At 44.2% G+C, this 57,671-nt stretch carries 45 protein-coding genes and 1 tRNA gene (1 of these 46 running past the window's edge); all 46 read left to right on the top strand.

Annotation, left to right across the window (positions count from 1 at the left end; translation table 11 throughout):
* Positions 1–11,244, top strand: partial view of a hypothetical protein gene (locus K8S19_03040; protein ID MCD4812651.1) — the 3' portion only. Its footprint begins 9,075 nt before the window's first position; 11,244 of the gene's 20,319 nt are visible here — the last part of the coding sequence; its start codon lies off the left edge, out of view; its stop codon occupies positions 11,242–11,244.
* A gap of 380 nt (positions 11,245–11,624) precedes the next feature.
* Entirely contained in the window at positions 11,625–12,335 is a 711-nt protein-coding gene (locus K8S19_03035; protein ID MCD4812650.1) for a YggS family pyridoxal phosphate-dependent enzyme, read from the top strand.
* Entirely contained in the window at positions 12,332–13,159 is an 828-nt protein-coding gene (gene proC / locus K8S19_03030; protein MCD4812649.1) for a pyrroline-5-carboxylate reductase, read from the top strand. Before K8S19_03035 ends, proC begins: the two co-directional genes overlap by 4 nt.
* 3 nt (positions 13,160–13,162) lie before the next feature.
* A complete protein-coding gene (locus K8S19_03025; protein MCD4812648.1) occupies positions 13,163–13,471 on the top strand; it encodes a YggT family protein in 309 nt (102 codons plus the stop codon).
* Between the two features lie 3 nt (positions 13,472–13,474).
* Entirely contained in the window at positions 13,475–13,765 is a 291-nt protein-coding gene (locus K8S19_03020) for a DUF167 domain-containing protein (protein ID MCD4812647.1), read from the top strand.
* 23 nt (positions 13,766–13,788) lie between these two features.
* A complete protein-coding gene (locus K8S19_03015) occupies positions 13,789–14,607 on the top strand; it encodes a purine-nucleoside phosphorylase (GenBank protein MCD4812646.1) in 819 nt (272 codons plus the stop codon).
* Between the two features lie 18 nt (positions 14,608–14,625).
* On the top strand, positions 14,626–15,672 hold the full coding sequence (gene mtnA / locus K8S19_03010) for an S-methyl-5-thioribose-1-phosphate isomerase (GenBank protein ID MCD4812645.1): 1,047 nt from the start codon (positions 14,626–14,628) through the stop codon (positions 15,670–15,672).
* Between the two features lie 914 nt (positions 15,673–16,586).
* Positions 16,587–19,172 (top strand): OmpA family protein, encoded by a 2,586-nt coding sequence (locus K8S19_03005; GenBank protein MCD4812644.1) that lies wholly within the window; start codon positions 16,587–16,589, stop codon positions 19,170–19,172.
* Positions 19,162–20,070, top strand: coding sequence for a M23 family metallopeptidase (locus tag K8S19_03000; GenBank protein MCD4812643.1), 909 nt, complete (start codon positions 19,162–19,164; stop codon positions 20,068–20,070). Before K8S19_03005 ends, K8S19_03000 begins: the two co-directional genes overlap by 11 nt.
* 893 nt (positions 20,071–20,963) lie before the next feature.
* The gene (locus K8S19_02995; GenBank protein ID MCD4812642.1) at positions 20,964–21,923 is read left to right on the top strand and encodes a hypothetical protein; all 960 of its coding nucleotides are present in this window, start codon (positions 20,964–20,966) and stop codon (positions 21,921–21,923) included.
* Between the two features lie 188 nt (positions 21,924–22,111).
* Positions 22,112–24,325, top strand: a complete 2,214-nt coding sequence (locus tag K8S19_02990) for a hypothetical protein (protein ID MCD4812641.1) — start codon at positions 22,112–22,114, stop codon at positions 24,323–24,325.
* Positions 24,322–26,559 carry a PorV/PorQ family protein gene (locus tag K8S19_02985; GenBank protein MCD4812640.1) on the top strand — a complete coding sequence of 746 codons (2,238 nt, stop codon included), beginning with the start codon at positions 24,322–24,324 and terminating at the stop codon, positions 26,557–26,559. The genes K8S19_02990 and K8S19_02985 overlap by 4 nt, the downstream gene beginning before the upstream one ends.
* 107 nt (positions 26,560–26,666) lie before the next feature.
* A complete protein-coding gene (locus K8S19_02980) occupies positions 26,667–27,728 on the top strand; it encodes an acetyl-CoA carboxylase carboxyltransferase subunit alpha (protein ID MCD4812639.1) in 1,062 nt (353 codons plus the stop codon).
* Between the two features lie 27 nt (positions 27,729–27,755).
* Positions 27,756–28,550, top strand: coding sequence for an N-acetylmuramoyl-L-alanine amidase (locus K8S19_02975; GenBank protein MCD4812638.1), 795 nt, complete (start codon positions 27,756–27,758; stop codon positions 28,548–28,550).
* A gap of 5 nt (positions 28,551–28,555) precedes the next feature.
* Complete coding sequence (locus tag K8S19_02970) at positions 28,556–29,122, top strand: GerMN domain-containing protein (GenBank protein ID MCD4812637.1); 567 nt, start codon at positions 28,556–28,558, stop codon at positions 29,120–29,122.
* 32 nt (positions 29,123–29,154) lie between these two features.
* Positions 29,155–29,607: a hypothetical protein gene (locus K8S19_02965; GenBank protein ID MCD4812636.1), complete on the top strand. Its 453-nt coding sequence runs from the start codon at positions 29,155–29,157 to the stop codon at positions 29,605–29,607.
* A 12-nt stretch (positions 29,608–29,619) separates the two neighbouring features.
* A tRNA-Gly gene (locus K8S19_02960) sits at positions 29,620–29,694 on the top strand.
* Between the two features lie 53 nt (positions 29,695–29,747).
* Complete coding sequence (locus K8S19_02955; GenBank protein MCD4812635.1) at positions 29,748–30,245, top strand: hypothetical protein; 498 nt, start codon at positions 29,748–29,750, stop codon at positions 30,243–30,245.
* Between the two features lie 184 nt (positions 30,246–30,429).
* Positions 30,430–30,816, top strand: coding sequence for an adenosylmethionine decarboxylase (gene speD / locus K8S19_02950; protein ID MCD4812634.1), 387 nt, complete (start codon positions 30,430–30,432; stop codon positions 30,814–30,816).
* 89 nt (positions 30,817–30,905) lie between these two features.
* Complete coding sequence (gene speE, locus K8S19_02945; protein ID MCD4812633.1) at positions 30,906–31,823, top strand: polyamine aminopropyltransferase; 918 nt, start codon at positions 30,906–30,908, stop codon at positions 31,821–31,823.
* 32 nt (positions 31,824–31,855) lie between these two features.
* Positions 31,856–33,412, top strand: coding sequence for an aminotransferase class I/II-fold pyridoxal phosphate-dependent enzyme (locus K8S19_02940; protein ID MCD4812632.1), 1,557 nt, complete (start codon positions 31,856–31,858; stop codon positions 33,410–33,412).
* A 3-nt stretch (positions 33,413–33,415) separates the two neighbouring features.
* The gene (locus K8S19_02935; GenBank protein ID MCD4812631.1) at positions 33,416–33,763 is read left to right on the top strand and encodes a TraR/DksA family transcriptional regulator; all 348 of its coding nucleotides are present in this window, start codon (positions 33,416–33,418) and stop codon (positions 33,761–33,763) included.
* 48 nt (positions 33,764–33,811) lie between these two features.
* Positions 33,812–34,783: a magnesium/cobalt transporter CorA gene (gene corA / locus K8S19_02930; protein MCD4812630.1), complete on the top strand. Its 972-nt coding sequence runs from the start codon at positions 33,812–33,814 to the stop codon at positions 34,781–34,783.
* A gap of 348 nt (positions 34,784–35,131) precedes the next feature.
* The gene (gap, locus tag K8S19_02925) at positions 35,132–36,130 is read left to right on the top strand and encodes a type I glyceraldehyde-3-phosphate dehydrogenase (protein MCD4812629.1); all 999 of its coding nucleotides are present in this window, start codon (positions 35,132–35,134) and stop codon (positions 36,128–36,130) included.
* A 112-nt stretch (positions 36,131–36,242) separates the two neighbouring features.
* The gene (locus K8S19_02920) at positions 36,243–37,436 is read left to right on the top strand and encodes a phosphoglycerate kinase (GenBank protein ID MCD4812628.1); all 1,194 of its coding nucleotides are present in this window, start codon (positions 36,243–36,245) and stop codon (positions 37,434–37,436) included.
* A gap of 143 nt (positions 37,437–37,579) precedes the next feature.
* Entirely contained in the window at positions 37,580–38,335 is a 756-nt protein-coding gene (gene tpiA / locus K8S19_02915; protein MCD4812627.1) for a triose-phosphate isomerase, read from the top strand.
* A gap of 180 nt (positions 38,336–38,515) precedes the next feature.
* The gene (gene secG / locus K8S19_02910; protein MCD4812626.1) at positions 38,516–38,884 is read left to right on the top strand and encodes a preprotein translocase subunit SecG; all 369 of its coding nucleotides are present in this window, start codon (positions 38,516–38,518) and stop codon (positions 38,882–38,884) included.
* Between the two features lie 106 nt (positions 38,885–38,990).
* On the top strand, positions 38,991–39,524 hold the full coding sequence (locus tag K8S19_02905; GenBank protein ID MCD4812625.1) for a YceD family protein: 534 nt from the start codon (positions 38,991–38,993) through the stop codon (positions 39,522–39,524).
* Positions 39,525–39,556: 32 nt separating this feature from the next.
* Positions 39,557–39,739 carry a 50S ribosomal protein L32 gene (gene rpmF, locus K8S19_02900; GenBank protein ID MCD4812624.1) on the top strand — a complete coding sequence of 61 codons (183 nt, stop codon included), beginning with the start codon at positions 39,557–39,559 and terminating at the stop codon, positions 39,737–39,739.
* Between the two features lie 19 nt (positions 39,740–39,758).
* Positions 39,759–40,784: a phosphate acyltransferase PlsX gene (gene plsX / locus K8S19_02895; protein ID MCD4812623.1), complete on the top strand. Its 1,026-nt coding sequence runs from the start codon at positions 39,759–39,761 to the stop codon at positions 40,782–40,784.
* Positions 40,781–41,770: a ketoacyl-ACP synthase III gene (locus K8S19_02890; protein ID MCD4812622.1), complete on the top strand. Its 990-nt coding sequence runs from the start codon at positions 40,781–40,783 to the stop codon at positions 41,768–41,770. Before plsX ends, K8S19_02890 begins: the two co-directional genes overlap by 4 nt.
* A 29-nt stretch (positions 41,771–41,799) precedes the next feature.
* Positions 41,800–42,744 (top strand): ACP S-malonyltransferase, encoded by a 945-nt coding sequence (gene fabD / locus K8S19_02885; GenBank protein ID MCD4812621.1) that lies wholly within the window; start codon positions 41,800–41,802, stop codon positions 42,742–42,744.
* A 60-nt stretch (positions 42,745–42,804) separates the two neighbouring features.
* Positions 42,805–43,551, top strand: a complete 747-nt coding sequence (gene fabG / locus K8S19_02880) for a 3-oxoacyl-[acyl-carrier-protein] reductase (protein ID MCD4812620.1) — start codon at positions 42,805–42,807, stop codon at positions 43,549–43,551.
* 97 nt (positions 43,552–43,648) lie between these two features.
* A complete protein-coding gene (gene acpP / locus K8S19_02875) occupies positions 43,649–43,891 on the top strand; it encodes an acyl carrier protein (GenBank protein MCD4812619.1) in 243 nt (80 codons plus the stop codon).
* A gap of 135 nt (positions 43,892–44,026) precedes the next feature.
* A complete protein-coding gene (gene fabF, locus K8S19_02870) occupies positions 44,027–45,268 on the top strand; it encodes a beta-ketoacyl-ACP synthase II (protein MCD4812618.1) in 1,242 nt (413 codons plus the stop codon).
* Between the two features lie 48 nt (positions 45,269–45,316).
* Complete coding sequence (rnc, locus tag K8S19_02865) at positions 45,317–46,063, top strand: ribonuclease III (GenBank protein MCD4812617.1); 747 nt, start codon at positions 45,317–45,319, stop codon at positions 46,061–46,063.
* Positions 46,060–47,220 carry an acyl-CoA dehydrogenase family protein gene (locus K8S19_02860; GenBank protein MCD4812616.1) on the top strand — a complete coding sequence of 387 codons (1,161 nt, stop codon included), beginning with the start codon at positions 46,060–46,062 and terminating at the stop codon, positions 47,218–47,220. The genes rnc and K8S19_02860 overlap by 4 nt, the downstream gene beginning before the upstream one ends.
* A 30-nt stretch (positions 47,221–47,250) precedes the next feature.
* A complete protein-coding gene (locus tag K8S19_02855) occupies positions 47,251–48,039 on the top strand; it encodes an electron transfer flavoprotein subunit beta/FixA family protein (protein ID MCD4812615.1) in 789 nt (262 codons plus the stop codon).
* Between the two features lie 74 nt (positions 48,040–48,113).
* Complete coding sequence (locus tag K8S19_02850; protein MCD4812614.1) at positions 48,114–49,115, top strand: electron transfer flavoprotein subunit alpha/FixB family protein; 1,002 nt, start codon at positions 48,114–48,116, stop codon at positions 49,113–49,115.
* 6 nt (positions 49,116–49,121) lie between these two features.
* Complete coding sequence (locus K8S19_02845; protein MCD4812613.1) at positions 49,122–51,425, top strand: hypothetical protein; 2,304 nt, start codon at positions 49,122–49,124, stop codon at positions 51,423–51,425.
* A 229-nt stretch (positions 51,426–51,654) separates the two neighbouring features.
* Complete coding sequence (rpsO, locus tag K8S19_02840) at positions 51,655–51,924, top strand: 30S ribosomal protein S15 (protein ID MCD4812612.1); 270 nt, start codon at positions 51,655–51,657, stop codon at positions 51,922–51,924.
* Between the two features lie 48 nt (positions 51,925–51,972).
* Positions 51,973–54,087, top strand: coding sequence for a polyribonucleotide nucleotidyltransferase (pnp, locus tag K8S19_02835; GenBank protein MCD4812611.1), 2,115 nt, complete (start codon positions 51,973–51,975; stop codon positions 54,085–54,087).
* Positions 54,088–54,311: 224 nt separating this feature from the next.
* Positions 54,312–54,728: a hypothetical protein gene (locus K8S19_02830; GenBank protein ID MCD4812610.1), complete on the top strand. Its 417-nt coding sequence runs from the start codon at positions 54,312–54,314 to the stop codon at positions 54,726–54,728.
* 28 nt (positions 54,729–54,756) lie between these two features.
* Positions 54,757–55,875 carry a hypothetical protein gene (locus K8S19_02825; protein MCD4812609.1) on the top strand — a complete coding sequence of 373 codons (1,119 nt, stop codon included), beginning with the start codon at positions 54,757–54,759 and terminating at the stop codon, positions 55,873–55,875.
* A 10-nt stretch (positions 55,876–55,885) separates the two neighbouring features.
* Positions 55,886–56,614: a hypothetical protein gene (locus K8S19_02820; GenBank protein ID MCD4812608.1), complete on the top strand. Its 729-nt coding sequence runs from the start codon at positions 55,886–55,888 to the stop codon at positions 56,612–56,614.
* 584 nt (positions 56,615–57,198) lie between these two features.
* Positions 57,199–57,654: a tetratricopeptide repeat protein gene (locus tag K8S19_02815; GenBank protein MCD4812607.1), complete on the top strand. Its 456-nt coding sequence runs from the start codon at positions 57,199–57,201 to the stop codon at positions 57,652–57,654.
* Positions 57,655–57,671 lie beyond the last annotated feature (17 nt).

The following is a 57,671-nucleotide window of genomic DNA, read 5'->3' as shown; positions in this document are numbered from 1 at the left end:
GTGGTTCGGAAGGGCAACTTTGCCAATCAGCATACTTTGGAAAAAAGGATGACATTGGGTGAATTGGCCGCCTCTAAGGATAATCCGTTTAATTCGAAACAAGAAATCGAAAAGCTTAAGTCGTTTATGAAAAATAAAGGTGCTGATCTTGAATCAACCCTCATTTCAATATTGAGTGATTCACATCTGTCCGGCGATGCGCCAAAGCAGATTGTTTTTAAAGACAGGCAAGGCCGGATTTGGAGTGCTGGAGTACGAGAAAAAAAATCGGTGAAAGTTAGTTATAGTCGTTCAAAGCGATCATCTTCGGACGGTGAATTATTTATGTATGGTGGTTTTTCGAAAACAACGAGAAAAATCGAAAAGCAGACGGTTTTCGAAATAACTGCCTGGCAGGGCGAAAAAGCCATGACAGGGAAAGAATTGGCAGTAGAACTTTCCGGAACATCTGCTCTGGAAACTCTCGAAAAAGGAATGCCACAAAATGCAAAAAATCAAAAAGTTAGCAGCCTATTTAATAAAACAGAGTTTGTTGCTGCTTATAATGACAAAGGGGAAATGACGGAAATAAAGTATAAAAATACTGATGGCGCAGTTAAAACTTTGGGAATTGAAAGAACATCCAGGATGGAATGGTCAGATAATACGGCTTTTAATGAATTTATGTATATGGATGTGGAAACGGAAAGGGTAACTGATGTTGAAGCGAGTGAAAAATCATTAACAACGACGCAAACAAAAAAACATACAGATACTATTACTATAAATAAAGAACCTGGTTTAATTGGTGCCGCCGGCAATGTAGCGGCGAGTATAACGAGAGCTCTATCTTGGGGCGCGGGGTTTATTAACCCTTTTTCCACTGGGCAAAAGGCGGTGGAGCTACATGATAATTTTATAAATAAAGGAAATGAGATCGTTAATAAAGCATTTGGAATAGAAAAAGAATCAAAAAAAATAACCGGGAAATTAACGACAACCACAACAACAAATCTTGAAAAACCGGGCTTAATAAAGAGTGTTGCGGGTTATCTGACCGGGAATCGTTTAGGGCAATTTGGGAGCGCAGATAAACCCACGCATACAACCGCACAATTCAGTTATCAGGGTGAAATAGATAATGAAACCGGAACCATAATACGTGATGTAGGGAAAGATGGTACTGTTGGCAAGATTGCTGGTTTTACACCTGATAACAATGATTCCTTCATGGCGCGTCAGGGTCATGCCACCGGTACTAGGGAGAATTTTGCGAAATGGATGGAAATACGAGGGGATAGTTTATACCAACGTATTTCGTATGCTATCAATGGCACAATTCATCAAGCGAGTGCTGACTGGCTCCCAGGCGATTTTTCAACCTTGGCACTTGGTACCCTGTCAAAAATGAGTTATATGCTGGGTTTTGATGAAGCCAGTTTGAAGTATAAAACTATGTCCGGATATACCCAGCAAAGACGGCTGGATAATTTTGTTGCAAACACATCAATTGATTTCTTTTCCGGCTGGGATAATCCCGTTCAAAAATTCGGAGAAATTGCCTGGAAATCCATTGCAGGGGCGTATACCTTTTTCGGTGTGCAAGCTGAAATTTCGATTGGATTTATGTTTGGCTTGGCGTTGGATGTTGGGGCTGTTTTTACACGAGGAGATTTCAAACCATTGCAGGCAACTGCGCTCAGTCTGACACATTTTCATGAGCATATCTGGGAGACATTTAAAAGCAATCCGGCAGCAGCGGTGGCATTTGTGTTTGGCGGCGGTGGCGCATTGAAGAGTGTGTTTAAGTGGAAATCGTTTAAACAACAAACCGGTGGTTTTGCCATGATGATCGGATTGAATTATTTGGCAGGTGAACTTGGTGGAGGAAAAACAGTACTCACCACATGGTTGGCACTTGGGGTTATTCCACTGATGGGTTCTATATCAGCGGCTGTCAGCATGCGCGGGGGCAAAATGAAGCGCTCTGAATATGTAGGGAGAGTTGCATTAGCAGGGGTGCATAGCGCGGGTCATACATTGACCGGCGGAGTTAAATATGTCGCGAATATGACGGGTATTACGTTTGTAAGAGCCAAAATGGCAGGAATGCGTATCAACAAAATTTGTGAAGGAAAAATTCCGTTTTCTGATCGGGTGATGAGTAAAATAGTGTCCGGTGTTGCAAAAGTTGGACTTAAGTTTTTGACAGGAAATAAGACAAGTTTGGCATCTGAAAAGGGAACATGGAAACAAAAGGCAATTGATTATTTGGAAACGAAGCGTGAAGTGCATAATTTTGATAGCATTAAAGGCGAAAAACTTAATATGGCAAAACTGGATATGCATGTCCGGGAAACATTGGCGCTGAATCCTTCGCTGAGCAGGTCTGAAAAACGTTTGGCTGTTTACAAAACAGTACTTTCGACATTGAAGTCAAACAAAGCAACCTATTTGAGAACATTATCTGATGTGAAAGCATCATCCAATGCTGGCGAACAAGCAGTTGGAGAAAAATCACTCAAAACAGGTAATGAGCAGGATGCTGTCGCGATTTTGAAGAAAAATCAGCCTCATACAGTGCATGAGGCAAAGGATATATTTAGAAATTATGAAAAGATAGAAGCTGCGAAAGCGGCAGTGCAGGGTCAACTGGCAAAAGGTGGCAGTGAGGCACTTGATGTTATTAAAGAATTCGGAGAGAGTGGTGTAAAAAGTCTGGAAAGAACGATTTCGACCATGGCACCTGAAGCGATACATAGTATGTTTTTTGGAGAAAAATCCTTGTTAGGTCGGTTGTTTGGTGGAAAAACATCTGGTAATGTGAAAGATATTATTAAAGCGCTTGGAAAAGAAAAAGGCGACGCTGCTAAAATAGTCGGTGAACTGATGGAATCCAAAACAGCCGCAAAACTTCTTGGAAATTCTGATCCAAAAATATTGAAAGAATCCGGAATGCTGGAAAATATGGATATTGCATCAGCTATGGAAAAAATGACCACTGCTGAGAAACAAAACATGAGGGACAAGTTTGTCAAAAGCCATGAAATTGAAGGCGCAGCGCGTACAGAAAAATCAGGGGTTCAAGACACAAAGAAGCAAGTAGAAAAAAATGATGAGCTTGTTGATATAGCTGATCGCGAGGTTTTATCAGAAGGGGAAAGTCAGAGTGGACGTACAGCTTTGGAGATCTTGTTGGATAGCGTCCCGGCATCCAGCATAACGCGTGACAGCACAATGATGAAACGATTACCGCCAGATCTACAAACAAAGGTATTGGATAAAGCATATGTAGAAATAGCAGACAATGCCAAAATAAGTGAAACGAAGAAGGCGAAACAACTACGCGATCATGAAGGGAATTATCCAAGAGCTCAAGAGGAAACGAAATCAACGGGTAAACGCGCGTTGGAACGTAGAGATACACTTTTGCCCGATAAGATCACAAAAGATTGGCGTGGGGCTGTTCAATTCCTGGAAGCGCTGAAATTAACGCCTTCAGAATTAAAAAGCGTTTTGGAAAATAAAAGTGTTAAAGAAGCATTTTCAGAATTAGCGAAAGCAGCTGATCTTGCAACCGAGAATGGTCGTAATCTTGAGTTTGGTAAAAAAATCACAAATGAATTAAAGCGCAGACTTGGGAAAAGCAATGAAGTTCAGGAAGGGATTGCAAAGATTAAAGATGCGATCGATAAAAAGATAATAGAGCGCCGTGATGGCGAGCTGAATGAAAAATCAGCAACGGAAGGAAACCAAAATCATCAGAGCGGGAAGAATAAAAATGCGGATGGAACACTGGAGTTGAACAATGTCACAACGCAATTGGCACAGGCAGAGGCGCGCGTTCAATTCGAAAAAATAGGGTCACTTGCAAAGCTACGTGCGCGTTTGAAAGTTCGCGAACTCCTGGTAGAAATGCGCGACACTTTTGGAAGCAAAGATTACTGTTTGGCAGGCAAAGAACTGGATGCCAAGTTAGAACGTCTTGCGAAGGAATCAGAAGAAATTAGCACGGAAATGAGCGAATTTACGGAAAAACCAGGTTTTAAAATTAATGAAAAGAGACACTATAATGATCTGAAACAACAAAAAACCAAGTTGGAAAAATTAATGAATGCTTTGGAACGTCAAAGAAAAAATTTACTGAACGGCATATCAAAACAATTTAAAATTAGCACTTCGGAAAGTGAGCGGCTCATTCATATGGGCGAAGGAATTCAGAAAAGCAGTGAAATGTTTTCTGCGACACTTGGCGTCACAGAAGCTGATAAATCATCTAAGACGGAAACAAAGGATTTGAATGAAGCGATGAATAAATTAGAAACAACACTGAAGGGAAAAAGTGAACTCAAAGATGCTATAGATGCTATTCATAAAGCTTTAGGTAAATTTAAAAATAGTGAAAAAATAGTTGATAAACTCACACTTGACCAATTCACTGATCTTGTCACAGCCAAATCGGAAGCACACAGACAAGTTGCTGAACGGATTCATAATGAAATAAAAAACAGGGACAAAGAAAAATCAGTTGAAAAAGATGCAGTCAAAACAGGTGAAAAAGCTAAAGAAATCATTACATTGGCAGAAGCGCTTGGGAATTCAAAAAGACATAGCCAAAAAGGACTTGCAGAACGGGCAAATCAGTATCTTGAAGCAACACAAAAATCGCGTGCATTGTTTGCCAGGTTTAATGAAGCTGGCACGAGCCGTCAACGGCGTGTACTACTGGACAAGATGATGCAAAATGATGCTGATTTTGTTCAAAAAATACGTGAATCGGCGCAAACCAGACCTGCGGCCAATACCAGTTGGTTTGCAAAGGTAAGAAGTCGTTTGCGTGATTTGGTGACTCGCAGTATTGTTCAACGATGGAGGCGTTCCGGTGAGAGAAGCACGCCAAAGACTGATGAAATGAAAGCGGTTCTTAATATACTTGATCATGTTTTGAAACCAGAGTTGGAAAAATTCATGGCATTTACTTTGGAAACGATTATGCAAGGCAGAACAAAAGTGCTTGAATCGATTTTGCAAAGCGACAAGAATGATCTGAATGCAAACAGCAAAGTGGATCGACAAAGCGCAGAGCTGATGATTGATGCAGTGATTTTGAAACTGGCAGCAGAAACGCAAGCGATAGAAAGTTATAATAAAGGTAAACTGAGTTTTGAAATGGCAAATGAGGCTGTTTTTGAGACGAAGGAAGCAGCAAAAGAAATTCATTTGTCTGAAAACCAACTTGGGAATTTAAGGAGTCACTTTGAAAAATTAGGTGAGGCACAAATCACAGCCAAAGCCAATAAAGCCTGGAATGAAACCTATAGGGCAATTGCCGAAAAGTATGCTGCTGAAAGAAAGGGATTTGAAGATAATTTGAATAAGATTCAAAATAAAATTGATACGGCATTAAATGCGAAAATCAATGAATTGTTTAAGGAGATGAAAGATACCGGCCGTTTAGACAGTGGGAAGTATAAGGAATTGGTCGAGAAAAATACTGGAGAGTTGACGAAAAATGTAGAGAAAAAATTATTGGAAAAAAATGAAATTCGTGAACAGGCTGAACAGCAAGCTCGTGATGAAATTGTTCTGCAAGAAAATGGCGGAAAAAAGATATTCTCGGTCTTTGAGGAATTACAAAACACAGAATTAAAAGGTAACATGGAAAGCGCAAAAGCTGCTCAATTTAGTATTGCGTATCTACAAACCGCGATGAAACGATTGACAGCATATGAAACACCTTTGCGTGTTTCACAAAAGATGATGGTCGCGGAATTAATGTTTGGCAACAATATCGCGCTCAAAGCAGGGGGCGGAAAAACCTTTGGGTTTATCGGGTTTGCGGGTCTGGCAAAGATCATGACCGGCAATAAATTGCGCCATGAATTACTGCTGGAGGACAGCTCAGCCATTGAAAAATATATTACTGATAAAGAGGGTAAGCTCGGAATCGAGCAAAAAGAATTGGCAGAAGCGTTTGGTATTGAATTGGTCAATGGGAATGAACTTTCCGGCGAAGCAAATAAAACCGGTAATTATAATAAGTTAATTGAAGCGCTCAACAATTCGGATAAAGTTGTGCTCTTTGATCATACTCAGCGGGCGCATCTTGGTAATCCGGCAGTGCGCAATGCAGCGCTTCGCAAAGCGATGATGCGTGCGAATTTGGTTGCAGCCGATGAGGTGCATATCATGGCAACCAGCAGAACCTCGGCTATTATCGGTGGCGGGCAGAGTCCACCACAGCGCTGGCTGGTACGGCGGGTGGATAAAGTATTGAAGGAATTTGGATTTGATTATGAGATTTCCGGCAAGAAGGAATTTACGGAATTTAATGATAAAGTGACAAATTTTCTCGAAACAAGCAATGGAAAAATACAGATGGGTAAGTTTACTGTGATCAAGGACGCCTATCTCGAAAAGCCGGGTAAATATAATCTCGGGGAATACATGAATCAAAATATTTTTGTGATCACCAATATAGGCATCAAGGCCAATTTTAAGGCATTGAATACACTGCGACAATTCCGTCCGAGTGAAATATCATCTGTGATGCGGACGCTGTTTAGTCAACGAGGCAAAGGCAGTCAGCTCAATTCGTATGATGTTATAAAAGAGATGGGGGCGGATAAAGGTAAAATTGCACCTGTAAGTGAAGATGGGTCACTCCAGAGGGATCAAATCAGCAATGATATTGTTGGGCAGATTACAGCATCCCGGAAACACGGCGGTACACCGCTTGAAGATGTTCGGGTTAATTATACAGAGATGCAGACCAATCTTACCAAAGCATATGATGGGATTTCAGGATTACGGATTGTGGGTGGTACTGCGACGGTTGGCGGTATCAGAGGATTGATGCAAAGCCAGTTGGGATCAAGAACAACTGAAATTAGTACCTCCAGTTTGAATTTGGACGCGCAGGTGAAATATACCGGCGGCAAGGTTTTAACCAGCTTGGGAGAAACACTCAAACTTGCGATTGATGCAGTGACCGGGAAAACCAGGAACAGTACATTGATTTTTGAGCGTGATCCTGCTGCACAAAAAGAATTGGTAAGAAAAATGGAAGGGGAATTAAGGAAGTCGGAATTTAGTGATGATATTGCAGGTATTGGTGTGCAGCATTCATCAGGTGCGGGATATTACGTGCGTCGAGGCGGTAACCGTGTAGAAGCATTGACTGAAAAACTAAGAGACGCAATGGGGAAAAATAAAGAAACCGGAGAATACGATTTTAAGGAAATGACTGTGGCTGAAATGGAAAAAAGCGGACGTTACGTCAGCAAGGACCTGGTTTATATTGAACTTATGACCCAGGAACCTGTTCAAACAATCGTGGCAAATGTCAAGGCGTTTGCGAAAATGAAGCAAAGAACCGTTACGATTATCAACGAAAAAGCCGCAACCGGTAAAAATTATCAGGATAATTTGACCTTGATTGTTCGCAACGCGCATGAACTGCATTCGGATTTATTGACGCAATTGCTCTATCGAACCGGACGTCCAGGTGGTGAAACCGGGACCTGGGATACAACACGTTACGTTCATGTGGATACAAAAGCGATGGAAGTCACGTTGAGGGAAGCGATGAGGCGAAAAGCTGAGGTCTCGTCATTATGGAAAGACGGTTTTGCCGAGGATGTAAAAGCATATAAAATTTTGGAAAGTATGAATACGAAAAATATTGCAGAAAATCAAAAAATACTCTCTGGAGCATTGAAAGTCAATAGTGAATTCCGGCAGTTGGAAGTGGTGGCGGAATCTAAACGCTTTACAGTCCAAAGTGTGTTTCAGGATGCCATGGTACTCAAACCCTTAAAAATCGCGTTGCAGGATGCAGCCGGGAAATCGACCGAAGGGGTGATGGATAAAGCGGTCAAGCGTATGTTGAATGATCATTCCCAAGGCGCGGATTTGGAACTCAAACTGGAGAGTGGTAAAGATGCAGCGAAACTGAATAATGAATACGCAGTGAGTACTTTCAAAAGCAGCGCGGAACAGGCATCCAAAGCATGGAGGCGTGTGGCGCTGGATTTGATCAATCCGCTGCATTTTACGGGACGTCTTGTGAAATCTCCTTTGTCAATTCTTGAGGTGGGCGGATTATTTTTGAAATCTGTTGGCAATGCGATCAAATACAAGTGGGCCGCTACCAAAGCGAAAAACTGGGGAGAAATAGCGATCAAAGGAAAAGAGACTGTATTCACTGAGGCAAAAGATGAATTGAATCGTCAGGATGTAAAGCAGTTGCTCATGATTGGACGCAATGTGATGAAAGATGTGTTGAGTCAGGACAATGCGGGCGTTCAGACTAGAAGTTTGAGCAGTCGCATTGCTGTCCACAGGAAAGCAGGTGTTGGGAATCCTGATCAAACAATCGCGCGAGAAGAAGTGAAGGCATTGCGAAATGAATGGCAGCTTTCACGCGAAAAGGTAAATAATGACAAGATGATTCAATCAGGCGAAAGGTCTGCTCAGCGAGCAGCCATTGTTTTGGGGGCGGATGAAGAGGCAATGGTATTATTATCTCAAAATAAATTATCAGATGGAGCCAGATTGCAAGCGGAAGAAGATCTGTTGGCAGGTCGTATGGCACTGGCGGATAATTTTGATGATGCCATGAGTATGTTGAAAACAGATATTTATCAGAAAATTCAGACTGCTGATGTGTATGCTTCCCAGATGAGAGAGGTAGCTACGGCGCGGGTTAAAGCGGTGATGGCAGAAGCTGTTAACAATGTGAAAATTGACACAAACATGGTGCAAGCCGCGATTGATGATGAACGTGATGCAATTTATTTTCAAAATGAAATTGTTGGAAAATCGAAAAATACTAAGATTAGCAGTCAATTTGGTGCGAAATGGAATGATTTTAACATTGCATTGCAAAATATTGTCCGCGTAAGTGAAAAAGCAGGTGAACTTAAGGAAAATAGTACTCTTATTTACCAAGGTCAGACCATGAATTTTTCTGAAGTGGAGCAGTATTTAACCCAGCAGTTGAATGTCATTCGGTATTTCAATCAGTTCGACAGGACGAAGGCGAGTCCTGCGATGCTGGCCTTGATTGTAAGCAAAAATGCGATTCAAATTACGTCAAAGAAAATAGAAAATGCAGCACGTGATACATTGGCGATGCAATCTCCTGCAGTTCGATTCAGACAGAAGGTACAAACAGTCTGGGGCAATACGCTGCGCCACATGCAGCAAGCCAAGTTTATTGTGCCACTATTAAAAGTGAACAAAGGGAATTTTGTCCCCACTCAGGCATCAACTTTGTTGATTGGTGCGGCGGCATTTGCTTTGCTCGGATTCACAGGATTACCGACACTGGGCTTGGCCAGTGGGTTGATGTTGACCCCTGTGTTGCAGCCGTTATTCAATCAGGCGACCCGATTTATGCCAGGTATGATGCAGGCGAAGGCGCAGGCAATGAGCGGTCGTTGGACATCATTGGGCAGTCGTTTGGTTTCAACTGTGTTTACGGCTGTATTGCTTGGCGCCCTGTTAGGAGGACCGGTGGGGATGGTCAGTGCAATCTCCGCAACAGTAGGTACTATTGCAGAGCAAGGTTTGATCGCTAAAAGCGAGAATGAAAATCGTGTGACCATTCAGCATCAGAAACAGGAAGTGAAGGGGACCGTACGCCAAACCGGGCAACAGTCTGTTACACAAGTACACGCTGAGAAGTCTTTGGTAGAAGTATGGAAGCAGAAGATGGACGGCAAGATTGCTGATGGTTCTGCTGCGGTGAATACTCTGGTTGAGTTACTCAAAGAATCCAGATTTGGTCATATCCAGTTGAATGTACATCAGCAGGCGCACCATTATGGGTATATGCATCTTTTGGCATCGGTTTTTAGTTTGATTCCACAAGCGCTGGATAGCGTCCATGCAATTGATCTGGGTGCAGATAGCATTACGCAACCGGAGAATATTGTGGAGCATTCGGGTTCGAGAATTCGAATTGACCGAGAGTCCATCCGGTTTTTGGATCAACGCTTCTCGAACCAACTTTTTACACAAACCATTATGGCAATTTCATCAATGTTCAGTGATACTGAATACAATGCGCTTGAAATTAAGCTGCAGCAGAATCCCTATTTCAAAGAATATGGACAATATGCAGTTGTGGAATTTATCAAGCAGTATATTTTAGATGGGGAGTCTTTGAAGGAAACAATTGTACAGGCCGAAGCCGCAGAGGTCGGATGGGCCATGCTTACGAAAACCAAAAACGAAAAATCTTCTAAAGTCAATATCTATCAATATCTCAAAGGGATGTTTGGTGGGCGTGAGTTTGTTGAAGCTGACTTGGTCGAGATCAACCAGGCAATGGGTGAGTTGGAAAATACAGCTTTGCCGCTCATGGAAAAAATGGCAGCACAGATTGAGAGTAAAGAAACCATCCGGACAGATAGGGAAATTTTGGAGACCTCTTTTGAAGCACAGTTTGGCATGACCTATGCCAGCTATAATAAAATGATGAATCCAAGTTGGTTGCAGCGTGTTTTGAGCAAGCAAATTGGACAAAAAATACTGGATGGTCCAAATCCGCGTTTAGCCATATCACGTTATGGAAAAATTCTGTTTGGTTTTGGCACCGCCCTGATATTGGCTGGTGGTATTGTTGCGGGGGTATTGATGTCGGTTACCATTCCGGCAGTCGTGGGTGCGTTGGTTGCCATTTTTGGCCTGGCCATTGCACTCCAGGGATTGCTGAGTTGGGCCATGGCTGATCAGATCGCATTTAATATTAATCCAACCAATGCAGTGATTGGCAGGATCCGCAATGCTGGGTTTGGATTTTTTGATTCGGTCAAACAGGAACAGACTCAGGCAGCAGGTGTATCGACCATGCAATTATTGGACAACAACCAGTTTATGCTGGCAGTTGAAGGACTCAAAGTTCAGGGCACTAAACAGATGATTTCTGAGAACAACCGAACCCGAGCTATTCGTGCAGTTTTTTCGCATTTGGTGCGGATTATGGAATCTGAGATTGATCAGGGTATGAAAATTCAGCTCATACGTGAAATTACCCAGGTACTTGGATTTTTGAAATTCGACATCGACATGCACGTAAAAAAATTCAATAATCAGTTCTCGGTCACCATGACGCCGGAAGTACAACCTCAGGCGCTGAAGCATGATTATAAGATTGGGCGTTTGATTCGGAGGTTAAAGAGTCTGGGTGTAGGTATTAATATTAATGTGGCTCCCGGCAAGCAACCCAAACTCAAGATTACAGGGAGTGCTGCATAAGCGGCAGGCCGCGGCGTCGGCACAAGACAAATATTTCGAGGAAAATAAAAGCCCGGTTGCAAGTATTAGTGCAACCGGGCTTTTATGATATCAGTAAAGGAGAAATACTGTAATGCTCCCTCATTAGTCAAGGGTAAATTAAGTTAGTATTTGGTTCTGAAGCAGGTCTGTTTGTAGGTAAATATTTGACGAAGTTAGAATGTCTATTTTATCAATACTATTTAGAATAATTATACTCAATGACATAATTAAAGACTTGGTTAGAAAATGTTTTTAAAATAAGCACATTATATATTGTAATTATTTTGTAAAAAGTATAATTTTATAATATTTTTCAATTTTTATTGTAAATATATCATTTAGAAGTATAATGCATAAAAATGGAAACCAGAAAAAAGTTAATTCAGAATAATATTCAAAAAATAACCAATAGAATTGCGGTTGCAGCTGAAAAATCTTCACGCTCACCGCAGGAAGTTAAATTGGTTGCAGTCACAAAAAATGTTGCATTACAAGACATTCGATTTGCAATTGATTCCGGAATACAAAATATTGGTGAGAATAAGATCCAAGAAGCAAAAAAGAAGTTTGCACAACTTGGTCCTGCCATTACCTGGCACATGATTGGCCACCTACAGACCAATAAAGCCAGATCGGCTGCTGCGATTTTTGATATGGTTCAATCACTGGATTCCAAACGTATTGCTGATGCACTTGATCGGTCTGCGCGGCAGTTGGATAGGGAAATCAGCGTTTTAGTTGAAGTTAATATTGGCGCAGAGGAGCAGAAATTCGGGATAGAAATTCAAGAGGTTCGTGAGCTGATACACTATGTCGCTCAAAAAAAAAATTTGCTGCTTAAAGGGCTGATGGCCATGGCACCTTATGTTTATGATGCGGAGTTGATCCGTCCGTTTTTCAGGCAAATGTCGCATTTGTTCGGAAATTATAAACTGGAAATCGGTGAGCACTGGAAGTGGCTTTCCATGGGAATGACGCATGATTTTGAGGTCGCGATAGAAGAAGGATCCAATATGGTTCGGGTGGGGACAGGTATTTTCCATACGCCGGAGTTAAGAGGCCAGGGGTGATTCAACAGACGATTGGATTTATCGGTGCGGGCAATATGGCGGAAGCGATTATACGCGGTCTGTTGGAAACGAAAAGCTGCATGCCGGATCAGATTATTGTGACCGATATCAATGAAATCCGTTTGGCGCATATGGTGAAGACCCACAGGATCCGGTCAGCGCCTGATCCTAAAACCATGCTGGCCGATTGCACTGGCCTGGTTTTGGCTGTAAAACCGCAGCAAATAGAAAATTTGTTATCTGAAATCAAAGATGAAGTGACACCTGCGGCACACACGGTGATTAGTATTGCGGCAGGAATTCCAACCACCTATATCGAGAAATTGATCGGTGGCATGATTAAGGTGGTGCGGGTCATGCCGAATACACCGGCACGTTTTCTGGCAGGCGCTGCGGCATTTTGTCTGGGACAGCATGCGACAGAGACGGATGAAATACTTGCACTGGAAATTTTTGAATCGATTGGAATTGCCGTCAAAATAGAGGAACCGTTGATGGATGCCGTCACCGCACTTTCCGGTTCGGGACCTGCATATGTGTTTAAAATGTGTGAAATGATGATCGCTGCCGGAAAAACAATGGGACTCCCTGCTGCGGAAGCTGAACTCCTTTCTGTTCAGACACTATTTGGTGCTGCCAGGATGTTGAAAGAAAGCGGGCAGTCTGCCGCTGAATTACGTGAAGCAGTTACCTCAAAAGGCGGGACCACTCAGGCGGCCTTGACACGTTTGGCTGAAGATGGGTTTTCTGAAATTTTTACCCAGGCATTGTTGGCGGCGAAAATGCGGAGTCGTGAATTACAACCCAAAACGAGCGGGGACTAGGACGTGGCACAGTTACTAATAACCATGGGTTCAATATTTAATTTTATGGGTTCCGTTTGGATTGGTCTGATTCTTTTGGATATTATACTTTGTTGGATCGTTGCGAAGAATAAGCAGCGTGGTTTGATATTGATTTGGATTTCCAAACTGGCGCTTCCGCCGGTGAATCTTGTGCGGCGCACTGTACCGACAGTATACCGGGAAATGGATTTTGCTCCCTGGTTAACCGTGTTTTTTCTTGTCCTGATTAAGACGTTTATTTTTAGGGCGCTGATTTACTGGGGTATGCTGCACCGACCACCGGTTGGTTAAGCAATGGCCTGGGAAGTCAAGCAGCAGGGTCAGGCAGTTACATTTGAAGTCAAGGTGCAGCCGGGGGCGAAAAAAACGGAAATAACCGGACTTTGGGAGTCGGCGCTTAAATTGAAGATTGCCGCAAAACCGGAAGACGGTGCCGCCAACCGGGAATGTATTCATTATTTATCGCGGTGTCTGGGCGTATCGAAACAAGCGGTTTCGATTATTCGGGGTGAATTTGCGCGACTGAAGGTTGTTCGTGTTTTGGGTATTACGAAAGAAACGGTGATGCAATTGATGCGTAAATAGCAGAACAAAATAGAGGAGGGGTTATGCAGCTGTATTCTCAAATTCAGGAAGCGGTGAAAACGGTTCGCGCCGTCACGAAGACCAAACCTGAAATTGCGATTATCCTTGGAACCGGTTTGGGCGCGCTTGCCAAAGACATCAAGCAAGCGAAGAAAATTCCTTATTCTAAAATACCGCATTTTCCATTATCGACTGTTGAGAGTCACGAAGGTATGTTGATCATGGGTAAATTAATGGGGAAAAATGTTGTGGTCATGCAAGGGCGGTTTCATCGCTACGAAGGGTATGATTTTAAACAAATAACGTTTCCGGTTCGTGTGATGAAGGCTTTGGGGGCAAAAACGCTTTTTGTATTTTCCGCCTGTGGCGGCATCAACCGTGATTATTATCCTGGAGATTTGGCATTGTTGACAGATCACATTAATTTAATGGGTGAAACACCGTTGGTAGGACCCAACGATGATCGGTTGGGCCCGCGGTTTCCGGATTTATTTAATGCGTATGATGCTGAATTGCGGAAAGTGGCTGTTCGGGTGGCAACCGGGCTCAAAATGCCGATTCATTGCGCGGTCTATGCTGCAATGACCGGTCCCAACTTGGAAACAGTTGCTGAATATCGCTTTCTTCAAGTGATCGGTGCGGATTGTATCGGTATGTCAACGGTCCCGGAAGTCATTGTGGCACGTCATGCCGGTATGAAAGTCATGGGGATAGCAGTGGTCACGGATCGCTGTGTTCCTGATCAGGTAGGACCCGCGAATATTCGAGAAATTATACGGGCGGCCATGACAGCTGAACCTAAATTAACCAGATTGGTCAAGAAAATTATTCACCAACTTTAATCGTCGAGGAGGAACTGAATGCTTAAAGCAATTGAATGGAAACAGCATAAGCTTCTAGCAGTTGACCAGAGCAAATTACCCGGAAAGATTGTGAAAATACAGTGCAAAAATCCGGCACAAATTGTCGAGATGATCCGGGAACGCAAGATTCAGGGCAGCAACGCCATCGGCGTTTTGGCTGCGTTTGCCGTTTATTTAGGGGTGAAACTGCCACCCCTGGTTAAAACCTATGAAAAGTTGATCCAACAGATTGAGAAAATTTGTTCTCAGATCACCAAAGCGCAGCCGACCTCGATGAGTATTCAGTGGGCATTGGATCGGATGAAACGCTGTGCGAAAAGTAATCGTGATCATAAACTGGTGACGCTGCGGGAGATTCTTCTGCGGGAAGCGATTGCGATTTTGCGTGAAGATGAAAAAGCAACGGAGGCGATTGTCGAACTGGGTGTGGATATGATTCGTGATGGTGATACCATTTTGGTGTTCGGCAATACGGGGTCCCTTTCTTCGGCCGGCAGAGGAACAGCTTTGGGCATGGTGATTGCAGCCGCATCGAAGCGGGAGGATATTCATGTGCTGGTCTGTGAAACACGCCCGCTTCTGCTGGGAGCACGGCAAGCGGCGTTGGAATTGAAACAAGCCAGAGTATCGTTTCAGCTCATTACGGACAATATGGCCGCACATCTCATGAAGACGGGTATGATTGATATTGTTGTGGCAGGTGCTGAGCGAATCTCTATGAATGGCGATGTTGCAGCAGAAATTGGCACCTATGGATTGGCCATGCTGGCATATCATCATAGTATTTCATTTTATGTGGCAGCGACGGTCTCGAATTTTGATCGCAATTTATTCTCGGGTGAAATGATCCCGAGTGAAGAACGTAAACCCGGAGAAATTCTTATGGTGAACGGGAAGCCGATTACACTACCCGGTGTTAAAGCGATTTACCCGGCAACGGATGTTACCTCTCAGAAATATGTGAGTGCTATTATTACGGAATTGGGAATAATTCGGGCTCCCTATGATCAAAATTTGAGGAATTTATTTTCTAATTTGGGATAAAAATTTTCAGGGTTTTCGGAATGTTGTCCATGGCGGCTTTAGCGTGCCGGCGCGACACAATGGGCAGCCTGCCCGGCGTATTTGTCCGGCGCACCGTGTTCGGCGAATGACGGATAAGCCTATGGATTTTTATCGCGTTTTTACTTGATGAGGTGATTGTCAATTATTTCTGGAAATTGCATCAGGAGTATGTGGTGACTGCTGGATTTACGATGCGGCTTCACCATCCCGCATAAGTGAACAAAATCCTTGTTATTTCAGCATTTTCAGCCGGGACGCGGCGACGACTTGCCCCTATGCAAGATGGAACGCTGATTGCAGCAGCGACTGAAAAATGCATAAAAATACGTTAAAACATAATTTTTGCATATTTAAGTTAAACTCCGGCGGGGATGCGTTTTTTTTCGCTCTGCGCAGGCCTTTTCTATTATTGCTCGATTTATCCAAATTTACTGAAAATACCGTAAATTATTACGAAATCGAGCAAAATATTTTGTGAGCGGCGGGCCTTTCGCGAGCTGCAAAAACACATCCCCCGGAGTTCGAATATCGCGTTAGGGAAAGCTGCAAAAATCGAATCATAAAAAAACAATTTTTCCTTGTGTTTATTTGTTTTTTTGATACAATGCCCGGACGTGCTTCTAAAAGCATGATTCCTTGATTTTTTATAATTTGCATACGTTTTTACTATTTAGAATAGTCGGAGAGGAGGGAGTCTAGTGGGTTGTGGCAAAAAACGTCATTTGAAGAAAATTAAAACACATAAACGTAAAAAACATCGTCGGAAATACCGTCATTTGAAAAAGAAATAATCAGCGATGAAATGCGTTTTTTGGATAACTCCAAAGGCTCATGGCCGAATTGTTCTATGTGGCCGGCATTTTCATTACAAAACACAAGCCTGGAGGGATTTTGTGCGCCTGTTAAAGGCGTTAATGATTACTTTAATTTTATTAATCATGGCGATGCCAGTTGCAGCGACGCGCGATCCGAATACTATTTCGGGACGGTTGAGTGCGCGTTCGACAGGAATTGCCGGTTCCAGTGTTGCTATTCCCGGTACAAGTGAGTCGGTATTTTCAAATCCGGCAGCACTTGTTCAGGTTGGGTGGCCTGAATTGGCAATCGGATTTGGCAACCAAGATTTGGGTGATCAACGCCAATATTATCTTAGCGGATCAATCCCGGTTATTACCGGTTTGGTAACCGGGATTGGTTTTACTGCCATTCATTTCCCATTACGTTCAGTTGTTGATGACCGTTCGTTACTGGTTTCGCTTGCTTTTCCATTGTCGCGGAACGGACAGTTACTGCTGGGTGTGACCGGGAAATATTTACGTCACACGATTTTCGCGTTTGGTATGCCGGCTGAGGGCGGCGGCTTGGATTTAGGACTGCTCTATAATGTTTTCGATGATCCTGATGGAAAATCACTACAAATCGGTCTGGCACTTCTCGATGCGCAAACCACGCTTAAATTCGACCAGGAAGACATTATGCTTCCCAGTTTGTTTCGCGCGGGGGGGTATTACGCTCCATCTTCAGAACTTGCCTTTACACTTACCTTTGAAAACCAGAACAGTTCCAATCGTTATTTTGAGTCATTTCAGGTGTTGCGCGTTGGCATAGAAAATCGTTTTTCCCTTGTCGGCGGTGTAGGTCTTACCGGACGATTGGGTTATATACAACGATTTGATGAAAAAGGTTTGATAACAGCGGGCGTGGGCACGGATTTTTTTGATTGGCGAATTGACTACGCTTTTCAGCTCCCGGTGGTGCTGCACGATGCCTATCATGTAATTAGTTTATCCTGGGGTTTTGATAAAGAACAGAAAAAATCAATGCGGACGAAAAAGCGGACGAAATTTTTAGCGGATGAAAAAGGGAAACCGGAGAAAAAAAAAGATGACTTGTTTAGTGCTTTGGAAAGTGCGGCCGAACTGGAAGACGCATTTGCGGTGGCCAAAGAGGAAAAACCGGTAGCAACAAAAAAAACGGAATTGGTCTACGCGGCGACTGTGGTGGAAGAAGATGACGAAGAGGATGATTATACCTATCAGCTTCCTGTGCCGGTGGGCCCGGCAGGGCAGATGAATGCTTCCCTTGGTGTTGCGCCTGAAATGCCGGCCTCTTTTTCCGGGCGGTTTTCCGGTCGGCGGAGTGCGGGCGGGTTTAATATCCAGCAGCAAGATTTACGTTTGCATGTGGTGGTGAACCCGTTTTCTCCGAACAACGATGGGCGGCAGGACAGGACGATTTTTGTTGGACGCTTGGTGACCGATCAGCTGCGCGTCGCGCGATGGATTTTGACGCTTAGTCGTTCGGGTGAGGTTGTTCGCTATTTTAAAGGGGGAACGCGGCTGCCAAGAAATTTAGAATGGGATGGTAGGGATAGAAACGGTAAACGTTTGTCTGATGGAAAATATAGAGCTGTTTTGCGCGTGATGGACCAACATAATATGGAATTGGCGGCAGCATCGCAAGACGTTGAAATTCGCACGAAAGCAAAATCTTTTTCGCTTGAAAGCCCTGGTGATCGGATGTTGGCCGGTAAGAAAAATGAAAAGCCCCTGGTTTTTAGGTTTCCTAAAATTCCGGGGAGTAGTGATTGGAAATTCAGCATTCTCAATCCGTCAGGAAAACGCGTATTCCGAAAAAGCGGAAACGGTGCGCTTCCCGAGTCGGTGAAATGGGTTCCCACTCGAAAAAGCGTGGCTGCAGCCGGGACATACACCGGCAAAATAGTGTTTAGCGATGATGTGGGCATGCGATCCAAGGCGAGTACTACTTTTCAGATTCGCTATGCTAAATTCGGGGTATCGCTGTCGGCTGAACCGAAATTATTTAAACCACAAGCAAAACAGGGTGAAGGCGTTCGATTTGCAATCGCCGTGAATGGGAAAATGAAAATTCGGAGTTGGCGGTTGGCGGTTTTTGAAAAATCCGAAAATGGAAAAATAAAGGAATTTCAAGGCAAGGGGATACCGCCGGCGGAAATTCTATGGGATGGATTGCAGGCGGATGGCAAATCGGTTCAAGGCGGTGGTGTTTATTTTGGTCGCGTGACTGTTGTGTCTGCTTTGGGAACGCGGACGGTTTCAGAAAGTTCGGAATTGCAGTGCGATGTTGGCGCCTATTCCGGACAGAAAGCACTTTCGATTAATTTGGTGCGTGTGCGTTTTAAAAAAGGTGATGCGGTTTTGGATGAGAAAGCCAAAAGTGTTTTGGCAAATGCTGCGAGTACTTTGAATAAGTATCCAACTGATTACTTATTACGTGTGCATGGTTATTGTAGTCGTAAAGAGGCGGCCGGCAGTGAAATGGTTCTGTCACGTAACCGGGCAGAGACGGTCGCTGCGTTTCTTGCGCAGTTGGCGGCGATACCTGCCGGGAAAATTCAGGTTATTGGCCGGGGGAGCGTGGATCCGATTGCGAAAGGTAACACAGCTGCAGATGCCAGGAAAAATCAGCGGGTTGAAGTTGTTTTATATGCGAAATAATTTTTTGGAAGGCAGTCGCCGGATGATGAGAGAGAAGTGGTTAACCCTTGCTGTGGCAATGGTTGTTTGTGTGGGTTGTGCGCAAATTTCTAAAAAGAGTCTTCCGCCTTTACTTCAACTGACATTCACCAAGTCAACCATTGAACCGGGGCACGCGATGAAGGTGATTATAAAATCAGATCAAATTGTCCAAGCGGAACTGCAAACACAGGGACAGACAATAAGGATGGAACCTCTTCTCGGAGGTGATGGGTTGATCCAGGAGACTTTTATCAGTATGCCACTCGATACCATTCCGGATGCTTATTCAGTGACACTGACCGCGATTGATCAAAGGGGGATTGTTTTTAAGAAGTATTATTCATATCGTGTGGTTGCGCGGTCACCTTTTAAGGTTTCAAGATTATGGATAAAAAATTTTGGAAAGTATAATTTTTCTTCAGAATCGGCAATCATGCGGCATGCCAGGGAAGCGATTCCGCTGGAGAAGAGGTTTGGGACGGTGTCTGGGTTTTTATGGCCCGTACGCGGGAGAATATCTGAAGTTTTTGGCGTAAAACGAATTTACAATGGCGGAAAAAATACTTGGTACCATGGGGGCATCGATATTGCGGCACCCGGCGGGACAGTTATTGTTGCACCTGCTGACGGCATTGTTTTATTGACCCGGCAGTTTGAAGCGCATGGTAATACAACCCTTATTTATCATGGTTTTGGCCTCGTGACAACTTATTTGCATCAAAAAGAAATATTGGTCCATGAGGGACAGACCGTGATACAAGGGGAAAAAATAGGGAAAGTCGGGACAACCGGCTCTTCGACCGGGAATCATCTTCACTTTCAAATTAATATACATCATGTGAAAGCAGATCCGTTTGATTTTCTTCCTGGGAAATAATTAGTCGATCCTGAAAAAGTCAAAATAGAACTCATTTCCTGATGAAGTTTGGTCAAACGATTGAGCAAGTACGCTGCCGGGATTCGGATGATACGATGATACCTCGCCCTCGTTGACCACCTTTTTAGTATCTATCCTCATCCCCATTCCGTATTTTGTCCTTTGGCAGTTCACGCGATCAATCGTTTGACCAGACGATGGCGTTTTCATACGGTTGCGGCCTGTGCGCATTGTAGGGGACTTCTGATAATTTACGGGGACATGGAAATAACAGCCTACAGTGACCTGCTAGGAGTTAAATAAGTCTATCAGGCCAATACCCCTGCAGCATATTCGTTCAACAATACACACAGGTTTGCTTTACAGGAAATTTTTGCTTTTTTACTTATTTGTTTGCAAATTATAACATTCCCTTCTTGCTGTTTCTTCAATAGTCGCAGTGTTTTTTATGTTTTTCAGGATCGACTATTAAACCGTTTAAGAAAAATCCTATTGTGTGCATAGTAATCACTTAATAATCCAACACTGTTTTTTAGAATAAAGGGAACCGGGTGCCTCTCTGTTTGGTCTAATTGTAGAATAGACAGCGTGGTTATTGGTTTTATTACTCTTCATACTTATATATAGTGATGTGGAGATAAAATTTAATCAAAAGCGATATATAAGTATCTAATAAATTATAATATAATTACAATAATATTTGATGCTTTGATTTGCAATTTTGTTAATATGTGCTATAATTATACAGGTGAGAGAAAATAGACTAAATTAAAAACAATTAAAAGAAAGAAGGGAGTTGCTTGAGTATGAAACTATGGCGGTTTAATTTTTCTGTAGGTGCAGTGATAATAGTTTTAGCCTCTCTTGTGCTTTCTAGTTGCGGGAAAAACGTTGTGGGCCCATCGGCCCCGGAAGCCCTTACCCAACAAACCCTACAAAATCAAGCGCTCACAGAAACTGATGCGGTTGAAGTTGTTCCCGAATTAGGTGAGGATGTTTCTGAGGACCAGTGTCGTGGGAAGAAATGGTCCAAATATAAATACCGTCACTATCTTCGTAAATTTCATTATGGATTTGTCAGGTGGATGAGTGTCAAGATTGTAAAAAACTGGTTTGCGGATCCTAATTTAACCCGGGCATATAAAAAAATGACCAGGACGCGTCTTTTTTATATTGTCACTTTCCGGTGTGGTGTAGGACCGATGCTTTTTCTTGAAAGTTTGAAAATTGTGGCGGAAACCTGGTATCCGGGGGTGGGAACAAATCCTAAAAACTGTAATCCTGAAATCACTTTGATGCCATATCAATGGAATTTATGGCGGGGATTTTATGGTGATCGCCAACTTGGCTGGGGTAATGGTAATGGTTATCATATTGAATCCCTGACAGAGGATTTAGACAACGTTATTTTGCAGACATCGGGTGTTGGTGAAGGGGGCCAAAACCTTTTCATGAATGAAGCACCCATTATTGACTTCACATGGCATTATTTTTATTATCCCCAAGTACCCACAGGGACAAATGTTCCAAAACAGATTCGGGTACGGATGATGAATGAACATTGGAATCATAAGTTCCGGATTCATGATAATTCCTATATTGAAATCAATAATGAAAGAATCAAAGTTGATGATGTGTGGTTTTCAACACTGGATAAAAGTGCTGTTTGTAAAGTGATTTCGGAGGGTCTGGATTTACTGGATATGGATCTTTCCTTTGATGCGACGGGCGCCGGCGGCGGGACAGTGGATGTCAAAAATTGGCGTGGCCGTATTAATCATTATGTGTTTGTTGTGTACAGCAATGGCCACGGTTATTATACGAAAAATGGTGGACGCAGACGGCGTTTTTGATTTTAAGTTTGCATCCGCAAGATTGCACGGCCCGGAATTATTTTAATTCCGGGCCGTGTTTTTTATTCACTGTAAATAAAGCCAATCATTTGATAAAATTGTATGGCTTGAATAATCATACTACTGTAGCGGAGTAAATACGAGATAGGCAGATGGATATGAATTGCCAACAATTATCGAGGTCTTTCATGCATAAGCACCTTGTCACGCTGATATTATTGGTGTTGGTTGTTTTTTTGCCGGAATGGGTATTGGCGGATCCTGCCAGTGATAAAAATTTTCTTTCTACACTTAGCGGGAAAGCTTTGGCTTTGGATACCCATCGCAGCCTTTTATATGTTGGGATCAACACGGGTGCCAACAACCTCAGGACATTGCAATTGGATGCGCAAGGGGACACAACAACAACCTGGGCGGCATCAAGTATCGGATCGAATACGGTGGTACTCGGATTGGATGCACAGCGGAACCGGCTTTATTCAGCGAATAATATCATCGGTGCATCTAATGAAATAAATATCATAACCCTCAATAATACGGATGGGACCATTTCCTCGGGGGTAGGTTACAACACATCCAATTCACCTGCTTTATGTCTGGCGCTGGATGCGCAACGCAATCGTTTGTATGTCGGGTTGGCAGATACGACCAACGGTTTGGTCGTCGTGACGTTGGACCCTAGCGGGAATTTTTCCAGTTCTGCATTGGTAACCACCAACCGGGCGGTGCATGCACTGGCAATTGATGCAGCACGTAACAAACTCTATTGCGGGTATACATCCGGGGATGTCGGGACCTGTGATCTTGATGTCAATGGTGATATAAGTGTCATCAACACACCCAGAACCATCGGCAGCAATAATGTTACTTCCATGGCATTAAATACGTTTGACAATACACTCCATGTTGTTGAATCGCCGGACAACAATCTTTATACATTTTCACTTGAGGACAACGGAGCGGGTGATCCGGGAGAATTGCTCGCTTCTCCAAATACTTTTTTTGTCGGGACGACCACATATTGTCTGACATTGGATGCCACGCGTGGACGGTTATATATGGGCACCCATAGCGGGTCTGCTGATTTAAGATGGGTTGATCTGGACGGCAGTGCGATTCCGACAGGGAGTGTTTCAACATTTTCCGGGTCCAATCTTGAAGCCATTGTCCTTGATGCCGAACGTCAGAGGCTGTACAGTATCACATCTTTTAATAGTCTGTATTACCAACTTACCGACCCTTCGATGCCCGCGTTTTTGATTGACCATGGCGTAACCACGACCGGTTCGGTCAACGTGGAGCTGCATTGGAGTCTTCCGAATGCGCACTATATTCGCGTAGAATCATCCTCTGATTTAGTGAGTTACAATTTCCCGGACTTGGCAACTCCCAATATGAATTTTGATCAATGGTATTCTACCGGGAGCGAGCGTTGGAGTAATGACGGCAGCAACCGCGCCAACACACTTACAGTGAACGCAGTTTTGACAGCCGGTGATGGCGCGAAGACGGTGCGGATTTGGTTCGCAGAGGACGCAGGAGCTTCCAATGGTTGTAGCGTCAGTCACTTTGAAGAAAGGGTCATCACCTTAAGCAGTGGCGGCACAGCGACGTTTACACCTACGATTTCACCTTCATCGACGTTTACGCCGACCCAAACACCGACTTATACTGCAACCCTGAGTCACACACCCAGCGTAACTCCTTCACATACGCCTACGCTGAGCAGAACACCCACGATAACGATGAGTCCGACACTGACGCCAACCGGGACAGCCACAGAGACAGAGACACCGACGCATACTGAGACAGCGACATCGACGGTTTCACCCACCCCTTCTGACACACCTGACGCAACCAGAACCCCGACCCCCACAGTATCTTTGACAGATACGCCCACCGGGACAGCGACCATAACACCAAGCGGGACACAGACCTCGACCATAACGATAACAGTGACAGAGACGCCCACAGAGACGCATACGCCGGTTGTCAGTGCAACACCCAGTGCGACACTCACCGCAACCCTGACGATAACGCTTACGAACACACACAGTCCGACGATTACAGCGACGCCCTCAATTACACAGACACTACCGCCGACCCATACGCCTACACCGGCAGCAGTCTTTTATTTGGATAAAAATAAATTTATTCCCGCCCGCGAAGTATTGACGATCAAGGTGGGGACGCTGGGAGCGGGTACCCAGGCGATAAGTATTTATACGTTGAATGGGAAACGAGTATGGTATCAAGATGTCGCAATGACCCGGGGCGGGTATCACTATGTGCAATGGGACGGCCGCAACCGGCAGGGAGAAAATGTGGCGGCGGGCGTCTATTTTATTGTTCATGAAAATGATGGAAAACGGACTATTCGAAAAGTGCTGGTGATCCGATGATTGAGAAATGGTGGTTATCATTGCGGCGCGGAGTATGGGTGGGCTGCTTTTTATTTTTGATGACGGCGGTTAATGGGATGGCCGGAGAAGGAACCGCAGGATCGGAATTCCTCAATCTGGTTCCAGGTGCCCGTTCGGCAGGAATGGCTGATTGTTTTCATGCTGCGGGAGACGATGCGGAGTCCTTGTTTGCTAATCCGGCAGGCATACTGGGATTAATCAACCCGCAAATCGGTGCCAGTCATATGGCTTGGTGGGAAGGTATTATTTACGATGCACTTTGGGGTGTTCAGCCATTGGGGAAAGCCGGTTCTTTCGGGTTGGCACTTGCATTGTTTAACGTATTGCCGTTTGACAGCACAGAAGACGGCTCCCAGGGGACAGAACAGGCCAGAAGTTTTTTAGCAACAGTCGGTTATGCCTATCCAGTGGATCGTTCTTTGGCGCTGGGAGGGCAAATAAAGGTTTCGCAGACACAACTCTCAGATGTTTCTTCCTGGAGTCTTGCGCTGGATGCAGGCGTACAACATGCATGGCTCAATGACCAGCTTATTATGGCTGCATCGATACAAAATATTGGATTTCAATCCGCTTTTTTGGAGAGTAGCGATGACCTGCCGGTGAATTTTATTGCGAGCGCGGCATATCAATTCTGGCCGGATGATCCTTATCGTTTATTAGTGACCACGGATGTAAAAATGCCTTTTCAAAGCAGTCCAACCTTTGCGGCGGGGGCGGAAGCTTGGTTGGAAAATTTGATTGCACTGCGTGCCGGATTGAAAACCAATCGGGATGCCGGTGATTGGTTGACGGTGGGTGCTGGAATGAAGTGGCGAAATATACATGTGGATTATGCTTTAACACCTTTAGGCGTTTTGGGAACAACCCACCGGGTTTCGCTTGTTTATGATTTTGGAAGTCAACGCCGTCTCGCCAGACCCCGGCTTTCTGTTGCCATTGTCACCAAACAATTTATTTATCCGGACGGTGAAGCGGGATATTCGGTGCATTTTATTCCTGCGGCGCATGTGGCTGCCGGGATTACAAGATGGGAATTAATCATTAGAAATAAGTCAGGACGGATGATTAAGGAATTTTCCGGAACAAAAATGATGGCACTGGAAATTGTCTGGGATGGTCTGGATGCGTTGGGTAAGCGGACGGATGCGGAAACGACATTTTATTATCAGATGAGCATACTGGATCGGCAGGGGTATCGGGCGGATGTCACAGGGGAAATTCTGCCGATTTCCATTACAAAACTACCCAAGTTAAAAGCAATGCCGCGGGATATTTTTGCAGGTCAGGTCTCGTTTAATCCTAAAAATGTTAAAAACATGCAGGAATGGTCTGTGAATATCGTTGGCGCAGACGGGCGCATTCTGAAAAAATATGGAGGCAAGGGGGCCATTCCCAAAGATTTTTCCTGGGACGGAACAGATGAGAATAATCATCAAGTTGCCGTCAAAACCGGGTACCACTTCATTCTGAAGATTCGGGACAAACAAAATAATGAGATGCTCAGTAAAGCGTCTCTTGTGGTGATTGATGCAGGGACGAAAGCCTATGTGCAATCCGGTGAGCCGCTCCCGGAGGAGATTCCTTTTCATTTTGAGCCTACTGACCTCAAGGTGAAACGCTGGGTGTTTGATATCGTTGATCGGAAAACAAAAAAAGTCATCCGATCTTACGAGGGTACGTCGCCTTTGCCGGATGATTTGATTTGGGATGCCAAGGATGAAAAAGGAAGACGGGTACGGTCGGACTGTACGTACAGCTATGTGTTGCGTATGCAGGATCAGATTGGTAATGTTTGGCAGCAGGCGGCTGACATAAAAAGAACCGATGTAATCATCCTTGAGAAAGATTCGGCGGGTATTCGTTTAAAAGTTGAACAAATTCTTTTTGATTTTAACCAAGCGGAATTAAAACCGAGCATGTTTATGAAATTGCGAAAAATTTCTGATTTTGTAAATGGAAATCCTGAAGCCGACATGAGAATTTATATCGAAGGTCATACCGATGAAGTCGGAACAGAAGCTTACAATATGGAGTTATCGATAAAGCGTGCCAATATGGTCATGCGGTATCTTGTGGAAGATGAAAAACTGCCGTCTTCCATTATGGAAATGAAGGGGTATGGAAAAACCAAACCGTATGCACAGGGAGCTGTGTCGGGGCGGCAGGCGCAAAATCGGCGTGTGGAAATTACATTGGTGATACAAGAAAAATGATTGGATTTTTTTTCTTGCAGGTTTATCCTGCCGGAAGGTATAATCAAAATCCTGTTTTTGATACCGATTGAATTCCGCTACAAGATAGATTAGGAAAGGATAAGATAATGTCGAAGGATGGAAGTCTGGGATTTGAGAAATCTTTGGTTGAACTCGAGAAAAAAATTGAGGAATTGAAGAGTTTTACTGATGACCAGCGGATAAATCTCAAGGATGAAATTGCACAGATGGAAGCGCGTGCCCAAAAACTGCGCGAAGAAATATACAGTAATCTGACGCCCTGGCAAATTGTTCAGATCAGTCGACATATGCAAAGGCCGCATACTCAGGAATATATCCGGGGTGTTTTTGATGAATTTAGGGAAATGCATGGTGATCGGGCATTTATTGATGATCGTGCCATGGCAGGTGGCGTTGCCTGGATGGATGGTGAACCCATGGTTGTGATCGGGATTAAAAAAGGCAAGGATACAAAGGAAAATATTGAATGTAACTTTGGACTGCCGATCCCGGAAGGATATCGGAAAGCCGGAAGATTGATGAAATTTGCAGAAAAATTTAATCTCCCGATAGTTTCATTTGTGGATACCCAAGGGGCTTTCCCCGGCCTGGAGGGCGAGGAGCGCGGGGTGGCTGAAGCGATTGCCACAAATTTGAGGGACATGTCAGTTCTTAAGGTTCCTATTGTTGTGGTTGTTATCGGAGAAGGCGGCAGTGGCGGGGCACTTGGTATTGGTGTGGGCGATAAAATTTTGATGCTTAGCTATGCCTACTATTCAGTGATTACCCCCGAAGGGTGTGCGGCGATTTTGTGGAAAGATCGAGCGGAGGCAGCGCGTGCAGCAGAGATTCTTAAAATTACCGCTCCGGATTTAAAACAACTGGGTGTGATTGATGAAATCATTGAAGAACCACTGGGCGGTGCACATCATGATCCTGAATTGATGATCCAGCGCGTACGACAGGGTATTGCCGGACAGCTGAAAGCCTTAAAAAAAATACCGACAGATGAATTACTCGAGAAACGTTACAAAAAATATATGAAAATCGGGTATTTTGATAAAATTGTTCAGGAAGATATTCAACCGGCAACCGTATCCGGATCAGGAGATGGTAGGAATTCGACTGTGGGCAAGTCGGATGAAAAAAAGACAGGTGGGACTGATTGACTATGATTTTGGTCCGGGAATTCGAATATGTCTGACACCCATACCTTGCTGTTCGTGCGGATACCTCTATTTGTTTTATTATTATTGATTTTCACTGGAAATTTGTATGCACAGGTTGATAGTGACGGTCCAACAGCATCAGCGACTGCAACTGAATTGATACCTTTACAGGTGGTTGTGATTGATCCGGGTCATGGAGGGCGAGATGCCGGTATTGCGCAAGAGGGTTTTTTAAAGGAGAAGGATTATGTTCTTCAGATTGCTCTGGAAGTAAGAAAAAAGCTGCGTCATTATTCCGGGATTAAGGTTTTTTTAACACGGGACAGGGACATGACCATGGCGATTTTAGAGCGGGTTGCGTTTGCGAATAAGAAAGAAGCGGATGTGTTTATCAGCCTGCATCAAATTTTTACGGATTCCCCAGGTGCGGGCAAAAGCCTAAGGATTTATTTTAATCAGACGGTTGCGGATCCGGAACTGGGTCGTGTTCGTAAAAAAAATATCCATGCCGGAACAAGAGTGTTGCCTTGGGATCTGGGCCAGAACAGCCAAAGAGTGCAAAGCAGACGGCTGGGTATTTCTGTTCGGAAAGCCTGGGAAGAACACTACCCGGCAGCAATTGAGGATGCACAATCAGATTATCCCATGAGTGTTTCGCTCGCGGTTTTACGCGGTATTCATGCGCCGGCAATTATGGTTGAAGTGCCTTTTATGCAGGCAGAACAGGCTGACCGGAATGATGATCAAACGGACCGGATTGTTCAAAAAGAAATTGCCAAGAGAATTACGACCGGGATTATGCGTTTTTTGGCAAATAGGTGACCGTGATGAAGATTAAACATCAAAAGGATAATTTGCCTGTGCTAGGGGCGCTGCTTGGTGTAGGTGTGCTTGTGTTGATCGCTGCGGTGATGTTGTTGCGTCCTATCTGGTCAAAAGGGGATACGCTTGAGATTGCTCCGGGGAAAGCCAGGGAGATTAAACTGGTTTTTTACCGAACGGGAGAGAAAAAAAAACCGCACCGGGGGGAAGTGAGAGTTGATAAAACCACGCCGGTTTATGATCAGGTCAAGCATGTTGTGGAACGCATGTTGCTGCAGCCCGCCCAAAATGAAGACGGGACACTTTGGCCGTTACAGATGAATTTACGCAGTATTTATTTACGAAAAAATGGATTGCTCATTCTTGACTTTGAAAAACGGGTTCAGTATAATCAGCTTGTTGGTGTTCTGGAAGAACGTGATGCCTTGCGTTCGATTATTGTGACGCTGGTAGGCGCCTTTGAGGATGTGAAAAAAGTGAAGTTTTTGGTAGGCGGCCAAGAGGCGGATACTTTGGCCGGACATATGGATATCTCAAGAACATTTGATGAAAAGACATTCGAAGATAAGTAGCCGGTGAGACAAAAATTTGGAGGCGAGATGAAATGACAGATTCTTCCCAGGATGAAAAAATATTTAACAATGAAGGGTGTCTCCGCGGGATCATCATTTTTACAATTATTGTGTTGGTTCTGGTCGGGATCCTTGCTTTGGTGGTTTATTTGCGTCCGCAAAATATGCTGAGATATGGATTGATAACCTCTATTACTGAATTGGAGGAAAAAGTCGGATTGGAGCGAACTTTGCCGGACGAACAATATAAGGAACTGAAGGTTTATTTGAGATCGGTAAAAAAATATATTTCTGAAAATGAACTGGATAAAGAAATTATTGGCAGGGTGGGACCCATTAATGAGGTTTTTAAAGTGGTATTGCAAGATGGTAGAATTAATCGTGATGAACTGGCTGAAATTCGGGCAGTGATGTGGCGATCCAATATTCCTTTGGATGTTCCTGAAAAAAAACAATCGGGGGATTCTTCGGAAACATCAAAATAAAACATGCATTGAGCGGGGGTAATTCAGTGGTAGAATGTCAGCTTCCCAAGCTGGACGTCGCGGGTTCGAACCCCGTCTCCCGCTCCAAACAATCTTGGAATCGTAACAGTGTTTGAAACTGTATAAGGGAAGGGTGTTGAATGAATAAGCGCTGGGTTACAACGGGTATTGCAATTGGAATGGGGCTGTGTTTGCTTCAGCCGGTGGCTGCCTATGCCAAGAAAACGAAGCAGGTAATTACTCAGGTGGAAATTGCTAAAGAAAAAAAATGGGGTTTCGGGGTTATTTTGGTTAATCCGACCGGGATTACTGCGAAATATTGGCGGGATAAAAATGTTGCGATGGATTTCGCTTTGGGCTCGCAGTGGAATGCTCCCGGCGTGGGAATACATGCGGATTATTTGTATCACCTTTATCTCTTTGAAGAAATGCCCGAGGCTCCGCTTTATATCGGCGGGGGAATGTTTTTAGGTGGATCGGGGGACTATTTTACCACCGGCGGCAGAGGTGTTGTCGGCTGGACCTATCTTTTTGATCAGCCGTTTGATGTTTTCATGGAGTTGTCACCTCAGATTGCCATTATACCGGAAGTTGATTTTGGATTTTCATTTTCCATAGGTGCCAGGCTTTATATATGATTTTAATTAAAAAAGGTTGATTTTCACTCGCGGAGCTCATAAGATTAAATTAATCGTTCCGGCGTGAACACGATGGACTTGCGCCTTGTATAAAATTTCAGAAATGACTTGACTTTAATATCTTTTTTTTTTATTTTATTAAATCCTTGTTAGGGGATGATACTATTGACGCTTAGGAGGTGATATCCAGTTGAAAGCTCTGGGTCGTCACATATTGCTGGAGCTTCACGAATGCGACAGCGAAATTTTGCGGGATCATGATCAGATAGAAAAAATCATGCGGGGTGCTGCGCTTGCCTCCAAGGCGACCATTGTCAAAGCGGTATTTCACCATTTTAATCCATACGGTGTAAGTGGTGCGGTTGTCATTGCGGAGTCTCATCTTACAATACATACGTGGCCTGAATACGGATATGCTGCATTGGATTTTTTTACCTGCGGAGATGATGTGGATCCCTGGATTGCACATCATTATGTTGCGGAAAAGCTCAAAGCAAAAAACAAGAGCTCAATTGAGCTGAAACGCGGCGTGTTTGATGTTTCCGAGTTGAAACATAAAATTGTAGATTAATTTTTTTAAAAACAGCACTAATACGGGAATGCAGAATTCGGGGGACAACGCCGGGGTTCTGCATTCCCTTTTTTTCTGAGGACTGTATTATGGAAATTTATAAAGATAATTTGTTTGTTGAAATGTACACGGAAACCGAGGGACATTTGCATGGTTTCAAAAAAGTGTTGTTTGAGGGAAAAACTGAATTCCAACTTATGCAAATTGTAGACACATACGAATATGGCCGCTGTCTGCTTTTGGATGGGAAAATGCAATCCAGTCAGGCGGATGAATTTATCTATCATGAATTTCTTGTGCATCCGGCGCTGACGGCACATCCCGATCCTAAAAATGTTTTGATTGTCGGCGGTGGAGAAGGTGCGACGCTGCGGGAAGTCTTGCGTCATCAGTGTGTTGAGCAGGTCGATATGGTTGAAATTGACGGGCAGGTGGTATCGTTTGCTAAAGAACATCTTCGGGAATGGCATCAGGGATCTTTTGAAGATGTTCGCAGCAATATCATTATTGGTGACGGCCGAAAGTACATAGAGGAAACCTCGAAAAGTTATGATTTGATTATCATTGATATTTCTGATCCGGGTGATGCAGGTCCGGCGTATTTGCTTTATACAGTACAGTTTTATGAGTTGGTGAAGAGACGATTGAAAACCAGTGGTATGCTTGCGCTTCAGGCGGGAACCAGCAGTGTGATCTATGGGGAAATTATGGCTTCGGTTTACCTGACATTGCAAAAAGTATTCGGCTATGTTGCGGCGTTTGAAGCGAGTGTGCCGTCATTTGATTTGCCATGGGGTTTTTGCATAGCGGGTAATGAAGTGGTTCCGGGCGATATTTCGCAGGATGAAATTGATAGGCGCCTGCTGGGACGTTTTGTGAAGGACCTGCGCGCTTATGACGGCGAAACACATGCCGGTTTGTTTAAGACCACCAAGGCATTGCGCAATTTACTGTGTGAAAAAGGACGATTGATAGAAGATCAAAAACCCATCTATACGCCATTGTAGACCGTGACCTTAAAAAAAAAGGGGGGACGTGGATGCATTCCTGGGATCAGCACAAGACACCGCTTTTTGAAGCAGTGATTAATTATGCCAAAGGCCGTAAAGTAACGTTTCATACACCGGGACATAAACATGGTGTCTCTGTTCCCCAAGAGTTTCGGAATTTTGTTGGTGAACGGATTTTTGACTGTGATTTAACCCTCCTGGAAGAAGTGGATTCCTTACACGATCCCCGGGGCGTTATTAAAGAAGCTCAGATACTGGCGGCAGCCGCCTATGGTGCGGATTATGCTTTTTTTCTGGTGAATGGAACTTCCGGCGGGAATCATGCAATGATTTTATCCGTATGCGACCCAGGCGATAAAATTATTGTTCCGCGCAATGTGCATCGTTCGGTTTTGGCGGGAATTGTTCTTGCAGGTATTGAACCGGTTTATGTTTTGCCTGAGCGGGATGACGAAATCAATATGCTTCTCAATGTCACACCGGATACAATTGCTAAAGCTGTTCAGGAACATCCGGAGGCCAAGGCGGTTTTGATAACCCACCCGACCTACGAAGGTATTGGTGCTGATTTGAAATCCATCTCAGAGTTAGTGCATACTGCAGGGATGGTTTTTTTGGTCGACGAAGCGCATGGTCCTCATTTGAAATTTCATACTGATCTTCCCATAACTGCGATGGAAGCCGGCGCCGACGTTTGTATTCAAAGTACGCACAAGATCATCAGCAGTATGACGCAGACATCATTGATGCTGGTACGCAATACGGTGGATGTTTTGAAATTGAAGCGGGTTTTGAATTTACTGACCACAACGAGTCCTTCTTATATACTGATGGCTTCGTTGGATTTGGCGAGAATGCAGATGGCAACCCGAGGGAAAGAACTGCTTTCGGTTGCCATGACCTTGGCGGAGGATGCCAGACGTAAAATCAATACAATACCTGGATTGATATGTCTGGGAAATGAACAGGTGGGTAAACCGGGTATTCATGAGATGGATGTAACCAAATTATGTATCTTGGTTGGTCAATTGGGAATGACCGGTCACCAAATGTCGCAGATGCTCAATCAAAAATTTAAAATACAAGTTGAATATGCCGACCTGGATAAGATATTGTTAATCGTTTCAATTGGCAATACCACCAAGGATATCAGCCGGCTGACAACTGCATTGGAAGCAATTGCGCGCGGATGTGATAAAATAACAGTTGTGAGCACACAGCAATTGCGTTTTCCGGACAAATTTCCGGAGGTTGTCATGACGCCTCGTGAAGCGGTTTTTGCGCCGACAAAAAAAATTCCATTCAAAGAAGCAGCCGGGGAAATCAGCGCGGAAGTGTTTTCGCCCTATCCGCCCGGAATCCCATTGTTAAATCCCGGGGAACGGATTTCTGCTGAAATTATTGAGTATATGCAAGAACTTCATCGCCGGGGTGGCCGGGTGCAAGGGCAAGCTGATCCTGAATTGCGTACGATTAAAATTGTGACGGCGGAAAAACCGGGACAGGAAAAGACAGACGAAAAAGTATCAAGCACTATTGAGAAAGACAAAATAATGAATTCATTTGAGGAAAGGAAGTTGGTGTGAAATATGAGAAAAACACAGTTGGAGAGCTTCAGGAAAATGTTGCTGAATCAAAAATCAACCCTTTTGGAGAAAGTGAAAAGCAGCGTCGATACGAACCGCAAGGATTCGTCCGATGAAGTGCGTGATACTGCGGATTTTGCATCTGAGTATTATGAGAGGGAATTGGCCATGGGTCTTTCGGAGACGGAACGTCAACGTTTACAGGAAGTGGAAGAAGCCCTGGAACGTCTCGAGGCTGGAAAATATGGTAAGTGTGAAGATTGCGGAAGCGTGATAACACCCCAGCGTCTGGAAGCGCTTCCGTTCGCGAAGCTTTGTATTGAATGTAAAGCGCAGTCGGAAAAAAAATAAATTGCCGTTTTTTTTTCGGCAGTGGAGATCGCTGACGGGAGTGTTTACATGTTACACGGACTCTGTTATGGCAAAGCCAAGGGATTACAAAAAATTGATGATCATGCCGGTGTTTCCAAGGCAACAAAAAGGCAGGGCGATTTGCTTTGGTTGGATATTACCAATCCTTCGGAGGATGATATTGATCTTATGGTAGAGACCTTCAAGTTTCACCAGTTGGCAATCGAGGATGCGATTTTTCCCCAGAATCTTCCGAAAATTGATGATTATGACGATTATTTGTATATTGTACTGCATGAATTACATTTTCCTGATCATATTACGCATGAAATCAAGACGCAGGAATTGAATATATTCTTTGGTAAAAATTTTGTTTTAACCATTCATAACGAAGCCTTGCCATCCATCGCTAAGCTGTTTCAAAAATGTATTTCCAAACCGATCAGCATGCAGCAGGGGTCGGGTTTTTTATTACATAATATTATTGATCATGTGGTTGATAATTATTTTCCGGTCGTGGATCATATTGAGACCAAGATTGAGGATTTAGAGGATCAGGTCTTGGCAGGTGCGGATCAAACGGTTTTGGAAAAAATTGTTGATTTAAAGAAAAATGTAATGACTTTAAGAAATTTTATTGTGCCGCAAAGAAAAATTTTAGGGGTGTTGTGTCGTTCTAATATTCCCAATATCAAACGGTCCACGTCTGCATATTTTCGTGATGTTTACGATCATGTTGTCAGAATCAGTGAAATGGTGGATACCTATCGGGATGTTTTGAATTCAACCATGGATGCCTATCTTTCGGTGGTGTCCAACCGGATGAATGAAATTATGAAAACGCTTACGATCATCACAACCATCATGATGCCTTTGACGGTTATTACGAGTTTCTATGGCATGAATGTAAAAATGCCTGAATTTAATTGGGGAATCAACGGCTATTTTTTTGCGATTGGTCTCATGGTGTTAGCCTTGGCAGGAATGCTTATTTTTCTTAAACGGAAAAAATGGATTTGATGGTCGATATTGCTATTTTTGGTTTACCATGTTTTGTAAGGAACCGGTTACCCCGTATGACAAGTTCCACATGATAGTCAAGATGAACCTTTGCGAATAAAACCGGGTTTGCCCGTGGGACTCCATATTTTTCGGATGAAAATTACAGGAAACAATTGAAAAAGTGATTGACGCAGGACGTCGCCTATGTAAGAATATGCGCCGTTTAATTAATTTGTTAATTCCAGAGGTTTTAAAACGATTTTTTCAGGATTTAGCAAAAGTGAAGTTTTTTTCAGTTTGGATTGAATTTCCCTGTGTCAAAGCCGGGAAGTATAATAAAACGTAAGTATTATAAGGAGGATTGTTATGGGAATAAAAGTTGGTATTAATGGATTTGGCCGGATTGGCCGTAGTGTTTTTCGCGCCGTTCTTGAAAAAAATGCAGACATCGAAGTTGTTGCAGTCAATGACCTTACAGATGCCAAAACACTGGCTCATTTATTGAAATATGACTCGGTTTTCGGGAAATTCCCGGGAGAAGTCAAAGCCGGTGAAGGTGAAATTGTCGTCAATGGCAAACCGCTTAAGGTTGTGGCGGAAAGAGATCCGGCCAATTTGCCCTGGAAAGAATTGGGTGTGGAGTATGTCATTGAATCAACAGGTATTTTTACAGATGCCACAAAGGCGGCGGCGCATATTAAAGCCGGTGCGAAGAAAGTAATTATCAGTGCTCCTGCTAAAAATGAAGACCTGACAATTGTTTTAGGTGTGAATGAAGATAAATATGATGCTTCCAAGCATAATATTATCTCAAATGCTTCTTGTACCACCAACTGCTTGGGCCCGGTTGCCAAGGCGTTGAAAGAAAAACTGGGAATTATCTCAGGCTTGATGACCACCATTCATTCATACACAAATGATCAGGTGATTTTGGATGCTCCGCACAAGGATTTGCGCCGTGCCCGTGCAGCAGCGGTTTCCATGATTCCGACCACCACCGGCGCAGCCAAAGCAATCGGCTTGGTGATTCCGGAATTGAAGGGGAAATTAGACGGACTGGCCATGCGTGTGCCGACACCCAATGTATCTGTTGTTGATTTGGTTGTTAAAGTGGAAAAATCAACGACCAAAGAAGAAGTCAATGCTATTTTGAAGGAAGCAACGGACAACAATCCTTATTTTGAGTATTCGGACGAACCGTTGGTTTCCAAAGATTTCAATGGAAATCCCGCATCTTCGATTGTTGATTCCCTGGCGACCTATGTCAGCGGTGGTGATCTTGTGAAAGTTATGGCTTGGTATGACAATGAGTGGGGTTATTCAAACCGTGTGGTTGATTTGGTGGAATATATTTCTAAAAAATAAATCACAAAGATTAAAAAAAGTGTCGGCGGGAATCGGATGATGTCCGGTTCCCGCTGATGCATTTCATGAAAAAGCTTACAGTGCTTATTTTAAGCTGCAAGGGAGAATGACAATGCAGAAGTTAACGGTGAAGGATCTCCAGGTGAAGGACCAACGGGTTCTGGTTCGGGTGGACTTTAATGTGCCGATGGACAAGGAAATGGACATCACCGATGATACACGCATTTTAAAAGCGGTTCCGACGATTGCGTTTTTAAAAGAAGCGGGTGCTCGTATTATTTTATGTTCGCATCTCGGACGTCCTAAAGGTGAGGCGGATGACCGGCATAAATTTTCTCTGGCACCGGTAGCGCGCCGGTTGGGTCAATTGATGAATTGCGAGATCAAAATGGCGTCTGATGTCGTCGGGCCCGAGGTTGAATCATTGGTTTCCGGGTTGGAAAATGGTGAGATCGCTATGCTGGAAAATGTCCGGTTTGTAAAAGGGGAAACCAAAAATGATCCGGAATTTTCAAAACAATTGGCCGCATTGGCGGACCTTTATGTGAATGATGCCTTTGGAAGCGCCCATCGTGCCCATTGTTCCACCGAAGGCGTTGCCCGTTTGGTTAAACAAGCGGCGGCAGGGTTTTTACTGGAAAAGGAACTGGAATATTTAGGGAAAGCGGTTACAGATCCGGAACGCCCGTATGTGGCGATTTTGGGTGGTGCCAAAATTTCCGGTAAACTTGAAGTTATTAAAAATTTGCTCCCGAAAGTTGATGCACTTATTATCGGCGGTGGGATGGCATATACGTTTTTAAAAGCGAAGGGTATTGGTATTGGAAAATCACTTTGTGAAGACAGTTTGATTTCCACGGCCAAAGAAATTTTAAAGCAAGCCCTGGATCTGGATAAGCAGTTGTTGCTGCCGATTGATCACATTGTGGCGGATGATTTCCGGCCGGATGCAAATCATAAACAAATTCCCCGCGGGACGATTGATGAAGGCTGGGAGGGCATGGATATCGGCCCGGATACGGTGATGAAATTTTCTGCTGCAATCAAAAAATCCAAGACAATTATTTGGAATGGACCGATGGGTGTTTTTGAAATGGCACCGTTTGCGAACGGGACTTTGGCAATCGCCCAAGTACTCGCGGAATCGGAGGGTACAACGATTGTCGGTGGCGGTGATTCAGTCGCAGCCGTAACGCAAATGGGATTGGCAAATAAAATGAGCCATGTTTCCACCGGCGGGGGTGCGTCCCTGGAATTTTTGGAAGGAAAGCAGCTTCCCGGCGTGGTTGCTTTAAGTGATAAATAGATTGTAGGGACCTGGCTGCTTGTCCGGCGCACCGTGTCCGGTGAATGTCGGATGCAGGATGTCTGGTCCCTGCGGAACAAATAAAATATAAGGGCGGGTTCTAAACCCGTACGCCAAGTAAGAATCGAAAGGAAAAATTGACCATGCGGAAACCCATTATTGCTGGAAACTGGAAATTAAACAAAACGCGTGCAGAGGCAAAATTATTGGTTCAGGATATTGTAAACGGGACAAAGGATGTCACGGATGTTGAGATGGTTGTCTGTCCTGTCTATACATCATTAGAGACGGTTCAGTCGGTTATTACCGATTCGGTTGTGAAATTGGGTGCGCAGAATGTTTATTGGGAAGAATCCGGTGCCTTTACCGGAGAAGTATCCTCAAGCATGCTCAAGGATGCCGGGTGCATCTATGTCGTTGTCGGACACTCGGAAAGACGACAGTATTTTGGTGAAACCAATGAAACAGTCAATCAGAAAGTAAAAGCTGTATTGGCTGCCGGATTGACCCCGATCGTTTGCGTAGGTGAAACCCTGCCGGAACGGGAAGCCGGGAAAGTGACCGATGTTGTCGGTGATCATGTTCGGAATGGTTTAGCAGGTCTTTCGGCTGAAGAAATCGGGGAAATTGTTATTGCGTATGAACCTGTTTGGGCGATTGGTACCGGAAAAACCGCATCCCCCGAACAGGCACAAGAAGTGCATAAATTGATTCGGGATATCTTGACGGAATTGGCTGGTGAATCAGTAGCACAAAGCGTACGGATTCAATACGGCGGGAGCGTCAAACCGGATAATGTTAAAGAATTGATGGCAAAAGAGGATATTGACGGTGCGTTGGTGGGTGGTGCAAGCCTTAAGGCGGATTCTTTCATTGCACTGGTAAAATTTAATCATTAGCCGGCTGATAATTAAATTTTTAACCCGGACTTTTTCATCAGCCGTGTATCGGAATAAGCTTGAGAAGCAGATATTTTTTAGAGTAACCGGCTGTTAAGGGACCATTTGTTTAGGTTTTTCAGCAGCGGGTTAAGCGCGTAATACGCAAATACCGGAACGGGTCCGGTAAGGAGGGTGACTATGCTGGTTAAGTTATTTTGGGGAATTCATATTATTAATTGTATTGTTCTTATTATCACAGTGCTACTGCAGGCGGGAAAAGGATCGACCATGGGGTTGAGTCTTGGTGGCGGTGCATCCCAGACGGTTTTTGGCTCCACGGGCGGGAAGAATTTTTTTGCACGTTTGACAACTGGGTTTGCGATTCTTTTTATGTTAACCTCGATTTTGTTGTCTATTATTTCTTCGCGCTCAGCCCGGAGTTATCGTGGCGTGATGCAGCAGCTGCCCGGTGCCACCGAAGCGGCGGCACCGGTACGCCCCTTGGCAGAACCTGCGGCACCGGCATCAGACGTACCGGCGCCGGCAGAGGTGCCGGCACAGAAATAATCGGCATTTTGATACACAATATAGTGGTATGAAGCTTTTTGGTTGACAAGTGGTAGGGTGCTGGCTATAATTCACGCTTTATTTGCATTACCTAGGTACAAATAATATGAAGATTAATATTCAGTCATTAAAAGAAGATCCGGTCGTATTTCCTTTGAGTATAGCGCAAGCCAAGCTGGATTTGGGTGATGAGGCCCGTGTCCAAGGCGCCGTCTCCGTGATATTGAGTATTCATAAAGTATCGGAAAAGGTTTTTATTCGCGGAGAGATTCATGCTCAGCTGCAGTTGGTCTGTGCGCGATGTCTGGAAGCGTTTGAACGGCCGGTCGATACAAATGAATTTTTTTTAATGGCAGTTCCGTTTTTTTTAAAACAGCAACGGCGACAGAGCGAGAATGAGCAATTGCTTGAGGATGATCCGGCAACCATCGTTTATGAGGCGGATCAGTTGGATTTGTTGCCTGAAATACGTAATTTTTTAATCCTCAACATACCGATGAAACCATTGTGTTCACTGGACTGTCAGGGGATATGTTCGCGCTGTGGGAAAAAAAAGCAGGATGTTGGCTGTACATGCCGGCAACGTGCAGATGGAAATTCGTTTTCGGTTTTAGAGGAACTCAAACCGGATAATCGATAATCAGAAACTTGTAAGAAAAAGGAGCAGGAGTTATGGCGAATCCTAAAAGAAAATTTTCAAAGGCGCGAACGCACAAGCGGCGTTCGTCCTGGAAATTATCCTCGGTAAGTATTTCGGTTTGTCCGCAATGCCAGCAACCTAAGCAGCCGCATAGACTTTGTCCGAATTGCGGCTATTACCGCGGTAAAGAAATTATCACCCCGGCGGGTGAATAACAGAAAGGCGGTTGCGAAATTGCGAGTTGCACTTGATTGTATGGGTGGAGATAAAGGGCCTGCAACAAATATTGCGGGTGCGATTGATGCGATTAAAACCAATGAGGAATTAACCGTACTTTTGGTGGGGGATCGTGAAACCATTGAGGGTGTTTTGTCTCAATGTAAACTGAAGTATGATGCTAAAAGACTTGAAATACACCATGCGCCGGAAAAAATTCTTATGGATGACCCTCCGGGGATTGCTGTTCGCCAGAAGAAAAATTCCTCGATGCATATCGCCAATCACCTGGTGAAAAGCGGGGACGCGGAAGCGGTTTTCACTGCCGGGAATACAGGTGCTGCGATGGGTGTTTCACTGCTGACATTGGGAAGAATCCCCGGGATTATCCGTCCGGCATTGATGGTGAACTTTCCGTCACTGAACCGGCATGGGTGGACCTCGATTTTGGATGTTGGTGCCAACGTTGAATGTAAACCGAAAATGCTGGCCCAGTTTGCCGTCATGGGTGATCTTTACTGCAGGCATTTACTGAATGTTCCCTCGCCGCGTGTGGGACTGCTTTCCTTGGGCGAAGAAGAAACCAAAGGAACCGGGACAATCAAAGGCAGCCGGGAATTATTTAAACAATTTAAAAGTATTAAATTTATTGGGAATATTGAAGGGCAGGACATCGTTAATGGCAAAGTGGATGTTGTGGTGACGGACGGGTTTGTCGGTAATGTTGTTTTGAAGTTTGGAGAAGGCACCATGCGTCTGTTTGGGGATATTTTGAAGCGTGAAGTTATGGCCGGCGGCTGGCTCAATAAATTGGCGATTGCCATGTTGATACCAACCATTCGCCGGATATACCGCCGGATGGATTATAAGGAATATGGGAGTGCTCCTTTGTTGGGGGTCCAGGGAATTTCGACAATTGGGCATGGCAAATCATCCAGCAAAGCGATTAAAAGCGCTATTTTGCAATCTGCCAAATATATTCAGGAACATATTAATCATAAAATTGAGGCTTCGTTGGTCGAGAACGGGGTCGCAGAGTTATGACGCAGGCACGACGGGTGGGCATTGCCGGGATGGGGTATTATCTTCCGGAAAATATTGTCACCAATAGTGACCTTGAAAAAAAGATAGAGACCTCTGATGAATGGATTAGGACCCGGACAGGTATTCGGGAGCGCCGAATTGCCGGTCCGGACCAAGCTGCATCCGATTTGGGCGTGATTGCTGCGGAAAAGGCACTGGAGGACGCTCAGCTCAGTGCAGATTTGATTGATATCATTATTGTGGCAACCGCTTCGCCGGATATGGTTTTTCCGGCAACCGCTTGTTTGATACAGGACCGGATTGGTGCGGTGAATGCCGGTGCGTTTGACTTAAGTGCTGTTTGTTCAGGATTTATTTATGCATTTGTGACGGCTGCCCAGATGATTACCGCCGGAACAGCCGAGCGGGTTATGGTTGTTGCGACCGAAAAATTTTCGTCATTTCTTGACTGGGAGGACCGGTCAACTGCAGTGTTGATGGGTGATGGTGCCGGGGCGGTGATTTTGAGCGCTGACGCAACCACAGGAGAGGTGCTTTCGAATATTTTGGGGGCTGACAGCAGTGGGATTGAGCATCTCTACGTCCCGGCCGGGGGGGCGGCTTTACCTGCATCCCATGAGACGGTTGCGCAACGTCAACATTATATGAAGATGAATGGTCCGGAAATATATAAATTTGGTGTACGTATTATTGTTGAAAGTGTATCCCAGGCATTGGAAAAAGCCGGGTTGCAGGAAGATGCGCTCGATTTATTAATACCCCATCAGGCCAATATCCGCATCATTCAATCTGCATCAAAACGGTTGAATCTTCCAATGGAAAAAATATTTATAAACATTGCCAACTATAGCAATACATCTGCTGCGTCTGTGCCCATTGCATTGTACGAGGCCAAGCAGAAGGGGATGTTGAAAAAAGGGATGAATATTGCGCTGGTTGCTTTTGGGGCAGGCCTCTCTTGGGGGGCCAGTATCATTCGGTGGTAAGTTTGTGAATTCGGTTTAGGAGCTGTTGCATGTCGAAAATTGGGTTGGTTTTTCCCGGGCAGGGGTCACAATTTGTTGGGATGGGCAAGGAGCTTATCGCTGTTTCAGAAACCGCCAAATCAATATTTGCAAGAGCAGATGCGGCATTGGGTATGTCGTTAAGCACGATGATACTTGAAGGCCCGGAAGAAGCTTTGAAAGAAACTGAAAATGCTCAGCCGGCAATTTTAACCGCATCGGTTGCTGCATGGGAAGCTTTTCGTGAAAAATATAATTTGAATTTTTCAAATTGTATTTGTGCCGGACATTCTTTGGGAGAATATACGGCATTGGTCGCGGCCCGAGTCATGGACTTTGAAACAGCTGTTCAGCTTGTGCGAAAAAGAGGGCGCTATATGCAGGAGGCGGCGGCGGCATGCGATGGCGGCATGGCGGCGGTTTTGGGTAAGACGGAAAATGAGGTTCGGAGTTTATGTGGTCAGGGTGATGGTCAACCAGGTGTACAGGTTGCGAATCTCAATTCACCCGGACAGGTGGTTGTTTCAGGTTCGAAAAAGACGTTGGAAGTATTTTCGCAGAGTGCTGCGGAGCAGAAAATAAAGGTTATCCCATTGGCGGTTTCGGGTCCCTTTCATTCCGCCCTCATGCAGTCGGCAGCAGACAAATTGACTGTGACATTGAAGATAATTTCTTTTAAGCCCGCTGTGATGCCGGTCATTGCCAATGTGTCGGCTTTGCCGATAACCGAACCGGAAGCAATTCGTGAGAGTCTGATAAAACAGGTCACCGGATCTGTGCGCTGGGAAGAGTCTATGCGGAAAATGATTTCATCCGGCGTAGGCCGGATGATTGAAATCGGCCCGGGGAAAGTGTTGCGCGGGCTGATGAAAAAGATTGACCGGGGAATCCCGGTGTTGGGTGTGTTTGATCCGGAAGAAATAAAAGCGACGATTGAGCGGATTTCAAATATTTGAGGATAAAGTGTTTGGATTTGTTTTGAGGCGTACGTGTACGGATGGAAACAAGGAGGGGAAATGGACTTGAAAGATAAAGTGGCTTTGGTAACCGGTGGTGCACAGGGGATTGGCGAGGCGATTGCCGGTGGCTTGGCTTCCAAGGGTGCTAAACTCGTATTGGCGGATGTGAACCTGGAAAAAACCGAGATGACAGCCAAAACCATGGCAGAACAATACCAGGTGGATGTAGTGCCTTTGAAAATGGATGTTTCCAATTTTAAGGAAGTTGAAGAAGGAATCAAAAAAATCATTGACAAATACGGACGCCTCGATATATTGGTCAATAATGCAGGTGTGACCCGGGACGGTCTGATGATGAGAATGAGCGACGCTGACTGGGATTTGGTGCTTGCGATCAACCTTAAGGGGACATTTAACTGCATCAAGGCCGCGACGCGACCCATGATGAAACAGCGTTATGGTCGTGTCATTAATATTGCATCGGTCGTTGGATTGATGGGGAATGCCGGTCAAGCTAACTATTCCGCCAGTAAAGCCGGTGTCATAGGATTGACGAAAACCTCGGCCAAAGAACTGGCATCAAGGAAGATTACGGTGAATGCGATTGCGCCTGGATTTATTAAGACGAAAATGACCGAAGCGCTTACTGATGAAGCCAAGGATGGTTTGAAAAAGATGATTCCGCTGGGAGCATTGGGGGAACCCGCTGATGTCGCACGTGCTGTCATTTTTTTAGCGTCAGATGATGCTGCGTATATTACCGGACAGGTTTTGGCGGTTGACGGCGGTATGGTGATGCATTAATCAACAAAGGCTCGAAACATTCGGGAAAATACCGGATGATAATGATATTAAATAGTATTCATTATAAAATAAAAATGAACAAGGAGGATAAACGAACGTGTCTTTAGAAGCGAAAGTAAAGGAAATCATTGTTGATCAATTGGGTGTAAATGCGGATGAGGTTACCATCGAAGCTTCATTTATTGAAGATTTGGGTGCCGATTCCCTTGATACCGTTGAACTGGTTATGGCGTTGGAAGAAGAATTCAGTTTGGAGATTCCGGATGAGGAAGCGGAGAAGATCAAATCAGTCGGTGATGCAGTTGAATTCATCAAATCACACGCCAATGTTGCCCAATAATCAGGAATCAGAGCGAATCAGCTGATTGTGACGAATTATATAATTAGCTTGGAGATGTGAATTTCCCCCGCTTGTGAAATATTCGGGCGGGGGAATTTTTGTGTTTAAAGATTTTGGCATGAAATAGGAGGGACTATGGCAAAACGGGTCGTTGTAACCGGCCTGGGGGTTGTTACCCCAATTGGCAATGATGTTGAAACTTACTGGAAGAACTTGTTGGCCGGTAAATCCGGAATTGGCCCGATTACATATTTTGATGTTACGGATTATGATTCTAAGATTGCCGGTGAGCTTAAAAATTTCGATGCATCATTAGCAGTAGAAAAAAAAGATGCACGACGCCTTGATTTATTTGCGCAGTATGCTTTGGTGGCAGGACAGGAAGCGCTCGAGAATGCCCGGATCGATATGGAAAAAATCGATAGATATCGTGCAGGGATTATCGTTGGTTGCGGAATCGGCGGAATCAATGTGGCGGAAACACAAAAAACCATTTTGATTGAAAAAGGACCAAAGCGAGTATCGCCTTTTCTGGTGCCGATGATGATTCCCAACATGGCACCGGGTATGATGGCCATAAAATATGGATTTAGGGGTCCCAATCTTTCGGTGGTGACAGCGTGTGCTTCAGGCAATAATGCATTTACAGATGCAACGCGTTTAATACAACGGGGAGATGCCGATATTATGATTGCGGGCGGGTCGGAATCTGCGGTGACGCCGTTGGCTGTATCAGGTTTTTGCTCCGCCAAAGCACTCTCGACTCGAAATGATGCGCCGGGAAAAGCCAGCCGTCCGTTTGATAAGGACCGGGATGGTTTTGTTATTGCAGAAGGTGCAGGGTTGGCCGTGCTGGAATCATTGGAACATGCACAAGCGCGGGGCGCAGAGATTTTAGCTGAAATTGGCGGCTATGGGATGACGGATGATGCGTATCATATGACATCGCCTTTGCCGGACGGATCCGGCGGGGCTATGGCAATGGAATTGGCAATTCGGGATGCCGGACTCAAACCCGAGGACATTGATTACATTAATGCTCATGGAACATCCACCTTGCAGGGTGATATCGGCGAGACCCTGGCAATTAAAAAAGTATTTGGCGACCATGCGAAAAAACTTCGGGTGTCCTCCACCAAATCAATGCTCGGCCATACGCTTGGTGCAGCCGGAGGTGTTGAATTGGTTGCTGTGGTTAAATCACTTCTGGATCAAACATTACATCAGACCGTTAATTTGGAAAATCCTGATGAACAATGTGATCTGGATTATATTACAGAAGGTCCCAGAAAGACGGCTGTTACCAATGTTTTGAGCAATTCCTTTGGATTCGGGGGTCACAACGTTTCCATACTGGTGAAAAAATTCGTAGCCTAGTGATGGGAAGGCCAGTGTTTTTTACGTCTGGTATAACGGTTTCGTGCAATGAATGAAAAGCGACACACAGAGATTGTTGCGCATATTATGGACATGGTGCAAGCGCCGCCGGAAACAATTGAGGTTTTCCAGGCTGCTTGTATGCATGGGTCGTGGATCAATGAGCATCCGCAAGCGGACGGTGCCAAATATTTTGAATCCAATGAGCGCTTGGAATTTCTCGGAGATTCCGTGTTGGGCTTGGTTGTGGCGGATGCGCTGTATCAAGGAATGCCAAAGAGTGATGAAGGACTTCTTTCGAAAGCCAAAGCCCGCTTAGTTTCAACCAAAACATTGATCAGGTATGCCGAACAATTGGCGCTGGGTGAAGCGCTGCTTCTGGGAAAAGGGGAAGAGACCAGCGGAGGACGTAAACGTATTTCAGTGGTGGCGGATACGCTGGAAGCCTTCATTGGAGCGGTTTTTTTGACAAGGGGATTTGAAACGGCCAAGACATTTGTGCTGAGTATTTGGGGACAGGCGATTACAGAAGAAATTGACGGATTTCATCAGGATGATTTCAAATCGGCGCTTCAGGAGTTTTCGCAAAACCGTACCAATGAGCTTCCGGTTTATAAAATTTTGAAAATTATAGGTCCTGATCATAACCGGAGCTATGAAATGGCTGTTTTCATACAAGGTCATGAAATGGGCCGGGGGACAGGCAACAGCAAAAAAGAAGCGGAGCAGATTGCGGCAGCCGAGGCATTTCGGAAATTAAAAAACGGAACACCTGAAACAAGGGAGGATACATGAATTACTTTTTAACTGAAGAACAGCAAATGATCGTGGATACGGCAAAAGAATTGGCACAAACAAAGATTAAACCTTTGCGTGAAAAGTATGATGAAGAAGGTATTTTCCCCTGGGATATCGTCAAGGAAATGGCGGCAGCTGATCTGATGGGGCTTTATATTCCGGAGCAGTACGGAGGTTTGGGTGGCGGTGTTTATGAATTGTGCCTGGCCATTGAGGAACTCTCCAAAGTATGCGGCGGTATTTCACTGGCGATGGCGGCAACCGCACTCGGGACTTTTCCTCTATTGCTTTTCGGTACTGAAGAACAAAAGGCCAAGTATTTGCCTGATATCGCTTCCGGGAAAAAACTGGCTGCCTTTGGTTTGACTGAAGCAAGTGCCGGTTCCGATGCCGGCAATATGTTGACCACGGCGGTTAGAGATGGTGATGACTATATTTTGAATGGAACTAAGCAATGGATTACCAATGCCGGTGAAGCAGAGACTTATACGGTCATTGCCATTACCAATAAAGCCAAGGGAACACGGGGTGCAACGGCATTTATTGTTGAAAAGGGAACCCCGGGTTTTGATTTTGGAAAAAAAGAGAATAAAATGGGTATTCGTGCATCCGTTACGCGTGAATTGGTTTTTACAAATTGCCGAGTACCTGCAAAAAATATTTTGGCCAAAGAGGGAATGGGTTTTATTGTTGCAGTAAACACATTAAATACATCCCGGCCCGGCGTTGCAGCCCAGGCACTGGGGATTGCAGCCGGCGCCTTGGATGAAGCGGTAAAATATTCCCGCGAACGTGTTCAATTTAATCAACCCATTTCCAGTATTCAAGCGGTCCAGCATATGTTGGCAAATATGGCGACAGATGTTGAGGCGTCCAGGGCATTGATTTATGCGACTGCCAAGACAGTTGATGCCGGTGCGAAAAGCTTTGCCAAGATTTCCGCCATGTCCAAATTGTTTGCCTCGGAAGTGGCCATGCGCGTGACCACAGATGCTGTTCAGGTCATGGGTGGTTATGGCTATATGAAAGAATACCCGGTGGAAAAGATGATGCGGGATGCCAAAATTACGCAGATATATGAGGGAACCAGTCAGATCCAAAGAAATGAGATTGCGCTTCAATTGATTAAGGAAGCTGCCAAAGCGGCGAAATAACGATTACGATTAAGCGGTTGGGAGGATGAAATGAATATAGTTGTTTTAATCAAGCAGGTTGTGGCAACCACCAATGTTAAGCTGGACCCGGAAACCGGCACGATGATTCGTGATGGGGTGGAAAGTATTTTGAATCCTTTTGATGAATATGCAGTGGAAGAAGCATTGCGTATTAAGGAAAAACTCGGTGGAAAAATAACCGTGGTCACGATGGGACCGCCGCAAGCAGCAGCCATTATTAAAAAGACAATCGGTCTGGGCGCGGACGAGGGAATTTTGATCTCGGATCGCGCAATTGCCGGATCGGATACCTGGGCAACAGCCTATACTTTATCGCAGGCTTTAATAAAAATTGGCGATTACCAATTAATCATAACGGGAAAACAAGCAGTTGATGGTGATACTGCCCAGGTTGGACCGGAAATCGCTGCCTGTCTGGATCTGCCGATGATTGCATGGGTCAGGAAGATCGAAGAAATTTCAGAAGAGAAAATCAGGGCCCAACGGCTTATGGAAGACGGCTATGATGTTTTAGAAAGTCCGCTGCCTGCATTGATCAGTGTCGTGAAGGAAATCAATGAACCCCGTTTGGAGTCGTTGAAGGGGAAAATGCGGGCTAAAAAATATGAGCCCCAGGTTTGGGCCGTGGCGGATATGCCGGGGTTTGATACGAGTCAGGTGGGATTGAAGGGATCGCCGACCAGGGTTTTTAAAACATTTACCCCTAAGCGGCAATACAAAGGTGAAATGATTGAAGGTGAACCGGCACAGGCCGCCGAAATTCTTTATGGAAAGATTAAGGAAATGAATATTTTTTAAATGAATGTTCTCTAGTAGAGACGTTGCATGCAACGTCTCCGTATTTAGGAATATAAAGGGAGGATCAACGCGCAATGAGTCTTGCAGATTACAAAGATGTGTGGATTTATGCAGAGCAGAGGGAAGGAAAACTTAATTCCGTATCGTATGAATTATTAGGCGCCGGCAGAAAATTGGCGGATGATCTTGGTCAAAAACTTGTGGCGGTTTTATTGGGAAGTGGGATGCGCGCGGCGGCTGATGAATTGGTTGCCTATGGTGCAGACAAGGTTTTTTATGTGGATAGTCCGGTATTTGAAAAATTTGCCGATGAACCGTATGCCAAGGCTATGACGGACCTGGTCAAAGAGCATAAGCCGTCAATTATTCTTGCCGGGGCCACAGCCATTGGGAGATCCTTTATCCCCCGTGTAGCCGCACATCTCGAGGCAGGTATGACTGCGGATTGCACGGGACTGGAAATTGATCCGGAGAAAAAAATTCTTCTGGGTACCCGTCCGGCATACGGCGGTAATATTATGGCGACGATTGTTTGTGAGGAAAAAAGGCCGCAAATGGCCACGGTGCGGCATAAAGTAATGAAGGCGTTGGAGAAAGATATAAAACGTCAAGGTGAAATTGTTGAGACAAGCCCGGCGGAATCGGAGTTTACCATTCGTGCAAAAGTGGTGGATATTGTCAAAGAAATTGAAGACACCTGTAATATTGCGGAGGCGGATATTATTGTCACCGGCGGCCGGGGTGTCGGCAACAAAGAAAATTTCAGCATTATTCATGATTTGGCTGCTGCCATCGGCGGTGCGGTGGGTGCATCGCGTGCCGTGGTTGATTCAGGCTGGGTGCCGTATTCGCATCAGGTCGGTCAAACCGGCAAAACAGTATGCCCGAAAATCTATTTTGCAGTGGGGGTTTCCGGGGCGATTCAGCACCTGGCCGGCATGCAATCTGCGGATGTTATTATTGCAATAAACAATAATCCTGACGCAGAGATTTTTAAAGTTGCAACGTATGGAATTGTCGGGGACCTCAATGAAGTTGTCCCGGAATTGACCAAGCAATTTAAAAACGGAGCATAATTCGCCATGTTCCCAAGAGCGGTCCTTTGGGTCAGACCATTGGCGATCTTGGTGCTTGGTTATTTTTCCGCGAGTGTTTATGGTGCAGGGTTGGACACAGTACCTGAAGCTGTGCCAACCTCTTCCACGGCAATGATACAATTGGATTTTGTTCCTCAGGCCCCGGAAATTTCAAAATTATCCGGATATTTTTCCTCTTTCGAAAAAACACCTTCCCAAATTTTACTGGCCTATTACCATCCGCTGGTGCAGGAATTGGTCTATTCTGGAAATCAGGCAGGCCCCGCCGGAACGCTTTACCTTCCGGATGGGCGCCGCTTAGAGACGGAATTGCTCTATTCAGTATTCGTTGCCGGAGAACAGCGACGATTGATTCCCGGGATTGATAACGCTTCTGTTCAAATGCAGATACAACCTGGAAAAATTTCGGAAATGTGGTCCTGGCCTGACGGCATTGTATTGACACGCAGTTATTTTCAGATGAACAAAGGGATGGGGGTGGGTGTACGTTGCACCGTGCATAATCAAAGCGGCCGTTCCTTGCAGGGGTTGCGTTTTGGTGTTCATTTGCAAGAACCCGAAATGACTGCCGGCAATGATCCTGCTCAACAGGTTGAACGGGATGATGAATTATTTGCTGATCCTCGCGAGGCGATTTTGTTTCAAAGGGATTATCTTATCCGTGAAGAAAGCTGGCTGGCGCATGGCTGGAGCCAAGAGGGTGGTTTTATCAAGGCCGGTGAACATAGTTCGGTTCATCCCCATGGGGAACCTTTGGAAAATGAGTTATCCGGACTTGTTGTCGGTATTGAAACCCCTGCCAAGGACCTTGACCAGGGACAATTTTTCACAGCTTCGTTTTATAGCAGCTGGGGTATTGACCGTGAAACAGTTGCCGGAAATATGCGGAAACTGCGTAAAAACGATGATTTTTATGCATGGGAGACCGCCAACCAGCAGCGTTCGCTCCAGGGGATGACCGTGACGACGTCTCATCAGGAACTGGATTTTTATTTTCAAATGTTGAAAACCTGGGCAGGCTGGATGGTCTGTAAAGATAAATATGCGGCCCCCGGATTAACCCAAGTTAATAGCCCTGATCCGGTTTTACCGGAAAATCTGTTCATTGGTGTAGAAGGATTCCTGGCTTTGGGAATTTGGAATCATGCTGCAATTGAAAATTATTTGGATGACTGGTTTGATCAGCGGGCGGAAACGGTTGATATTGCGTATGTTATTTTAATCGCGTGTCGTTATTTCCAGGCAACGCATAATGAAGAATGGCTGGCAGCCAACATACTTCGGCTTAAAGAACTCACAAAATATTTTGTTGATATGGACCATAATGATAATGGTTTGCCGGAATATCATTCGCCGCGCAAAACATATCCTGATAATTACACGATTCTTCCAATAGAAAGCGAGTTGCAGGATAAACCTTTGGATTTTGTAAAAAATGTCTGTATAAGTATTTCGGCATTTAGAGAGGTTGCGGTTGTATTGCGGCACAACCGCATGGAAACCAATCCGGCCCTGGCGGTGGTATGTGAAAATAAAGCCAAACAAGGCGCAAAGATTTTAGAGCAGACATTTTGGTATCCCGATTTAGGGAGTGAAGGGTATTATGCTTATGCCGTTGTTAAAAATGGGGACTATAAAATTCCCATCGAAAGTATTGATCCGATTTGGGCGGTGATCGAAAATATTGGAGCACCCGTAAAGCAAAAAAAGGTTTTTCAGGAGCTGTGGACGCATGGAAAATGGCGCGATCGTTTTGAACGATACCGTCGTTTTATTGTAGATCAAGCTAATTATATCAGCCAATCCAGGCAGTCAACGAATTCGCATTTTGCCATATCCCAAACCATGTTGCGACTGGGACTGGAAAATAAAAAAAGTGCTGATCAGGCATTTCAACGTTTGACGGATTATCTGGAAGGCGTTGTCTATCATCCCGGTGTATTGGCGATGCCTGGGCACGGGGGCAGTGATCGCTCCGGTGTCTGTATTGAAAATTTGAATTTTATTGAAATGCTTCTCAAGGGTTTGTGCGGCTTAGAACCGCTACCGGAAGGTCTGAGGATCGCTTTACCGGCGATGGAACAGGATTTTTCACTTGAAATAAAGAATTTTTCTTTTAGAAAAACAAAGATTAATGTGAAAATTAAGGGAAAAGGCAGGCGTGGAGAAATATTTGTCGATGGTAGAAAAGTCATTCCCGGGACAATTCTTTCCAACCGAAAATTAAACAAAAAACAGGTCACTATTAAAATTGTCAGAAAACCTGCCCCAAAAAAGAGAAAGCGCTAAGAAAAGGCCCGTAAAATCAGAGAGAAAATCCAGAAGAAATCATTGACAAAAGTGTAAGATTATGGTAAAAATATAAACTCTAAATTGGTTTTTCCTCCGAAAAGCGATTATTTAGGTTACCTAATTTTTAACCAGCCAATCGTTATCTCATCCTTCACCTAACAATTGAGCGGCGAAGGTAAGTTTTTTTTGATGAAAAATTAATTTTTTTTTGAAAGGAGGCGAGAAAATGGCATTAGTGAAAGAAAAGAAAAAGACATTGATCGAGGGAAATAAGGTGCACGAGACCGACACCGGGTCACCCGAAGTCCAGATTGCATTACTTTCTGAACGTATTAATGGACTTACGGATCATTTTAAAGAACACCACAAAGACCATCATTCCCGCACCGGGCTTTTGATGCTTGTCAGCAAACGACGTCGTTTGTTGGATTATTTGAAAAAATATCATGTAATGCGTTACAAAGCGATTATTACCAAACTTAAGTTACGTAAATAATTATGAGGGACTCATTGGAGTCAAGGAGGCACGACATTGGAAGGCGCGATATCCGTTAGCCGGGAAATAGCAGGAAGAACACTTACCCTTACCACAGGGCATGTTGCAAGACAGGCGCATGGCGCAGTCACAGTCCAATATGGCGGAACCGTTGTATTGGTCACCGCAGTATGCGCACAGGAAGCAAGGGAAGGTATGGGCGATTTTCTTCCATTAACAGTTGAATACCGCGAAAGAACGTATGCTGCCGGAAAAATTCCCGGTGGTTTTTTTAAGCGCGGCGGCAGACCGGCTGATAAAGAAACTCTAACAGCGCGTTTAATTGATCGTGCCGTTCGTCCGCAGGTTCCCAAAGGATTGCGGAATGAGCTACAGGTTTATGCCTTGGTTATTTCTTCCGATTTAGAGAATAACTCGGATATACCTGCATTAATAGGTGCATCGACCGCGATGGCAATATCAGATATTCCTTTTTCCAATGTGTTGAGTGCCGCCCGGGTTGGCAAAGTAAACGGTGAGTTGGTTGTTAATCCGACCTTTGAGCAAATTGCCCAGAGTGAAATGGATATTATTGTTGCCGGCAGTAAGGATAATATTGTTATGGTGGAAGGCGAGGCCGAGCAAATGCCCGAAGCGGGTATTTTGGAAGCCTTCAGCCTGGCACAAAATTGTAACCGCGACGTGATTGCCCTGCAGGATGAATTGATCCAGCAGGTGGGAAAACAGAAGCGCACCATTGAATTAAAGAGTATTGATGAAGCAATCCAAAAGAAGGTTATTGAACTGGCGGGAGATAAAATTGCCCAGGCAGTGCGGATTGAAGAAAAACAAGCGCGCTCTTTGGCAGTTACCGAAGCCAAAAAAGCTATACTGGAAGCTCTGAAAAGTGATATGCAGGATGCTTTGACAGATTCTTTGGCATCAGATGCGAAAAAAGCAATGGATGACATTGAAGTTCAGACCGTCCGGCATGATATTGCGGTTGACCACAAGCGTCCTGACGGCCGGGGGTTAACAGATATCCGCAAGATTACTTGTGAAGTCGGTGTTTTACCCCGCCCGCATGGTTCGGCCTTGTTTACCCGCGGCCAGACGCAGGCACTTGTGGTGACGACCTTAGGCACAAGAGCTGATGAGCAGCTTATTGAGCAATTGGAACGTGAATATAAGAAAAATTTTATGCTCTATTATAATTTTCCTTCATTTTCAGTGGGTGAAGCGCGGCCGGTTCGCGGACCGGGACGTCGTGAAATCGGTCATGGGATGCTTGCTGAAAGAGCGATTGCGCCCTTGATTCCGGAAAACGAAAAATTTAATTATACGATTCAGATTACTTCTGACATTTTAGAGTCCAATGGTTCATCTTCAATGGCATCGGTTTGCGGTGCTTCGCTTTCGTTGATGAATGCCGGAGTACCGATTGAGACACACGTAGCCGGTATTGCCATGGGATTGGTGCAAGAAGGGGATAAAACAGCGATTCTTACGGATATTCAGGGGTTAGAGGACCATTTTGGTGATATGGATTTTAAAATCGCAGGGACTCGGAATGGAATTACCGCCATTCAGATGGATATCAAAATAACCGGTCTGAGTGAAGAATTGATGAAGAATGCTTTAGAACAGGCAAAAGTAGCCCGTTATCAGATTCTTGACAATATGGAAGGAACCATCTCTCAACCGAACAGTGAATTATCCGAGTATGCACCGCGTATAGTATCAATTGAGATTGAGCCTGATGATATCCGGACGATTATCGGTCCGGGCGGTAAGATGATTAAAAAGATTACCGAGGAAACCGGTGCAACAATTGATATTGAAGACTCTGGAAAAGTCAATATTGCCGCTCGTGATCCTAAGATTGTGGAAGCTGCGATTGATATGATCCGCAAGCTGGCTCCCAAAATTGAGATTGGCAAAATTTATACCGGCGAAGTCAAGAAAGTGACGGATTTTGGAGCTTTCGTTGAAGTGGCGCCGAATAAAGACGGACTGGTACATGTTTCTCAAATGGCGGAGCAGCGGGTTAAGAATGTCACAGATGTTATGAAGGAAGGTGACATTGTTTCCGTGAAAGTTTTAGAGATTGATGAAAAAGGGAAGATTCGTCTTTCGTATAAAGATGCACTTAAGGAATTGGAAGCGGAAAAGACGACTACGTAAAATATAAATTGTCAGTATGAAAAAGCGCATAGGCAGAAATTGTCTATGCGCTTTTTTTTATGCGCCATGATCGGTTATTTTTTTAAAAAAAAGTGCATGGAAAGAGACGCGGGTGTAGTCTAAATAAATGTAGCCCGAAAGGAAACGCTCAAAAAAATGAGCTGTAATTCCATGGCAAAATTGAGTAGTATGGTCAGGAATATAGTGGAAATGGAGAAATACTGGTGTTCAAGCGATGCCTGGGGTTTGTTGTAATATACACTTTAATTTGTCTTCCTTATCCAATATTGGCTGATGATTCGACCTGGAATTTGGATGGATTTCAGATCCGGGATATGCCGTTTGTTGAGACTCAGCAATTTCAAATGAACGTAGAGTCCTCAGGCCAGATATCAAAAGATCAAGCTGAATCAGGTTATACAGATTATCGTGATACGATTTTTCGTGCAAGCGATATTGAATCAGATTTGAACACTGATTTGGGACCCGCAATTCATTATTCTAACATGACAAAGGAGCTGGAAATAAGTACGAACATTCCACTGGCAATAGCGTATACGCATCATTTAAATACATCGTATGAAACGGAACATAGACGAATGTCTGAAGATATCTACGGTTCTGACTATATATATATATGATCTTTTCAATGTGAGAATCCTTCCAAACGTGAAACTGGATTTTTATCCGGGACCATGGGCATTGGGATTGGAGACGGATATCAGTGCACTAGAAAGCATCGAGTGTGGTCACGTCAAATCACTAACATCAGATTATTTTTGGAAATATGAGCGAGAAACGTATGATTTTGATGTTCATCAGACATTTCGTTTTGGCTGGGGGCGTATTTTTGAAGGAAAATATGCGTATCAAGTTATGCAGATTATTGCAGATCTAAGTGATGCTGGTGTTCTGAAAAAATCTTTGGATAAAACCACAATTATCGAGCTGGCTGAGATCATAACCTTTGCGAGTAAAGCATATATTTTTGATTATCGGTTGAAAACAATGACCGCGTTAAAGGCAATTATGAAGTATCTTGTTTTAAACGAGTATGTTGCTGCCAATGAATTTGATGCATTTTTAATCATTGATGACACTTATCGTCATTTGTCTTTTGATGAGCGTGGATTTGGCTTACGGATCAATGGTCGAGCCGGCGCGATACTGGATGTTTCGAATTCAGAGAAAAAAGAATATGATGAATTTGATGCGCTTCATTATATGTTCAAAGATGAAACATGGGATCAATCATTTTATTTGGGATATGAAATGAATTATGAAAATCCGCTTTCCAGGCAATGGCAGTTTGGTGCGAGTATGCGTGTTGATTGGGTTGATACTTCACAAGGTGATATCGATGAAGGATATGGTGTGAGTTGGACTTTTATAGAAAGTGACATCCAGACACGCTTGAAGTATTACCACAATACGCGTTGGTCTGTTTCGAGTCGGTTTGGAATTGATGCTTATTATGACATCTCGCCACGAGAGGATCTTGCAGCAGCTGGAGGGCGCTATGTGATCTATAAGTACAACAAATTTTATATTAATCAAACAATCTCACTTTCGACAGAGCACCACCTTAATCCGAATATGAGTCTTCATGCATCATTGGGTGGGGGACTGAAAATAGAACGGTATTTTAATTATCATTTTGAAGAAACCGCGGAACCGGATGGATCGAGCTTGACACTTGATCAACTCAATGACTATGTGGAGTCTGCTCTGAAAGAAAATGACTATAATTGGTTTTTCTCAATAGGTATTATTTATCGAATACTTTAGGTGGATTGTAATGATACGATATTCTGGTTTGTTTATTATCATTGGATTGAGCATCTTTGTGAGCGCAATATCCATTTGTGCTTCAGAACAGGTAGTTGATCATGCCATGAATACACCTGTTGTGCAAAGTGAACCGGCTGTGCTGGAACAAACTAATACATCTCCTTCAAACACAATCAGCCCAGCATATCCTTTTATTGACACATTACCGAATCCGGTAACATTGCAGGGTGATATACATAACTCAGGGTATATAAGCGTGGGCGGGAAGGTGAAACATTTTTTTCATGATCCGGCTTTTTTGGCAACGATCCATGGCGGTTGGGTCATTAATGAACAGGTGTATATTGGCGGTGCTGTACACGGATTGTTTTATCCAGATGTTATTTTGGAATTTTCCGGTCAATCTGTTGATATCAATCTTATCTATGCGGGAATGGAGACCGGAATAATCATCCCCTTGCTGGATCAACTAAAACTACGGCCTCAGGTATTATTAGGGTTTACAAGTATATTTTATAATTTTCAAGAAATGAATGGTCATAGTCATGATACTGGTAATGATACGATTGTTATCGAGCCAAGTGTGTATGCTGATTTCATGGTTTTAGATTCACTGATGTTGTCATTGGGCCTTGGCTATCATTTTTCATTGGGTGTGGAGTTTGTGGAGGGCATCCGTAATTGGGATGTGAATAGTCCAACTATTGAGATACTTGTCAGCTTTGTCGGGTGGTGAGTCGCTTCGGTATGCAGTTCGGTAATACGGTTAGATAAAAATAGTAATAAAAAAATGCAACAAAAGTGGTGTGACTGTGGTCTAACTAAATACGATCCAAAAGGGCGATGCCCGAAAATATGTGCTACAATTGAATTGTTTCTCATTTCCTTTGAAAATATTTCTACTAGAGTTGAAGATGATCAGTATTGAAATATATATTTTTTTACTTGGTGGCTTCGGAATTAACTTAGCCAGTTTAATTATCTTATTAACTCTATTTCGCAAAAAGATACTATTGAAAAAGGAGCTCATAATATGTACGATTTCACCATTTATTTCTGCTGCCTTGATAGTGTTTTTTAAACTCACGACAAGTGGGCAAAATATCTTTGTTATGATTCCTTCAATTTATTTTGTTTTCACGATATATAAGGCAATTAGAAAAGTAACTGAAGCTGGGATTAGTATGCGGGTAAAAATACAGTTTGCTTTTTCTTGTTTAATTCTTTTTGTCGGTACTGCCTGGTCATATTATATATGCTGGATATCAATGCATACAGGATTTATGGGAGCTAGTTGTTAAACTTTTAAGGAGAGCACTCATGACTGTAATTCAGAGAATCTGTTTTGCCATCATTTTAGCGGTTTTCCTGCCACTCACCAGTTTTGCCAAACAAAGCAATGTCCGCGAATTCCAGCAGGCTGAAGCTGCGTTTCAAAAATATGACTTCATGATTGCTGAAAGAAATTATCAATTAGCCCTGATCAAATTTCCCGATATGGGTAATCTTACCGCATATATCAAAAACCAGCTTGCCTATTGCAAGCGTTATCAAGGTCAAATTGAGGAATCCGTGGCAGCTTATGAGAAGGTGCGCAAAGAGCATCCGGATAGCCCACAGGCTGGAAATGTACAGGAGAATATTGCACGGACATATTATGAGGCCGGGAATTATGCCAAAGCCGGACCGGCATTTGAGAAGCTGGCGCAGGATTTGGAAACAGAAGAAGTCGAAGCCCGGAGTATTTCAGCGAGTTTGACCTCAAGCCGCATGTAAAGCTACTTTCGTGATGC

The sequence above is a fragment of the bacterium genome (assembly GCA_021108215.1).
Lineage (GTDB): Bacteria > Oederibacteriota > JAAXVQ01 > JAAXVQ01 > JAUVAV01 > JAIORK01.
Note: the sequence above shows the minus strand (reverse complement) of the source record. Positions and strands in the feature narration are given on the sequence as shown.

Excerpts from the sequence above, each read along its gene's own strand:
- K8S19_02905 (MCD4812625.1), top strand. The coding sequence starts at position 38,991 with ATGAAGATTAATATTCAGTCATTAAAAGAAGATCCGGTCGTATTTCCT.
- K8S19_02860 (MCD4812616.1), top strand. The coding sequence starts at position 46,060 with ATGAATTACTTTTTAACTGAAGAACAGCAAATGATCGTGGATACGGCA.
- corA (MCD4812630.1), top strand. The coding sequence starts at position 33,812 with ATGTTACACGGACTCTGTTATGGCAAAGCCAAGGGATTACAAAAAATT.
- speE (MCD4812633.1), top strand. The coding sequence starts at position 30,906 with ATGGAAATTTATAAAGATAATTTGTTTGTTGAAATGTACACGGAAACC.
- mtnA (MCD4812645.1), top strand. The coding sequence starts at position 14,626 with ATGCTTAAAGCAATTGAATGGAAACAGCATAAGCTTCTAGCAGTTGAC.
- K8S19_02970 (MCD4812637.1), top strand. The coding sequence starts at position 28,556 with ATGAAGATTAAACATCAAAAGGATAATTTGCCTGTGCTAGGGGCGCTG.
- K8S19_02940 (MCD4812632.1), top strand. The coding sequence starts at position 31,856 with ATGCATTCCTGGGATCAGCACAAGACACCGCTTTTTGAAGCAGTGATT.
- K8S19_02920 (MCD4812628.1), top strand. The coding sequence starts at position 36,243 with ATGCAGAAGTTAACGGTGAAGGATCTCCAGGTGAAGGACCAACGGGTT.
- K8S19_02855 (MCD4812615.1), top strand. The coding sequence starts at position 47,251 with ATGAATATAGTTGTTTTAATCAAGCAGGTTGTGGCAACCACCAATGTT.
- K8S19_02820 (MCD4812608.1), top strand. The coding sequence starts at position 55,886 with ATGATACGATATTCTGGTTTGTTTATTATCATTGGATTGAGCATCTTT.
- K8S19_02845 (MCD4812613.1), top strand. The coding sequence starts at position 49,122 with ATGTTCCCAAGAGCGGTCCTTTGGGTCAGACCATTGGCGATCTTGGTG.
- tpiA (MCD4812627.1), top strand. The coding sequence starts at position 37,580 with ATGCGGAAACCCATTATTGCTGGAAACTGGAAATTAAACAAAACGCGT.
- K8S19_02955 (MCD4812635.1), top strand. The coding sequence starts at position 29,748 with ATGAATAAGCGCTGGGTTACAACGGGTATTGCAATTGGAATGGGGCTG.
- fabD (MCD4812621.1), top strand. The coding sequence starts at position 41,800 with ATGTCGAAAATTGGGTTGGTTTTTCCCGGGCAGGGGTCACAATTTGTT.
- K8S19_02935 (MCD4812631.1), top strand. The coding sequence starts at position 33,416 with ATGAGAAAAACACAGTTGGAGAGCTTCAGGAAAATGTTGCTGAATCAA.
- K8S19_02980 (MCD4812639.1), top strand. The coding sequence starts at position 26,667 with ATGTCGAAGGATGGAAGTCTGGGATTTGAGAAATCTTTGGTTGAACTC.
- rpsO (MCD4812612.1), top strand. The coding sequence starts at position 51,655 with ATGGCATTAGTGAAAGAAAAGAAAAAGACATTGATCGAGGGAAATAAG.
- secG (MCD4812626.1), top strand. The coding sequence starts at position 38,516 with ATGCTGGTTAAGTTATTTTGGGGAATTCATATTATTAATTGTATTGTT.
- K8S19_02815 (MCD4812607.1), top strand. The coding sequence starts at position 57,199 with ATGACTGTAATTCAGAGAATCTGTTTTGCCATCATTTTAGCGGTTTTC.
- K8S19_02975 (MCD4812638.1), top strand. The coding sequence starts at position 27,756 with ATGTCTGACACCCATACCTTGCTGTTCGTGCGGATACCTCTATTTGTT.
- rnc (MCD4812617.1), top strand. The coding sequence starts at position 45,317 with ATGAATGAAAAGCGACACACAGAGATTGTTGCGCATATTATGGACATG.
- K8S19_03035 (MCD4812650.1), top strand. The coding sequence starts at position 11,625 with ATGGAAACCAGAAAAAAGTTAATTCAGAATAATATTCAAAAAATAACC.
- K8S19_02965 (MCD4812636.1), top strand. The coding sequence starts at position 29,155 with ATGACAGATTCTTCCCAGGATGAAAAAATATTTAACAATGAAGGGTGT.
- K8S19_03015 (MCD4812646.1), top strand. The coding sequence starts at position 13,789 with ATGCAGCTGTATTCTCAAATTCAGGAAGCGGTGAAAACGGTTCGCGCC.
- K8S19_02985 (MCD4812640.1), top strand. The coding sequence starts at position 24,322 with ATGATTGAGAAATGGTGGTTATCATTGCGGCGCGGAGTATGGGTGGGC.
- fabG (MCD4812620.1), top strand. The coding sequence starts at position 42,805 with ATGGACTTGAAAGATAAAGTGGCTTTGGTAACCGGTGGTGCACAGGGG.
- K8S19_02990 (MCD4812641.1), top strand. The coding sequence starts at position 22,112 with ATGCATAAGCACCTTGTCACGCTGATATTATTGGTGTTGGTTGTTTTT.
- gap (MCD4812629.1), top strand. The coding sequence starts at position 35,132 with ATGGGAATAAAAGTTGGTATTAATGGATTTGGCCGGATTGGCCGTAGT.
- rpmF (MCD4812624.1), top strand. The coding sequence starts at position 39,557 with ATGGCGAATCCTAAAAGAAAATTTTCAAAGGCGCGAACGCACAAGCGG.
- K8S19_02890 (MCD4812622.1), top strand. The coding sequence starts at position 40,781 with ATGACGCAGGCACGACGGGTGGGCATTGCCGGGATGGGGTATTATCTT.
- K8S19_03020 (MCD4812647.1), top strand. The coding sequence starts at position 13,475 with ATGGCCTGGGAAGTCAAGCAGCAGGGTCAGGCAGTTACATTTGAAGTC.
- fabF (MCD4812618.1), top strand. The coding sequence starts at position 44,027 with ATGGCAAAACGGGTCGTTGTAACCGGCCTGGGGGTTGTTACCCCAATT.
- K8S19_03000 (MCD4812643.1), top strand. The coding sequence starts at position 19,162 with ATGCGAAATAATTTTTTGGAAGGCAGTCGCCGGATGATGAGAGAGAAG.
- K8S19_02850 (MCD4812614.1), top strand. The coding sequence starts at position 48,114 with ATGAGTCTTGCAGATTACAAAGATGTGTGGATTTATGCAGAGCAGAGG.